This window comes from Hydrogenispora ethanolica, assembly GCF_004340685.1.
Lineage (GTDB): Bacteria > Bacillota > UBA4882 > UBA8346 > UBA8346 > Hydrogenispora > Hydrogenispora ethanolica.
Genome location: NZ_SLUN01000009.1, coordinates 46950 through 104620, shown reverse-complemented (window position 1 = coordinate 104620; position 57671 = coordinate 46950). Strand labels below are relative to the sequence as shown.

The 57671-nt window shown below is 47.4% G+C and carries 59 protein-coding genes, 1 tRNA gene and 2 pseudogenes (1 of these 62 only partly in view); 8 read left to right on the top strand and 54 right to left on the bottom strand.

The genetic code is table 11. The features are described from left to right. The 9 genes from EDC14_RS09515 to EDC14_RS09475 all read right to left on the bottom strand — a co-directional run. Positions 1-495 carry the beginning of a mannose-1-phosphate guanylyltransferase gene (locus tag EDC14_RS09515; protein WP_132014053.1) on the bottom strand. The gene continues 591 nt to the left of window position 1, outside the view, so the window shows 495 of its 1086 coding nt (coding positions 1-495); its start codon is at positions 493-495; its stop codon lies beyond the left edge, outside the window. A gap of 32 nt (positions 496-527) precedes the next feature. Further along, complete coding sequence (gene sat, locus EDC14_RS09510) at positions 528-1697, bottom strand: sulfate adenylyltransferase (RefSeq protein ID WP_132014052.1); 1170 nt, start codon at positions 1695-1697, stop codon at positions 528-530. 108 nt (positions 1698-1805) lie between these two features. Next, positions 1806-2261 carry a dTDP-4-dehydrorhamnose 3,5-epimerase family protein gene (locus tag EDC14_RS09505; protein WP_132014051.1) on the bottom strand — a complete coding sequence of 152 codons (456 nt, stop codon included), beginning with the start codon at positions 2259-2261 and terminating at the stop codon, positions 1806-1808. A gap of 287 nt (positions 2262-2548) precedes the next feature. After that, positions 2549-3280, bottom strand: a complete 732-nt coding sequence (locus tag EDC14_RS09500) for a polysaccharide biosynthesis tyrosine autokinase (RefSeq protein WP_132014050.1) — start codon at positions 3278-3280, stop codon at positions 2549-2551. A gap of 92 nt (positions 3281-3372) precedes the next feature. Beyond that, the gene (locus EDC14_RS09495; RefSeq protein WP_132014049.1) at positions 3373-4842 is read right to left on the bottom strand and encodes a GumC family protein; all 1470 of its coding nucleotides are present in this window, start codon (positions 4840-4842) and stop codon (positions 3373-3375) included. Between the two features lie 92 nt (positions 4843-4934). Beyond that, positions 4935-5564 (bottom strand): polysaccharide biosynthesis/export family protein, encoded by a 630-nt coding sequence (locus EDC14_RS09490; protein ID WP_243662872.1) that lies wholly within the window; start codon positions 5562-5564, stop codon positions 4935-4937. A 291-nt stretch (positions 5565-5855) separates the two neighbouring features. Next, positions 5856-6656, bottom strand: a complete 801-nt coding sequence (locus EDC14_RS09485) for a tyrosine-protein phosphatase (RefSeq protein WP_132014048.1) — start codon at positions 6654-6656, stop codon at positions 5856-5858. Then, entirely contained in the window at positions 6646-8574 is a 1929-nt protein-coding gene (locus tag EDC14_RS09480; protein ID WP_243662871.1) for a polysaccharide biosynthesis protein, read from the bottom strand. Before EDC14_RS09480 ends, EDC14_RS09485 begins: the two co-directional genes overlap by 11 nt. A gap of 29 nt (positions 8575-8603) precedes the next feature. Then, a complete protein-coding gene (locus EDC14_RS09475; protein ID WP_132014046.1) occupies positions 8604-9698 on the bottom strand; it encodes a nucleotidyltransferase family protein in 1095 nt (364 codons plus the stop codon). Positions 9699-10183: 485 nt separating this feature from the next. Between EDC14_RS09475 and EDC14_RS09470 the strand changes: the two genes are divergently transcribed. Beyond that, a tRNA-Leu gene (locus tag EDC14_RS09470) sits at positions 10184-10266 on the top strand. Positions 10267-10544: 278 nt separating this feature from the next. On the opposite strand, the gene EDC14_RS09465 is transcribed toward EDC14_RS09470, so the two are convergent. The 3 genes from EDC14_RS09465 to EDC14_RS26755 form a co-directional block, all read right to left on the bottom strand. Continuing rightward, positions 10545-10736 carry a hypothetical protein gene (locus EDC14_RS09465; protein WP_132014045.1) on the bottom strand — a complete coding sequence of 64 codons (192 nt, stop codon included), beginning with the start codon at positions 10734-10736 and terminating at the stop codon, positions 10545-10547. Positions 10737-10936: 200 nt separating this feature from the next. Further along, positions 10937-11119 carry a hypothetical protein gene (locus EDC14_RS09460; RefSeq protein WP_132014044.1) on the bottom strand — a complete coding sequence of 61 codons (183 nt, stop codon included), beginning with the start codon at positions 11117-11119 and terminating at the stop codon, positions 10937-10939. A 19-nt stretch (positions 11120-11138) separates the two neighbouring features. After that, positions 11139-11294 (bottom strand): hypothetical protein, encoded by a 156-nt coding sequence (locus EDC14_RS26755; RefSeq protein WP_165907914.1) that lies wholly within the window; start codon positions 11292-11294, stop codon positions 11139-11141. Between the two features lie 852 nt (positions 11295-12146). Between EDC14_RS26755 and EDC14_RS09455 the strand changes: the two genes are divergently transcribed. Next, positions 12147-12926, top strand: a complete 780-nt coding sequence (locus EDC14_RS09455; protein WP_132014043.1) for a BUD32 family EKC/KEOPS complex subunit — start codon at positions 12147-12149, stop codon at positions 12924-12926. An 88-nt stretch (positions 12927-13014) separates the two neighbouring features. After that, a complete protein-coding gene (locus tag EDC14_RS09450; protein WP_132014042.1) occupies positions 13015-13500 on the top strand; it encodes a hypothetical protein in 486 nt (161 codons plus the stop codon). Between the two features lie 388 nt (positions 13501-13888). Here EDC14_RS09450 and EDC14_RS09445 read toward each other — a convergent pair whose 3' ends face one another. The 7 genes and pseudogenes from EDC14_RS09445 to EDC14_RS09415 all read right to left on the bottom strand — a co-directional run. Continuing rightward, on the bottom strand, positions 13889-14338 hold the full coding sequence (locus EDC14_RS09445) for a VanZ family protein (protein WP_132014041.1): 450 nt from the start codon (positions 14336-14338) through the stop codon (positions 13889-13891). A 123-nt stretch (positions 14339-14461) separates the two neighbouring features. Beyond that, positions 14462-15652 (bottom strand): non-hydrolyzing UDP-N-acetylglucosamine 2-epimerase, encoded by a 1191-nt coding sequence (wecB, locus tag EDC14_RS09440; protein ID WP_132014040.1) that lies wholly within the window; start codon positions 15650-15652, stop codon positions 14462-14464. A gap of 268 nt (positions 15653-15920) precedes the next feature. Continuing rightward, on the bottom strand, positions 15921-16883 hold the full coding sequence (rfbB, locus tag EDC14_RS09435) for a dTDP-glucose 4,6-dehydratase (protein WP_132014039.1): 963 nt from the start codon (positions 16881-16883) through the stop codon (positions 15921-15923). Positions 16884-17153: 270 nt separating this feature from the next. Further along, positions 17154-17537: a GxxExxY protein gene (locus EDC14_RS09430; RefSeq protein ID WP_424337407.1), complete on the bottom strand. Its 384-nt coding sequence runs from the start codon at positions 17535-17537 to the stop codon at positions 17154-17156. Positions 17538-17769: 232 nt separating this feature from the next. Beyond that, positions 17770-19302, bottom strand: coding sequence for a capsule assembly Wzi family protein (locus EDC14_RS09425; RefSeq protein WP_132014038.1), 1533 nt, complete (start codon positions 19300-19302; stop codon positions 17770-17772). Positions 19303-19692: 390 nt separating this feature from the next. Further along, positions 19693-20754 (bottom strand): mannose-1-phosphate guanylyltransferase, encoded by a 1062-nt coding sequence (locus EDC14_RS09420; RefSeq protein ID WP_132014037.1) that lies wholly within the window; start codon positions 20752-20754, stop codon positions 19693-19695. Positions 20755-20986: 232 nt separating this feature from the next. Further along, positions 20987-21364, bottom strand: a pseudogene (locus EDC14_RS09415) (sugar phosphate nucleotidyltransferase); the annotation flags it as partial. A gap of 469 nt (positions 21365-21833) precedes the next feature. On the opposite strand from EDC14_RS09415, the gene EDC14_RS09410 reads away from it, so the two are divergent. The 3 genes and pseudogenes from EDC14_RS09410 (at position 21834) to EDC14_RS27755 (ending at position 23333) form a co-directional block, all read left to right on the top strand. After that, the gene (locus tag EDC14_RS09410) at positions 21834-22220 is read left to right on the top strand and encodes a HEPN domain-containing protein (protein WP_132014035.1); all 387 of its coding nucleotides are present in this window, start codon (positions 21834-21836) and stop codon (positions 22218-22220) included. Next, positions 22193-22537 (top strand): nucleotidyltransferase domain-containing protein, encoded by a 345-nt coding sequence (locus tag EDC14_RS09405; RefSeq protein WP_132014034.1) that lies wholly within the window; start codon positions 22193-22195, stop codon positions 22535-22537. The genes EDC14_RS09410 and EDC14_RS09405 overlap by 28 nt, the downstream gene beginning before the upstream one ends. 401 nt (positions 22538-22938) lie before the next feature. After that, positions 22939-23333, top strand: a pseudogene (locus EDC14_RS27755) (ATP-binding protein). Between the two features lie 215 nt (positions 23334-23548). On the opposite strand, the gene EDC14_RS27540 reads toward EDC14_RS27755, so the two are convergent. Beyond that, the gene (locus EDC14_RS27540) at positions 23549-23887 is read right to left on the bottom strand and encodes a 4Fe-4S dicluster domain-containing protein (protein WP_132014033.1); all 339 of its coding nucleotides are present in this window, start codon (positions 23885-23887) and stop codon (positions 23549-23551) included. A gap of 72 nt (positions 23888-23959) precedes the next feature. Further along, a complete protein-coding gene (locus tag EDC14_RS09390) occupies positions 23960-24586 on the bottom strand; it encodes an acyltransferase (RefSeq protein ID WP_132014032.1) in 627 nt (208 codons plus the stop codon). A gap of 131 nt (positions 24587-24717) precedes the next feature. Between EDC14_RS09390 and EDC14_RS09385 the strand changes: the two genes are divergently transcribed. Beyond that, a complete protein-coding gene (locus EDC14_RS09385) occupies positions 24718-25623 on the top strand; it encodes an IS1595 family transposase (RefSeq protein ID WP_132014031.1) in 906 nt (301 codons plus the stop codon). Between the two features lie 10 nt (positions 25624-25633). Here the strand turns inward: EDC14_RS09385 and EDC14_RS09380 are convergent, their stop codons facing one another. From EDC14_RS09380 to EDC14_RS09240, 30 genes are all read right to left on the bottom strand, one after another. Next, on the bottom strand, positions 25634-27061 hold the full coding sequence (locus tag EDC14_RS09380) for a lipopolysaccharide biosynthesis protein (RefSeq protein WP_132014030.1): 1428 nt from the start codon (positions 27059-27061) through the stop codon (positions 25634-25636). Between the two features lie 31 nt (positions 27062-27092). Further along, positions 27093-28061 carry a Coenzyme F420 hydrogenase/dehydrogenase, beta subunit C-terminal domain gene (locus tag EDC14_RS09375; protein WP_132014029.1) on the bottom strand — a complete coding sequence of 323 codons (969 nt, stop codon included), beginning with the start codon at positions 28059-28061 and terminating at the stop codon, positions 27093-27095. A 39-nt stretch (positions 28062-28100) separates the two neighbouring features. Further along, on the bottom strand, positions 28101-29018 hold the full coding sequence (locus tag EDC14_RS09370; protein ID WP_132014028.1) for a WlaTC/HtrL family glycosyltransferase: 918 nt from the start codon (positions 29016-29018) through the stop codon (positions 28101-28103). A 19-nt stretch (positions 29019-29037) separates the two neighbouring features. Then, positions 29038-30042 carry a polysaccharide pyruvyl transferase family protein gene (locus EDC14_RS09365; RefSeq protein ID WP_132014027.1) on the bottom strand — a complete coding sequence of 335 codons (1005 nt, stop codon included), beginning with the start codon at positions 30040-30042 and terminating at the stop codon, positions 29038-29040. Positions 30043-30082: 40 nt separating this feature from the next. After that, complete coding sequence (locus tag EDC14_RS09360) at positions 30083-31366, bottom strand: glycosyltransferase family 4 protein (RefSeq protein WP_132014026.1); 1284 nt, start codon at positions 31364-31366, stop codon at positions 30083-30085. A gap of 229 nt (positions 31367-31595) precedes the next feature. Next, complete coding sequence (locus EDC14_RS09355) at positions 31596-32837, bottom strand: IS4 family transposase (RefSeq protein ID WP_132014025.1); 1242 nt, start codon at positions 32835-32837, stop codon at positions 31596-31598. 193 nt (positions 32838-33030) lie between these two features. Continuing rightward, positions 33031-34218, bottom strand: a complete 1188-nt coding sequence (locus EDC14_RS09350; protein ID WP_132014024.1) for an O-antigen ligase family protein — start codon at positions 34216-34218, stop codon at positions 33031-33033. 110 nt (positions 34219-34328) lie between these two features. Beyond that, a complete protein-coding gene (locus tag EDC14_RS09345; RefSeq protein ID WP_132014023.1) occupies positions 34329-35312 on the bottom strand; it encodes a glycosyltransferase family 2 protein in 984 nt (327 codons plus the stop codon). Between the two features lies 1 nt (position 35313). After that, on the bottom strand, positions 35314-36129 hold the full coding sequence (locus EDC14_RS09340; protein ID WP_132014022.1) for a WecB/TagA/CpsF family glycosyltransferase: 816 nt from the start codon (positions 36127-36129) through the stop codon (positions 35314-35316). Positions 36130-36266: 137 nt separating this feature from the next. Then, positions 36267-37214: a GDP-L-fucose synthase gene (gene fcl, locus EDC14_RS09335; protein ID WP_132014021.1), complete on the bottom strand. Its 948-nt coding sequence runs from the start codon at positions 37212-37214 to the stop codon at positions 36267-36269. Positions 37215-37444: 230 nt separating this feature from the next. Then, positions 37445-38527 (bottom strand): GDP-mannose 4,6-dehydratase, encoded by a 1083-nt coding sequence (gmd, locus tag EDC14_RS09330; protein WP_132014020.1) that lies wholly within the window; start codon positions 38525-38527, stop codon positions 37445-37447. Positions 38528-38709: 182 nt separating this feature from the next. After that, complete coding sequence (locus tag EDC14_RS09325) at positions 38710-39285, bottom strand: Uma2 family endonuclease (protein ID WP_132014019.1); 576 nt, start codon at positions 39283-39285, stop codon at positions 38710-38712. A gap of 204 nt (positions 39286-39489) precedes the next feature. After that, entirely contained in the window at positions 39490-40062 is a 573-nt protein-coding gene (locus tag EDC14_RS09320) for a polyhedral envelope protein (RefSeq protein ID WP_132014018.1), read from the bottom strand. A gap of 249 nt (positions 40063-40311) precedes the next feature. Then, complete coding sequence (locus tag EDC14_RS09315; RefSeq protein ID WP_132014017.1) at positions 40312-40494, bottom strand: hypothetical protein; 183 nt, start codon at positions 40492-40494, stop codon at positions 40312-40314. Positions 40495-40817: 323 nt separating this feature from the next. Further along, the gene (locus EDC14_RS09310) at positions 40818-41138 is read right to left on the bottom strand and encodes a hypothetical protein (RefSeq protein ID WP_132014016.1); all 321 of its coding nucleotides are present in this window, start codon (positions 41136-41138) and stop codon (positions 40818-40820) included. Between the two features lie 340 nt (positions 41139-41478). Further along, a complete protein-coding gene (wbaP, locus tag EDC14_RS09305; protein ID WP_243662868.1) occupies positions 41479-42924 on the bottom strand; it encodes an undecaprenyl-phosphate galactose phosphotransferase WbaP in 1446 nt (481 codons plus the stop codon). Positions 42925-42994: 70 nt separating this feature from the next. Beyond that, the gene (locus EDC14_RS27535) at positions 42995-43123 is read right to left on the bottom strand and encodes a hypothetical protein (RefSeq protein ID WP_279388740.1); all 129 of its coding nucleotides are present in this window, start codon (positions 43121-43123) and stop codon (positions 42995-42997) included. A 339-nt stretch (positions 43124-43462) separates the two neighbouring features. Continuing rightward, a complete protein-coding gene (locus tag EDC14_RS09300; protein ID WP_132014014.1) occupies positions 43463-43666 on the bottom strand; it encodes a hypothetical protein in 204 nt (67 codons plus the stop codon). Between the two features lie 203 nt (positions 43667-43869). Beyond that, positions 43870-44085: a four helix bundle protein gene (locus EDC14_RS09295; protein WP_132014013.1), complete on the bottom strand. Its 216-nt coding sequence runs from the start codon at positions 44083-44085 to the stop codon at positions 43870-43872. A 256-nt stretch (positions 44086-44341) separates the two neighbouring features. Next, positions 44342-44686 carry a helix-turn-helix domain-containing protein gene (locus EDC14_RS09290; RefSeq protein ID WP_132014012.1) on the bottom strand — a complete coding sequence of 115 codons (345 nt, stop codon included), beginning with the start codon at positions 44684-44686 and terminating at the stop codon, positions 44342-44344. 1545 nt (positions 44687-46231) lie between these two features. Continuing rightward, positions 46232-46504: a sensor histidine kinase gene (locus EDC14_RS09285; protein WP_132014011.1), complete on the bottom strand. Its 273-nt coding sequence runs from the start codon at positions 46502-46504 to the stop codon at positions 46232-46234. Between the two features lie 9 nt (positions 46505-46513). Next, positions 46514-47191: a response regulator gene (locus tag EDC14_RS09280; protein ID WP_132014010.1), complete on the bottom strand. Its 678-nt coding sequence runs from the start codon at positions 47189-47191 to the stop codon at positions 46514-46516. Positions 47192-47263: 72 nt separating this feature from the next. Next, complete coding sequence (locus EDC14_RS09275; RefSeq protein WP_132014009.1) at positions 47264-48238, bottom strand: PAS domain-containing sensor histidine kinase; 975 nt, start codon at positions 48236-48238, stop codon at positions 47264-47266. Continuing rightward, positions 48208-48936 (bottom strand): histidine kinase N-terminal 7TM domain-containing protein, encoded by a 729-nt coding sequence (locus EDC14_RS09270; RefSeq protein ID WP_207930729.1) that lies wholly within the window; start codon positions 48934-48936, stop codon positions 48208-48210. Before EDC14_RS09270 ends, EDC14_RS09275 begins: the two co-directional genes overlap by 31 nt. A gap of 167 nt (positions 48937-49103) precedes the next feature. Further along, positions 49104-49310, bottom strand: a complete 207-nt coding sequence (locus tag EDC14_RS09265) for a hypothetical protein (protein ID WP_132014007.1) — start codon at positions 49308-49310, stop codon at positions 49104-49106. Between the two features lie 481 nt (positions 49311-49791). Continuing rightward, positions 49792-50106: a DUF3566 domain-containing protein gene (locus tag EDC14_RS09260; RefSeq protein WP_165907913.1), complete on the bottom strand. Its 315-nt coding sequence runs from the start codon at positions 50104-50106 to the stop codon at positions 49792-49794. A 63-nt stretch (positions 50107-50169) separates the two neighbouring features. Beyond that, entirely contained in the window at positions 50170-51363 is a 1194-nt protein-coding gene (locus tag EDC14_RS09255; RefSeq protein ID WP_132014005.1) for a M24 family metallopeptidase, read from the bottom strand. Between the two features lie 187 nt (positions 51364-51550). Beyond that, positions 51551-52420, bottom strand: coding sequence for an ATP phosphoribosyltransferase (hisG, locus tag EDC14_RS09250; RefSeq protein WP_132014004.1), 870 nt, complete (start codon positions 52418-52420; stop codon positions 51551-51553). Between the two features lie 231 nt (positions 52421-52651). Then, positions 52652-54373, bottom strand: coding sequence for a DNA polymerase/3'-5' exonuclease PolX (polX, locus tag EDC14_RS09245; RefSeq protein ID WP_132014003.1), 1722 nt, complete (start codon positions 54371-54373; stop codon positions 52652-52654). 120 nt (positions 54374-54493) lie between these two features. Next, positions 54494-54829: a hypothetical protein gene (locus EDC14_RS09240; protein ID WP_132014002.1), complete on the bottom strand. Its 336-nt coding sequence runs from the start codon at positions 54827-54829 to the stop codon at positions 54494-54496. A 418-nt stretch (positions 54830-55247) separates the two neighbouring features. Between EDC14_RS09240 and EDC14_RS09235 the strand changes: the two genes are divergently transcribed. Further along, a complete protein-coding gene (locus tag EDC14_RS09235; RefSeq protein WP_132014001.1) occupies positions 55248-55466 on the top strand; it encodes a hypothetical protein in 219 nt (72 codons plus the stop codon). 228 nt (positions 55467-55694) lie between these two features. On the opposite strand, the gene msrA is transcribed toward EDC14_RS09235, so the two are convergent. The 3 genes from msrA to EDC14_RS09225 all read right to left on the bottom strand — a co-directional run. Further along, complete coding sequence (msrA, locus tag EDC14_RS09230) at positions 55695-56186, bottom strand: peptide-methionine (S)-S-oxide reductase MsrA (protein WP_132014000.1); 492 nt, start codon at positions 56184-56186, stop codon at positions 55695-55697. 132 nt (positions 56187-56318) lie between these two features. Further along, positions 56319-56450 (bottom strand): hypothetical protein, encoded by a 132-nt coding sequence (locus EDC14_RS27530; RefSeq protein WP_279388739.1) that lies wholly within the window; start codon positions 56448-56450, stop codon positions 56319-56321. A gap of 91 nt (positions 56451-56541) precedes the next feature. Then, a partial coding sequence (locus tag EDC14_RS09225; protein ID WP_165907912.1) for an OmpA family protein occupies positions 56542-57671 on the bottom strand: 1130 nt, incomplete at its 5' end.

The window sequence follows — 57671 nt, the reverse complement described above, 5'->3', positions numbered from 1 at the left end:
AGCGACTTTTCCCAGCTGAATATAACCGTATCCCGTCTCGGGGCGGGTCGGCCAGGCACCATAAATCACTCCCACATCATGGGCAGTCGCGTAATCGATCCCGGACTGCAGCATCTTTCGCATAAACTCCGGTCGCCGCACCAGTAGGTCGCTGGGCAGAATAGCCATGACCGGATCCTCACCCCGAAAATGGCTTGCAATATAGGTCGCCGCCAACCCGACGCAGGGGGCCGTATTCCTGCTTTCGGGCTCCACCAGGATATTCCGCTCGGGCAGCATCGGCAGTTGGTCCCTGACTTTTTCCACATAATCCCGGTTGGTAACGACATAAATGCGCCGATCCTCAGTAAGTTTCCGGATCCGTTCCACCGAAGCCTGCAGCAGTGACTGTTCGCCTACCAAGGAAAGCAACTGCTTGGGATGGGTTCGACGGCTGCGCGGCCAAAAACGCTCGCCGCGCCCGCCGGCCATAATCACAAAAACCGGCAAGCTCATCTTTTCCTCCGCGGCACTGACTTATTTTTCCCTTATACCGGTAATGGCTGAGACTGATAAAACTCCATCAAAATCGCGGCAATTTCCGGCCTGGTGAATTCGGCGGGCAACGGCAGTCCATCACTTAACATTTCCCGGACTTTGGTGCCGCTCAAATAAAGCAGGTCCCCACCGGAATGAGGGCAGGTCTTCGCGGAGGCCATATTTCCGCACCGTTTGCAGTAAAAGGTGTTTTCATACTTTAGAACCGTAATCCCGATCTCGGCGGCTGAAAATTGCTCGAAGATGTTCTGGGCGTCGTATGTCCCATAATAATTCCCCACCCCCGCATGATCCCGGCCGACGATAAAATGGCTGCATCCATAGTTCTTTCGGACCAAGGCATGGAAGACCGCTTCCTTAGGCCCGGCATAGCGCATGGCGGCTGGGAAAACCGCCAACAAGACCCGACCCGCCGGATAGTACCCCGCGAGCAGTGCCTGATAACAACGCATCCGAACGGCTGCCGGAATGTCGCCGGGCTTGGTGAAACCTACCAGGGGATGGATGAATAGACCGTCCACCGATTCCAAGGCAACTTTCTGCAAGTATTCATGGGCGCGATGGATAGGATTCCGGGTCTGAAATGCAACCACGCTTTGCCAACCCCACCGCGCAAACTCAGCGCGAGTTTGTAAAGGAGTCAGTTCGTACTCGGGAAACTGCGTGATCTGGACCGGCTTTGCCTTAATCGTTCCGCCCAGCGCGATCTCCCCTTTCGAAAAGAGATAATCAACCCCGGGATGCTTCCGGTCGGCAGTCCCAAAGATGGCGATTGCTTCCCGCTCGCGGTCGCGCCGGTAAATCTCTTCAAGCTCCATCATTCCTTGAAACTGTCCATCCGGCGTCACCAAGGCGATTGGGTCGCCGCAGCGATAACCCTGCTCGGCCTGTTTCTCAGGGCTGACGCTCAAGACGATAGGCAGCGGCCATACCCATCCGGAGGCGAGCCTGGATTCCTTTAATATTCCTTCGTAATCAGCCTGATTGTTGAAGCCTTTTAAAGGGCTGAATGCGCCATTGGCGATGAGCGTCAGGTCAGAGAATTCAATCTCATCCAAAATACATTTTTTAAAATCCGGCAGCTGTTCCTGATATTCCGCGACCTGTTCCGGTTCCAGGTATTGCCGGACTAAAACTCCTCCATGCGGAGTGAGCAACATTCTATCCCCTTTCATTCCATTCAGTATAGCGTATGAGAAGGTCTTGGATGCGATGCGAATTGGCTATTTGGGCGACATCAGATCAGTCGCTTGATGGCACTTTTGCGGTCACCGGTTATGAGTTCGCCAATCAAAACCGATGGTCGGATCATCCCAAGGAATTCGATATTCATCCGGTTGAAGCCGGTCATAGGATTGGGTCGTCAAATACGTAATGAGCGCCGGTTCACCGCCTAATACCCGATACCCGTGGGCCACTCCGGCCGGAATGGTCAACAACCACGGCTGCAGCTCGCCCAGATAATAAACATCTGTCTCGCCCCTTGTTTTCGAATCTTCCCGCAAGTCGTACAAAACCACCTGGGCTTCGCCTTTGGGAAAGAACCACAGATCATCCTGAAGCTTATGATAATGAAATGCCTTGATGACTCCAGGATAGGTCATCGCCATCGAAAATTGGCCGAACTTTTGCAGCAGCTGATCATCATCCCGTAAAATCTCCATGAAAAAGCCGCGGTCATCAACCCTTCGGATCAATTCTTTGGTTTTAACCCCCAGGATCACGCTGTCAACTCCTTTGCTGATAAATGGAATTTATCTTTAAAAGCCATGTGATAAAGTCTTTTAAAACGGAAATCCGTTAAAAACGACTTTATCACTTGCTTCCCTGAGGTTTTGTGTTCACCCTGACCTTCGGACAGGGTTTATCACAACGCTTTTAAACCCTCGGTTATATCATATTCGGGTCCCGGATTTTGGCACCCTCGATCCCAATCTTTATCTAGACGAAAAAACCACTACCCTGTCTCTCAGGTAGTGGTTTTATAAGCAATTTCCCCAGTTGTGAAGAGTTATAGGGCTGCTTTACGTCTTTTTTCCTTTCCTTCATTGCCATAGTAGTAGTAGTAATAAGTATACTCCTCTTCGATTTCAACCCGGTTCAAAACGACGCCGAGGATATGCCCATCTGCTTTGAGCAACAACTCTTTGGCGCGTTGAGCCATTTCCGGGCGAACCGTCGTTGAATCCAGAACGAGTACGATTCCGTCAACTCTGGAGGCCAAAACACAGGCATCGGTAACCGCAATAACCGGAGGAGCATCGACAATTAAAAGATCACATTGGCTCGTTAAATACTCCAGTGTTTCCTGCATTTTAGCGGAGTAAAGAAGCTCCGAAGGGTTGGGCGGAATAGGTCCGCTGGTGACCAGCCGCAGATTCTCGACCTCGGTTTCTTGAATATACTCGGATATCTGTTCGGTCTGAACCAACGTATCCAGCGGAGTGTCATCCACCAGGATATTGGTCAGGCCGCGGTTGAATTTGCCAAAAACCTTATGCTGCACCGGTTTCCGGAGGTCGCAGTCCAGCAAAATAATCTGTTTGCCGGATTGGGCCATTGCCACGGCCAGATTTGCGGTAGTGGTCGACTTTCCTTCTCCAGGGCCCGAACTGGTCAACATGATTCGTTTTAATGCTCCGTCAACCTTGGAAAATTGAATATTGGTCCGTAAAGTACGGTAAGCCTCGGAAATCGGCGATTTCGACTGTTCATGGACGATCAACTGGCGTTTTTGATGCATGGCCCAAGACCTCTCAAAAATTGACTTGTATATGTAGAAAGAGATTGATAATGCAACCCGTTTCCGGATTGGCGAGCGGATAATCCTTTATTTTAGGAACGGCGTCGACGACGATGGGGCTGCTTCTTTTTGAACGAACCAAGCAGTTGACCCCAGAATTCATTGATGCTGGCCTGTTCCTCTTGAAACTTCGGAATGCTCCCCAATACCGGCAGATCAAGATACAACCGGACATCCTCGGTATCCCGGATCGTTTTATTCAGGTATTCGATCATAAAAGCCAACCCGGTTCCCGCGAAGAGGCCCAAAAAAGCGGCAATCAACACGTTCAAGGTCTTTTTCGGTTTAATCGGCTTCTCCGGAGCCACCGCCACATCAATGATCTGGATGTCGGTGGGCTGCATAACCTCGCTGATTCGGGCCTCTTCAAAACGATTGGCCAACATCAGATAGATTTGCTGAGTCAAATTGGCATCCAGCATCAAACGACCCAAACTTTGTTCCTTCGCCGGCAGCTCGCTGAGTTCGGCTTCATTTTGGGCGATGATCCCAGCCAACGCTTTTGCCTGGGAATCATAGGCGGCGATTTCGGCTTGTGACTGCAACCGGTCCACCATCAATTTTTGATAAAGGGGATTGGCCGAAACGGACTCGGCATTGACCACCTTCGAGATTTCCTGATTCAATTTGAGCTTCGTCTCTTCGATCGCAGCCCGCAGGGCGATGACTTGAGGATGCTTCTCCGTATACTGCTGTAACAGGCTTACCAATTGAACTTCCGAGTCGCCCAATTTCGATTTATACTGCTGAATCAAGGGATTATCCGCCACGAAACCCTGCTTCTGACCCGCAAGCTGTTTTTCGGCGCTGCGCAGCCGGGCCTGGGAGGACGCTTGATTCACAATATTTTGGGCGGATAATTGGTTGATGGCCGACATCCGGTCGACTACCGCCTTGACTTCGGCTTCGACATCGACGATCTTTTCCGTCCGCTTATACCGCTCCAACGCGGCTTCCGTCTTATCCAACTCTTTCTTGGCTTCGTCCAGCCGGCTGCCGATGAATTGGCGGACCTCCGTCTGCGTTACCCGGGCCAAAAAGGTCAACCGCTGAATGAAACTGTCGACCAGCAGGTTGGCTAAACGCTTCGACTCCTCCGCCGAAGGTGCTTCCACTGCGATCTTGAGCAGCTCGGTATCTTTTACCGGCTCGGTGGTTATCCGCTTGGAAAAGGTCTCATAGGTTAGGGGTTTCTTACCGGAGGAGGGGGTTTTGGCGAGTACCATCTCAAGTACCGTGCGGCTTTTTAAAATTTCCGCATAAGTCGACATCAATTGCTTAGTGGCCATGGTATTCCCCATCGGCAGGTCGGAAAGCAAGGAATCGGCCAAACCCTTCGATTGTTTGACCCGGACCACGGTTTCCGCTTCGAAGGTCGGCGGAGTCAGGAATGATACCAGAACCGCGATGATTACCGCAATGAGAAAAACGTTAATGATAAAAAGCCGTCTTTTCTTGAGAATCCTGAGTAACTCTTTCAGATCTACGGTCGATTCGTCCACTGAAATGCCCCCGAAAAGTTTACTTGTACATATGGCCAAGTCTCCATGGAACACGAATAATAAGACCTAGCCTCGACTCCGGTTTCGAACCTCTAGTCGTTCCAATTCCGAATGTTATAGGCTGAATTAATCAGCGGTAAAATATCATAAACGAAGCTCATGCCGCTTTTCGTCAGAAAGACAACATCGCCGTCATTCAAGGCAATATTCTGCGACATATCGCCTTTTTTCAGAATGCTGTCCAAATTGACTTCCTGGTATTGGCTGGATCCCTTACGAACCACATAAACCTTGGAACGGACCGCAAACTTGGTATATCCACCGGCCATTCCGATAGCGTCCAAAAGATTATGCTGCTTTTCTATCTCATACATGCCGGGTTTGCTCACTTCGCCCAGCACATAGACCCGGGTCGTCCGGAATTTTGAGACATTGACGGTCACATGCGGATTCTTGACGTATAACGCCAATGAGCTTGTGAGCTGATTCGCCAGTTCCTGGGTGGTCAATCCGGTCGCCACCAATCCGCCGGCCAGCGGAAAGATGATCCGTCCATCCGCTCCAATCGACAATTCCTCCACTTGAAGCTCGGGATACCCATAGACACTGATAGTGATGACATCTCCAGGTCCCAACCGGTAATCGTCCGCCCAGGCGCTGACGCAGAAGACAAACAAACCGATCAGCATCGTGAATATCCAGCACCAACCTAGCCGTTTCATCGAAAACCACCTTTGCTATCGCTGCAGTTCGTTATATGAAAAAAGTGCTTCGCTCTTCGCGCAATGTGAAGCAGAAACTTCTTTTTGCTTTTCGAAGTGGCACAAACCCATAAAATTTGGTAAAATAAAACATTTTATAATTCCACAAATCACCTATGATTCCTGCAACGAATCGAATGGGAAATATAAATATTTCCTTACAAAAGCCAATGTCAGAATCGTATACCAAAAATATCGAAAACCCACCGAAATGCGTCCCGCAGAATCATGCAGTATCACATAAAGGGGCGCTTATCTTGAACCAAACATTTTAAACAAACCGCCGAACAATTTGGGACGTTTCAGAAAACGCCGTTCATCCGGCTCCGGTATGAACACAGGCTGATTTGCTATGATGCTCTGCGGATTGGTGGTGAAAAGGGACCGGGCCATCTCCGGGCCGACCATGGCCGTGACCTTTGCGGCAGCTTCCTTGAGAATCGGGCGCCGGCTGCTTAGGCCATGCCCGTCCGAAGCGATGCAATGAATCATTTGGCATTGCAACAGTGTTTCCGCCACATTCATGATCCGGGTGCCCATGCGCCCCACTAAACTTGCGCCGTTCACCTGGAGCAAGATTCCGCGTTCGATCCATTCCAGCAACCGCTCCGGTTCCTCTTGCAGTTTCGGATACCGTTCCGGATGGGCGAGGACCGGAATCACGCCCCGCGATTGCAGCGTGAAGAAAAAATCGTCGGTGGAAACGGGAAGTTGATTCGCCGGCAGCTCCACCAACATGTAACGTCCGCCATTGATGCAATAGGCGCCCGGACCGTTGGACTTTGCTTCGATCCCGGAATAAAACGCCGCCTCGACCCCGGGATAAATGGAAATCCCAAGTTTCCGCTCGCTGGCCGCTTCCGCTAAAAGCCGGCAGGAATCGACCACGCGCTCCCAGGAAGGCTGCCAATCTCCTTCCGCCAGGTGGGGAGTGGCCACCATTCCGCCGGTTCCGTGCTCCGCCGCCAGTTGCAACATGGCCAAGGACGTCTCCAGATCCGGCGAACCGTCATCAAAACCGGGCAAGACATGGGTATGAATATCAAAAAACATTGCCGGTGGTCCCCTCTCTCTGCTTCATAACGGCTGCTCCTCCCAAAGAATCATGGAGAGAAGGTTTCTGAGCCGACCAAGGCTGGTATTCGGCGGCGATCTGCTGCAAAAGGGTTTTGATGGCATCCGCTGTTTCACCGAGATTGGCGCGCAAAGATTCAAGATGTTCGGCCAGATACCCGGGTTCGACCCCGCAGACCTGCGTCGTATAGATCCGCTCATGTTTGGTCACCCGGACTCCTTCGTCGCGGGTCAGAATCTCTTCGTACAATTTTTCCCCGGGCCGGATTCCGGTGAATTCGATCTTAATATCCTTATCCGGAATCAAGCCGGACAGACGAATCAGTTCCCGGGCCAAATCGAGAATCTTCACCGGTTCTCCCATGTCCAAAATGAAAATTTCCCCGCCGTGGCCCAGCGCCCCGGCTTGGATTACCAACTGGGCCGCTTCCGGGATGGTCATAAAAAAGCGAGTCATCTCCGGATCGGTAATCGTCACCGGCCCGCCCCGCAGGATCTGATTGCGGAACAAAGGGATAATGCTGCCGCGGCTTCCCAATACATTGCCGAAACGGACCGCCATAAACTTGGTTTTGCTCCGGCGGCTATAATCCTGCAGGATCAATTCCGCCACCCGCTTGGTGGCGCCCATCACCGAAGTTGGATTGACCGCTTTATCGGTGGAGATGAGTACAAAACGCTTGCATTGAAAGCGGTCGGCCATTTCCACTAAATTTTTGGTGCCGAAGACATTGTTCTTAATCGCCTCGTCCGGCTCGTTTTCCATCAGCGGCACATGCTTGTGGGCAGCCGCGTGAAAAACCACGGTCGGCGCGTACTCTTCGAAGATCCGGGCCATCTTGTCCCGATCCCGGATATCGGCGATGATGGGGATTCGCGGCACTTCGGGGGCATTGTTCCGTAATTCCTGATCAATCTCGTAGATGGAATTCTCGCCCCTGCCGAGCAGCAACATGACTTCGGGCGCAAATTTCGCCACTTGCCGGCAGATCTCCGAACCGATGCTGCCTCCGGCCCCGGTGATCAGGACCCGCTCACCGTGCAGATAGCCGGCGATCTCGGCCAAATCGATCTTGACAGGCTCCCGTCCCAACAGGTCGGCGATCTCCACATCGCGGAGTTGTTTGAGAGAGACCGTGCCGTTGAGGATCTCGGCCACCGAGGGCACCATGAGGATGTGGACCGCTTCCGGCTGGCAGACCCCGATAATCTCCCGGATTACTTGACGGGATGCGGATGGAAGCGCGATGATCACCTCTTCCACCTCGTATTGTTTGATGAGGCGGGGAATGTCCTGGCGGGTCCCCAGGACCGGGATGCCGTGGAGCCGGTGGCCTTTCTTTCTCGGGTCGTCGTCGATGAAGCCGATGGGGAGATAATTTGCGGAAAGACTGCGGTTAATCTCTTTGATAATCGTTGAGCCGGCCTCCCCGGCGCCAATGATGAGCAAATGTTTCTTGACGGTGTTCTGGGCGTTTAAACGGGTAATCACCCACTCCCGGCGGATCCGGATCGCAAAGCGCAGGCTCCCCAGCAGCAAAATGTTGATAAACCAGTCAATGATCCCGATGGCCTTGGGCGTCGGAAACGGCAACCACCCTAAATCCTGGGCCATCAAAGCGAAAAACCAGATCACGATGGTGGAAGCGCTGACCGCCTTGATGACCAGAAAAAACTCGGGAACGCTGGAATAGCTCCATAAACTGTTATAGAGCCGAAAAGCCAAGAAAAAACCGATTCGGATGACCGTAACCACCAGCGCGATGGCCAGCCAATTTCGCAAGTACGTGGAGGGGATCCGGCCGTCAAACCGTAAAACCAGCGCGGCAAACCATGCCAGATTGATAGCCACGATATCAATCAGAACCTGAAAAAGATGATTACGCTGAACGTTCAACTTGATTGTTCCTTTCGGAAGGGGGGAGACTAGAGCACCGTTTTCCCCGGCCATATTTTGGAGTTTGCTTCAATTACGCTTCCCGGCTCGACAATGCATTCGTCGCTCAGAATGACCCCGGCGCCAATGATCGAATCATCCTTCAAATAACATTCGCTGCCGACGACGCATTCCACCAGGCGCGCGCCCCGGCCGATCCGGGTGTTCCGCCAGACAATGCTGCCGAAGATGGAAGCTCCGGACTCGATGACGCAGTTGTCGCCGATCACCGTTTCGCCGAAGATTTCCACCCCGTCGCCGATGTGACAATTGTTCCCGATAACCACCTTGGACCCGATCCGGGCCGAAGGCGCCACAATCGTCCGCTCTCCGACGTACACCGCGTTGGGATGCCAGTTCCCGGGGATGTCGATGGTCACCAGCCCTTTTAAGACATCGTAGTGGGCCAAACGGTATTGGGTCAATGAACCGATGTCGCACCAGTACCCTTTCATGGAATAGCCGTAAAAGGATTCGCCCCGTTGCACCAGTTCGGGGAAGAGTTGCTTTCCAAAATCGAACACGGTCTGGGCGGGTATGTATTTGAAAATTTCCGGCTCAAAAATATAGATTCCGGTGTTGGCCAGGCGGCTCATGGCTTCATCCAGGGATGGCTTTTCCTGAAAAGCCTTGATCCGGCCGTCCTTATCGGTGATCACCACGCCGAACTGGCGCGGGTCGGATACCTCTTTGAGGGCAATGGTGGCGAGAGCGCCGCTTTTACGGTGTTTGTCGATAAAACCCGGCAGATCAATGTCGGTGACCGCGTCCCCGGAGACGATGATGAACGTCTCGTCGAAGAAGGACTCCAGTTTTTTGACTCCGCCGGCGGTGCCCATCAGCTCCTTCTCCACGGAGTAATGGATCTCGATCCCGTAACGGCTGCCATCTCCGAAATATGATTGAATCTTATCCGGCAGATACCAGAGATTGGCCGCCACCTTGGTGATATTATTCTTTACCAGCAAATTGATTATATGTTCCATGGCGGGACGGTTCACCACCGGAACCATCGGTTTGGGAATATTGCAGGTCAGCGGTTCAAGCCGCGAACCCACCCCGGCGGCCAGGATCATGGCCTTCATTGACAAGCCCCCTCTTCCTTTTTACTACCGTTTCCGGTTTTTTCTCTAAAAGCCCTATGATAAAGTCTTTCTGGACAATAATTATCTTGCAAAAAATTCAAGCGACTTTATCACTTGCTCCAGGCAATCGTTGTGATCTTTCCGGCATTTTTGCCGGGTTCCTCACAGCTCTTTGAAAAGCCATGTGATAAAGTCTTTCTGGACAAAAATTGTCTTGCAAAAAGATTTCAATCGACTTTATCACTTGCTCCAGGCAATCGCTGTGATCTTTTCGGCATTTTTGCCGGATTCCTCACAGCTCTTTGAAAAGCGATCATAAATATTTTAAATTCGTGATTGTTCTGGTTTATCCTGCCGCTCCGTCCAAAAATTCGGCATGCCTCGGGTCGTTCTGGTAAGGATGGGGTTGATTTCTTCATCTTTCATGATGAAAGATGATTGACAAGGGCCGGGATCGTGGTTATAATAATCTATGTTATCGTAAAGCCCAGGTGGCGGAACTGGCAGACGCGTACGTTTGAGGGGCGTATGGGCAACCGTACCGGTTCAAGTCCGGTCCTGGGCACCATTTATTTTAAAAGCACACTGCTGCGGCGAGTTCGCGAAGACGATCCGAACAAGCGCGCAGCAGTTTTGTTTTGCGCAGGCGCAAGGCCGCCGCCGGCTTTTCCCGAACCTCCGGGCCCTCCGGCGGAACAGCCGCCGCCTTCGGCGGGACTGCTTTTTTTATTTCCGGTTCTTGCCGACCATTTTCCAGTGGGTCTCCCGGGTTCGGACGAACTTCATTCCCACGGGCAGCCATTGCCGTTTGAAAATTCCAAGCCAAAAAATGATTGCGAAACTCTTTTAATGCAAAATCCGGAGCGGATGACCCGCGTCGGGCTCATGAAGCTTCTGTTTACGCAAACTTTCTTCCATATACCGGGCCGTCACAATGCAAATCCCGGTCAGCTCCGACGCTTCCCGGGGCGTCATGCCTTTTTGAATGTACTCTTTCGCCTTGACGACCCGCTCTTTTTTGGAGAAACAACGCATCATGCTCTAACCTCTTCGCCTAGTATCAGCCGGCATTTCTGGTACGCCCCATCCATCTACTAGACGAAGAATATGGCTTTTTGGTTCCGCCATTTCAGTCCCGGCTGATTGGTCAAAGAAACAAAAAGCCAATCCGGCCGCTCCCGATAAGGGCCTCGATTGGCTTTGCCGCTCCGGCCGACTGTCCGGCCATGGCTTTTTTTTTACTCCCGAATATATCCCAGATCCTTCGCCTTTTCGGTAAAGTTGATATCCCTGACGGACTCGTTGCCTTGAACCGGAAGCCCCTCCTGGATCTGAAGACTCAGGCTGCCAGACTCCATACGACGGATCGTCATGATCAGCGCCGCTTCCTGGGGGCGAAGCTTCATGAGCTGGTCGGGCATTCCATCTCCTCCTGTTTTGCTATGCCACTCTGGGAGAGTTGGATGACGAAGCTTCTTTGCAGTCGGATTTTGGGGCAACCGAATTCGCCATCCGGTTGGCCAGACCGATCCGTATGACCACCCATAGCGACAGGCCGGCCACCAATACCCATTTGACAAACATTTCTTCCATCATCTTTCCCTCCTTGATTCGTTTTATATGCAACGAAATTATTTGAAGCATATGATTTGCGAAAAAGCGGTGAAACGTTCGTTATTTTCGCAAATCATATACCCTAAGGATTCATGTCGTTGCACATAGACGGTTTTTTCGGATTTTCTTTCTTCCTTCAGCCGTTCCCGGGCCGCGCTGGCAATCGAATGAATATTGCTCCTTGGCGTGCTCCGCCTTCTATATACATTATCGGCAATTTTTGATTTTATTCGATGAATCAGCTGACTATTTTTTGATTATTTTTCTCCCCCGCCGAACGCCTTCCACCTTCCTACTTTCCGGAGCCAATGAACCGCTCCCCGGCGGTTGGCGGATAGGAGACAAGGGCATCCCCTCTCGATAGGCCCCAATGGTTTTGACATATCCGGCCGTATTGCGCATATTTTGTTCTGATCCGCCTGACAGCGGATTGTAAACTTCCTTTAAAAAATCATTTCAGGAAAGATATTTCAGAAGGTTAAAATCGTCATGCCAAGAATAGAATTAAGAACAGATTAAATAAAAACGTTTCGCTTCGCTGTTTCTTAATCAAACCATAATCCGCCTCATCGGACGGATCAACGCTGCAGTCAGTTTGGTTGGAACACTCCAGCCGCAAAACCGGACCGGCAGCTTTTTTATTTCGCCGGGAATACCGTTTTCCCCGCTGAAACAGCGGCGAACTAAAAGCGTTGTGATAAACCCCGGCCGAAGGTCGGGGTGAACACAAAAGCTCAGAGAAGCAAGGGATAAAGTCGTTTAAAACCTTTTGATAAACGGATTCATTTGAAAGAGACTTTATCCCATGGCTTCTAAAGGATGTGACACAAGCACGTGAGCGCATTAGGTAGTGTAATTCAACAAGCCATCAACGAGCACCCCGGTCAACGGGTCTTTCAAACCGTTTATCAGGGCGATCCATATTTTGTAAAAATGCATATCCCTTCCAAAATCAATATTTTTCATCGTCTGCAGAGCCTGGCCTTTCGCTTGACCCATCATCCGCTGCTGGCCATCACGATTCTGGACCCGGGTAAAAGTGAGACTTCTTATGAAGGGGAAAAACTGATCCGTCTGAAACAGCTGGGCCTGAACGTCCCGGCGGTGTTAGATTACTCGGATGAGTATCTGATCATCGAGGATTGCGGCCGTTCTTTAGCGGACGTCATCAACGAGAACCCTCAGGCAGCCCAATTCTATCTGGAAAAGGCCATCGTTGCCCTGGGCCGGTTGCATCGGACGGGACAGTGTCATGGCGGCGCTCAGATCCGCAATTTTACAGTGAAAGATGAGCAGATTTTCATGATTGACTTTGAGGAGTGTACTCCGGAGCAATATTTTGCGGATCTTGCCTTCCGGGATCTGCTGCTGTTTTTCCTTTCGCTCTCCTCGAATATCAGCCACTGTTCGATTCCTAAATTAATTCGGGTCTATGAGGAGAACGGGGGGATGGCCGTCCGGGGCCGCTTACTCCGGTTGGCGGAACGGTTGGAATTTCTCAGGGTCCTAACCCGGAAACCATGGGTGCGTTGGGTGGGAAAAGATGTTTTGATGATGAATGCCATTCTGGAGGAGTTTCGCCGGCAGATGGCGGCTGAGCCTTCCCGGTCGTAAGCCGGTCCGGATTGAGCCGGAAAGGAATCTCGTATAGTTTTCTCCATCCCGCATATCCTAATTATGACAAATTTGGAGAGGCTTAGAGATGGAGCGATTCTTTAACGACGATCTGACCATTGCGGTGAGTTCCGGAATCTGCGCGACGCTGATCAAAAACTGCGCCAGCGTGTTGCTGAAGCTCCTGGGGATCAAGCATTATATCTATTGGCAGCTGGCCGCCTCGGTCTTTTTGGATGAATCGCAGTCCTGGGAAGCGGCCGGACTCCTCATTGGGTTCCTGGCGGATCTGGCCGTGGCTTCCCTGCTGGGAATCATCTTTTTCTATGTCTTCCGGTTCACCGGTCGGCAGCATCATTGGGCCAAGGCCGCCATGGGCGGTTTCTTCATCTGGCTCGGCATCACCGGGCTGGCCCCCAATCTCGGCATCTCCAAGATTACGCTGGGCGATCATTCCACCGCCCTCGCTTTCCTCATCACCGATACGCTCTTCTCCTATTTGGTGGTCTACTTCATCCTGCGCTTCGGCAAAGAATACCTTCCGGAACAGCGTTACCCGGGACGGAAAGTCTAGCCCGGGGACCATCCAGCTAATGATTATAAAGTTAAATCCGCAAGAAGGTAGGTAACATGATAGGGATTAAGTCTAGCTCTCCTCCTCTCTCTTGGCTCTCCCCGGCGGTATTCCATCCATGGACCGCCGTGCTTAAACCATCCTGGTTATGGCCCGGATCGGGGAGAGTAATCACCATTCTCCGCAGCCCAAAGGCTTTTGGGCCCCGGAGCCCGGTGGTTTCCCTTCCAGATTCAGGAAGCCAGAGCTAGGATGGCTTAAGCTTGCGGCGTCCAAGGATGGACATCAGCCGCAAAGGGCCGAGGGTTAGGTCTATAGACGTCATGACTTATCCTTCAATCCCTTCCGTGAGTGAGCGGAGCTAACTTGATAATCATCATCCAACTTATTAATAGGAGCCGGGTCGCCGTGGCTTGCGCCTGGCCAACACCAAGCGGACGATGAGGCCAATGGCCAGCGCGCCACAGATATCCAACAGTACATCCTGCGGTTGACCGCTCCGGAAAGTGGCGAACGATTGGGTGTATTCATCGAGGCTGGCGACGGCGGCGGTGGCCAAGAGCCCGGCTCCCTGCGGGAAGGGCAGGCGCCACAGATAAAAATAGGCCCAAAATAGCAGGCCGATGCCGCCATACCCCGTGAAATGCATCGACTTGCGGACATTGAAGACCAGCTGGGAAATGAACTCCTGAGGCCAGTCAAAATGCCGGGCCAGCCATTCCTCCCAAAAGCCTCCGCCCCAATGCGGGTCTTCCGAGGAATAAAGCAAAAAAGCAATGACGCTTCCCAGAAGGAAGGTCATGAAAATGATGCTTACGATCCGAGTCCGCTGTTTCAAAAATTCTCCTCCGCCGGCGCCGGTCCGCTCCTTACGCCAACCCTCGCCGGTTCATTCTTTGTTTCCCGTTTTAAGAATCCGCTGTTCGCCGTGGTACGGCATACTTCGGCAGGATCATCCATTTCAAACCGGTTCGCCCGATTTCTCCCGGGAAGCGTCCGGCGCCGCCGCAAACTCCTCGGGCGGCTCGGCGCTACAGCCGAAATGATGCAGGATCGTCTGGACGATCCGGGCCGAAGCCCGGCCGTCTCCGTAGGGGTTGACGGCAGTCGACATCCGCCGGTATTCCCGCGGTTCGTCCAAGAGCCGGTTGGCTTCGCGGATGATCGCGTTCCGGTCGGTGCCCACCAACTTCACCGTGCCGGCGCTGACCGCTTCGGGCCGCTCGGTCGTGTCCCGCAGCACCAGCACCGGTTTGCCCAGGGAGGGCGCTTCCTCCTGAATCCCGCCAGAGTCGGTCATCACCAGATAGCATTGGCTGATCAGGTTGGCGAAGGGTTGATAATCCAAGGGATCGATCAGGTGGACCCGCGCCGCGCCGCCCAGGATGGCGAGGGCGTTCTCCCGGACTTTCGGGTTTAAGTGCATCGGGAATACCACTTCCACCTCAGGATGGGTCGCGACGATCTCCCTGACGGCGGCAAAGATGTTCCGCATCGGCTCGCCCAGGTTCTCGCGGCGGTGGGCGGTGACCAGCACCACTTTGCGATCGGAAAAGCCGATCCGGCGCAACCGGGGGTCGCTAAAATGATAGCTTCGCCCGACAGTGTCCAGCAAGGCGTCGATTACCGTATTGCCGGTGACCACGATCCGTCCGGGGTCCACGCCCTCCCGGAGCAGGCTCTGCCGGGCGACCGCGGTGGGCGCGAAATGGAGATCGGCCAACGCCCCGGTGAGCTTGCGGTTCATCTCCTCGGGATAGGGCGAATACTTGTTATAGGTCCGCAGGCCGGCCTCGACATGGCCGACCGGGATCTGCTGGTAATAGGCTGCCAGGCTCCCGGCAAAGGTAGTCGTGGTATCGCCGTGGACCAGTACCAGATCGGGGCGCTCCGCTTCGAGAATCTCTTTCAGGCCGTACAATACCCGGGCGGTGATGTCGGTCAGGCTTTGGCCCGCTTGCATGATATTCAGATCATGCCGGGGCTCGATGCCGAAAAGCTCCAGCACTTGGTCGAGCATCTGCCGGTGCTGGGCGGTGACGGTCGTGACCACTTCAAAATGCCTGTCCTGCTCCAGGGCTTTGACGAGCGGCGCCATCTTGATGGCCTCGGGTCTTGTCCCGAAGATGGGAAGAATTTTAAGTTGTGCCATGAATACCTCTGCTTTTCGTATGATTCGATCCGTCCGCGCCTCCCAGCCCGCCGCTGTGCAAGGGGGCGAGATGCTGGAATGCGCCGCGGAATAACTGCGTGACGCGCTGGGCCTCCGGATAAAAACTTCCGATTACCGCTTGGTAATCGGACGCATCGATTATTTCTATTGTATGCTTTATTTTCCCAAAGTCAATTCGCTCTTCGTATCAAGCCACTGATTCCGGACTGAATCGTAGGAAAATGTCTATTATCATTCCCGTTCCCTGCTAACCCCGCTTCTCCAGCCAGTCGCGGTTCTCCGTATACCAGCGGATGGTCTCCCGCAGTCCCGTCTCGAAATCGATCTGCGGCGTCCAGCCGAGTTCCCGCCGGATCTTGGCGGCGTCGATGGCATAACGGCGGTCATGACCGGGGCGATCCTTGACGTACTCGATGAGCGACTCCGGTTGGCCGAGCTCCGCGAGGATCAATTTGACGATCTCCTGATTGGAACGTTCCTGATTACCGCCGATGTTGTAAATCTCTCCCACTGCGCCATTATGAAAGACCATATCGATGGCGCGGCAATGATCCCGCACGTGCAGCCAGTCCCGGACGTTCAAGCCATCGCCGTAGACCAGCAGCTTTTTTCCCACCAAAGCGCGGGCGATCATCAACGGGATCAGCTTCTCCGGGAATTGATAGGGCCCGTAATTATTGGAGCAGCGGGTGATCAACACCGGCAGGTTGAAGGTATGGTGCGCGGCGCGCACCAAAAGGTCGGCTGCGGCTTTACTGGCGGAATACGGGCTATTGGGGGCCAGCGGCGTCTCTTCGGTAAAATAGCCGGTCGGGCCGAGGCTGCCATAGACTTCATCGGTGGAGATCTGTAAATAACGGCCGACCCGGTATTGGCGGATCAGATCCAGCAGCACCTGGGTTCCCAGGATATTGGTGGTCACGAAGATCTCCGGCCGGCCGATGCTCCGGTCGACATGAGACTCGGCCGCGAAATGAATGACTCCGTCGAGTCCCATCTGAAAGAGGGGTTCTACCTGATTACGGTCGGACACGTCCGCCCGGACGAAACGGTAATGGGGATCGGCCGCCAGGCCGCCCAGATTCTCCAAATTGCCGGCATAGGTCAGTTTATCGAGGTTGATCAGGTGATAATCCGGGTACTTCTCCCGCATATAGTAAAGGAAATTGCTGCCGATGAACCCGGCGCCCCCGGTGATCAAGAGTTTCATCGATCCGTCTCCTCGGGTCACAGATTGAGCCGCGACTGGCGGTTCAGATTAGTTTATGCAGGACCTGGATTATAGGATTATGGGATTAACATGATTTAAAAGCATTAAACCATTCTAATCCCTGGAGGGATTAGTTGATTCCGGTCCAAACCTGGATTTATCGGATTCCGAGATTAACAGGATTTAAATTCAAATCCTTTTCGAATCCCTCAAAGCTTTAGCTTTGAGCCACACCCAACAATCCAACCCAGAAACAAAATCCTGTGCATTCTATAATCCGATAAATCGTGGTTTTATGAGGCGTTTGAATTCCAAACTCTTCGCCCCGAAGTTGATCAATAACCCCGTTCCCAGCTTAAACGCCTCCAGATAATTGAGCGCTTGGGCCAGATGAACCTCTTCCAGGCGGGCGATTGCTTTTAATTCGACTAGGACTTTTCCTTCCACCAGGAAATCCACCCGCCGCGTTCCCACTTCGACATCATCATAATAAATCGTCTGTTCCCGCTCTTTTTCAAAAGCGAGCCCCGCCTTTCGAAATTCAATGACCATGCACCGCTGATAAACGGCTTCCGTAAAACCGTTCCCCAGCTTACTATGGACTCGCATCGCGCAACCGATGATTTGATGGGTCAGAGTATCGTGAATCAGCAAAACCATCCCCCGACCTGGATTTAACGGATTATTGGATTAACGGGATTTAAAAGCATAAACCATTCTAATCCCTGGAGGGATTAGTTGTCCCGAGGTGAGCTCCTATGCATCTTAGACCTAGATTTATCGGATTTCGATTCGAATCCCTCAAAGCTTTAGCTTTGAACCATACCCAAAAATCCAGCCCGGAAACAAAATCCTGTGCATCCTTTAATCCGTTTCATCGTGGTCGTCAGAGGGGTTTTCTCAACTCCACGCTGAACAAATAATTCCGCTCCGTTTTCCCCGCCGTGTAATCCAGGTGGTCGATGTCGGCCAACCCCGCCGTGGCGTTCAGGGTCCAGGCATCCCGCAGCTTGGTGGTATAGGAAAGCCAAATGGAGCTGACCTCCTGGGGAAAGGTGGCGGCCTGGTCCATCGAGACATACTCGCCATGCAGCCCCAACCGGGTTCCATCGGCCAGGTAATGATTGAGCTGCGCGTAATACCGTTTGGCGTTGTGGCCCATGGCGTCGCCGATGATGTCGCCTTCGTGGGTATATCCTTCCTTATATAACCAATGGGAATACCAATAGCGGGTGGTGCGAGCCGCTTCCAATTGAAGATCCCAGGCGCCGTCAGCGGTCAGCCGGGGCAGATAAACTCCGAATAGTCCGGCGTTGCGGGACGGTAATGGTGGGAAGGAACCCGCTTGATCCTCCCCATAAAATTCGCCATAGATCTGCAAGCCGTTCAGCTGCGGCAAGCGCCAGCGAAAATCGAATCCGGCGATGGTGTTCCATTTCTCATCCGCACTATTATCCGCATTCTTTTGGGTCAGGAAATCCCACAGATCGTCCCAGCCGAATTCGTGACCCTCGCCTCCCAGGAAGGATGTGAGCCCGGCGGCAAAGGTAAAGTTGGAACCAGGGGTGAAATCAGTGCGCAGGCCGACGAAGGCCGGCTGCTTGACATCGGTCCGGTCATCCGATAATTTCGAATAAAAGAAGGTGGCATTGGCTGGGCCCAGGTATTTGAACCACCCGGGGAGGCTCAGCGGTTCCAGATTCGACAGCTTGAGGGCAGTCAGGGGTTCCATGTTATTCGATAAGGCAAGGCTGCCCCGCTCGCCCTGGCCCCACCAGATGGGGTCTTTGCCCAGCTGGATCTGAAGGTTGCTCAAGCGGGTCTTGAAATAGCCGGCCTCCAAGTCGGCGGAGACGTCTTCCGTCCTATCGTAGCTCAAACGGGGGATAGCGCTGAAAACCAGCCGGTCGTTCCAGGTCCCCTCGATCTGGAGGTTCAGAATGCTATTCAGATCATCCGCCAAGCGGTAGCCGTTGTTGTTGATATTTAGCGGCTGGTAGGTCGATTTGGTTTTATTATTCTGCTTCAAGGTCGGTCCATCATAATATGTATTTTCCCACGCCAATTCGCGGAGACGGAGCCGGCCGTTCCCTGCCGCGCCATCTAGCGCGGCCAGCTCCGGCCCGAGATCCGCGATCAGCTCGTTCAGCATCTTTTGGGCATATTCGGGCAACGGCTCAGCCACGGCTTGCTGCCGCATCTCCCGGACCCACCCGGCGGCCTGCATCCGGGTGTACGGCTTGGTCCCGGTCTGCATGGCGGGCAGATAGCCCAGGCCGTCCAGTTTATCCAGATACGTGTAGATGTAGCTGTCCAAGGGGATATTCGTTGCGAGTTGGTTGGCGGCGGCCCAAGCCGGAACCGTCCAAACAATCATGAGGCTCATGATTAAAAACGTGATTCGGAGAAGTGATTTCAAATTCAACACCCTTTCGACCTGGATTTATCGGATTATTGGATTAACGGGATTTTAAAGGCTAAAGCCTTTATTGCTTACATTTGAATCTATATTCCGTGCACCTGTGGATTTTAAAAGCCCATGGGCTTTTGACCAGAGATTCCTACACACGGACCAAATCCTATGCATCCCATAATCCTATAAATCGTGGTCCATGATTAAAAACGTGATTCGGAAAAGTGGTTTCAAATTCACACTCTTTCGACCTGGATTTATCGGATTATGGGATTAACGGGATTTTAAAGGCTAAAGCCTTTATTGCTAATGACATTTCAAAAGCCCATGGGCTTTTGCCAGGGATTCCAACATACGAACTAAATCCTGTGCATCCCATAATCCTATAAATCGTGGTCACTGTTTGGTTTTATCTACTTTTTCCAACACCTTTTTCACATCTTGTACCCGGTTTTTCGGGCAGATTAACACGGCATCCCCGGTCTCGACATAGACGATGTCGCTTAAGCCGATGGCCGCTACCAACTTGTCGCCGCTGGTTTCAAAGATGCAATTTTGCAGATCGATGGCGACGATATTTTCATTGGGCAGAATATTGCCGTTGGCATCTTGGGCCCGTAACCGCTCCAAGGCGGTCCAGCTGCCCACGTCGTCCCAACCGATGTCCGCCGGAAGCACGTAGACCAAGGGGGCTCTTTCCATGACTCCGTAGTCAATGGAGATCTTTTCAAACTTGGAATATTGCTCGGCCAATATCTCTGGGTACTGGTCCGTACCGATGGCGGCACGGATCGTTTCTAAACCCTGGTGCAGATCCGGCATGAAATCGGCAATGGCCCTACGGATGGTGGCGACCTTCCAGATGAACATGCCGCTATTCCAGAGATATTTCCCGCTCGTCAAGAATTCATGGGCGGTCTCCAGATTCGGTTTTTCGGTGAAGCGTTCCACCCGAAAGAGATTGTCCGCTCCGGAGGCTTGCGGACCCATCTTGATATAACCGTACCCCGTCTCCGGGCGGTCGGGTTGAATTCCCAGGGTAACGATTCCGCCGGTTTCCCGGGCTACCTCATTTCCCTGCAACAGCAGCTCGCAAAAGAGGTCCGGCTTTTGGATGACATGGTCGGCCGCCAGGACGGCCATGACTCCGCCGGGATCTTTTTTTTCGATGATAATGGAAGCCAGTCCGATGCAAGGAGCGGTGTTTCTCCCTTCCGGCTCGATGATGATATTTTCCGGGGGAAGCTCCGGCAGCTGCTCCGCGATCTTCGCGGCGTACATGCCGCTCGTGACAATGTAAATCTGGGATGGCTGCGCGATTTTTTTCAGCCGCCAGACCGTCTCTTGGATCATCGTGCCATTGCCGGTCAGGTTCAATAATTGTTTAGGGAGTTCTATGCGGCTCTTGGGCCAAAAACGTTCGCCTTTGCCCCCGGCCATGATGACGAAGTTTAACAAGCGATTCACCTCAATTGACCTGGATTTACAGGATTATTGGATTAACAGGATTTTAAAGGCTAGAGCCTTTATTGTTAAACCTGCCAAGTGAATAAACTATAATCGTGGTTGGCGTAGTTCTGAAAAACCTTGTTACAACCGATTTGCTGATGTAACATCGGATCCAGATATTTTGCATTCAACCAGGTCAAGCCGGAAACTGCGCCCATGGGGAGCATGAGGTCGAAAATCCTACTGCGAAAGGATCATTCCCGACAAAATCCCGGGCATGGTTGACCGCGTCGCCGAGGCCGGCCGGGACGCTTTGCCGGGTATAGAAGAATTGGATGTCCAAGTCCTCATAATCCAGGGCGGATAATAAATCTTTTTGGCCGCTGCCGGACAAGAGCCGGCTTAAGTCCATATCTTTGTCGAAGTGATCTTCGATAGCCCGCTTTTTCTGGCCGGTGATGAAGAGAATTTGCTTGATCCCTACTGCCGCCAGTTCTTCGACGATATACTGGATACAGGGTTTCCCGGCCAGGGGCAGCATCTCTTTGGGTTGGGCTTTGGTTAGGGGGAGCATCCGGGTGCCGAGGCCAGCGGCGGGGATGATGGCTTTGGTTATCATTTTATGGAACACCTTTTTCATAAAATCTATTATCTTTGTTGATTCTCTTGGTAAAATTTATTCTCTTCGAGTATATTCCAGAGAACAATTGTGGCAATTAAGAGTTATCGCTTCATGATTTCCCTTCAAATCATGGCTGAATTTCCCAAATATGTCATGCTCGGTCCGACTGGAAGGCTTTTCTACTTTATTCTGTTTGGCAAGCATTTTCCCTGCTTTTTTAATCCTAAACCTAGCATTTATATTGCTTTGTGGTTTTTCAAGAATCAATTAAATAACCATGTCTCAACTAAAAAATATTTAAAGAAAGCGACTCAAAAAATTACAGGGAAAATATGAAAAAACCAAAATCCCTTGCATGCTGTTACGCTAAGTTTATTCTCTAAATGAACCCTAGTCCACCTCATAGAACTCGGTGTTTGATTTCAATAATGATTCATGTTAATATTGGCTTGAGGTGATCTTAGTAGTGCTGGAAGAAACGCTTGAATGGCTAAATCAATCGAATTATGACTTTGAAACAGCTCAAGCAATGTTTCAAACCGAAAGGTATGTTTATGCCCTTTTTATGTGTCACCTAGCTATTGAAAAATTCCTGAAAGCCATTATCATCGAAAAAACCAAGGAAACACCACCTCGTACGCACAATCTGCTGACCTTGCTAAAAATAACTGAAATTGCGTTACCAAGTGAACAAAAGGAGTTTTTGGCAACCATCACCGCAATGTCGGTCAATACCCGATACCCCGAGAACTTATCCCGGGCTATTCAAGAATATAACCAAGATTTGGTGAAAGATTATCTTTTAAATACCAAGGAGATATTAAAATGCTTGAAAGAAAAATTGACAATATAATCCACGCGTATTTTCGGGAATTATCGAATCAGGGAATCCTGGCGGAGCAAGTTTTTCTATATGGTTCGCAAGCTCGCGGCACCGCCCGCGCTGATAGTGATATCGACCTAGTGGTTGTCTCTCAAGATTTCGCTGATATGACTCCAAAAGAGAAATGGCGAAAACTTGGAAAAGCCGCATTAAACTTGAACGAGCCTATTGAAGTACTCCCCTATACTCCTGCAGATATCCAAAAGAGTATGAAACGGGAGGGGAATTTCATACGGCACATTCTTTCGCAGCCGGAAACCCGAGAATATCGACCGTTTAAACAATAGGCAAAAATTTATAGACATTCTTAATGCAATATTGGTAAGTAAGTGAATTGCAAATTACCATAATGTGCCCTTCGTAACACAATATATAGTGATAAGCCCAGATATATCTATCAATATATTGTGTTGCGAGTTTTTTCTATGAAATTTGCAATTCGCTCAAGTATCTAAAAGAAGATCCTTTGCTTTGAAGAAATAATCTGCCCATCCATCTTAATCCTGTGCGATTTGTCCAGTGATTGGCCGCCCAACCCTCACATCTTGGACCTACCCCGCCGCAGGGCCTCATGCCGGCCCTTGATGGAACCGGTAAGCCAAACGGTCAGACAAGCCATTACTAATTAAATGTGATTTTAGTCGGCAACCCTGGAACCGGCAAGACCCATCTGGCGATTGGACTCGGGATGAAACTATGTTCTTTAGGTTTCCGGGTTAAATTTATCACCGCCGCCGGACTGGCCATTGCCTTGCATGAAGCCCAGGAACTGAAAAAACTGGGCCGTGTGCAGCAACAGTTGGCGAAAACCAATTTGTTAATCCTGGATGAGTTATCGTATGTATCGTTTAACCAGGCCCATGCTCAAAGTTTGTTTCAAGTTCTTTCCGAGCATACTGAAAGGGGCAGCGTTCTCATCACCACGAACCTTGAATTTTCAAAGTGGACGATTTCTTCGGTGATCCGATGCTAACGGCGGCATTGGTTGACCGTCTAACTTACCGGTCTCATATTTTGAATATGAACGCGGAATCTTACCGGTTAAAACAACGCCGTAAGGGAGGTGAGGCCGGCGAAGTTTGATTCGCCGCTTCCCCCCATGGGGGAGTTCTCTCTAGTGCTTTTGCTTCTTTATGCTTTATGTGGATCACTTTTTCAATATCGTTAGTGGATCATTTTTTCAATATCACCTGGATCAATTTTTCGTTGACAATCGCACAAAACAACGCCAGACCAATAATTATAAAGTTATATTACAAAAGGGCATGGAACTTGTTTTCAAAATTTTACCATTCTCTTCATAGATAGCCTTTTTTCTTTTGAGCTTCCTTGAAAGCACAAACTGATAAACACTTATAACATCTTACGCATTTTCTTGCATCAACAACTGGGTAGAGAAACCCTTCTTCATCAGGTTCCATAGTTATGGCGTTACTAGAGCAAATCGCGTAGCAAGCAGTACATCCGCAACAACTTTCTCGTTTTTGGTAGAGTTCTGGAAGGGGAATTTTGTTTTCAATGTACTCTATAGTATTGTTCTTGTAGCGTGTGGATTTGTTTGGTATTTGGTATGGATATTCTACCCACTGTGTTTTATACTCTGTTAAGTGTTTAAGAATTTCACGTAGAAATAACATAATTGCCCTATCCTCTACTCTTTTTAATACAAGCCCACGTTAGTTTAGAGTGAATTCTAAAATTCTAAAATATCATTGAATTCCTGACTGAGGTGGAATATCTTTAAATGCATATGACTTTTTATCTAGATACATCAAAGTGTTTGCAGGTATCTCCTCCCTAACGACAACACCTGCAGCAATTACAGTATTATGTCCTATTTTACAATTTCTTAGCAAAATTGCATTTGCACCAATCCAAACGTCTCTTTCAACGTAAATATTACCTTTTTTGGATAATTCCCAATTTTGAACACAATCAGCAAAGTAATAATGATCATGGTCAAACATTGACACTCCTGTCCCAATAGCAATATGCTTATCTAAATATATCTCATTCATACAAACAATTTGTGCATTTCTATTTAAAAATGTCCCTTCGCCAATTGTTAGCTTTGCACCAGTCCCAACCTCAAAATATGAATATTTTCGTAAATAAACAGCTTTTTTAATATTAAAAACTCCATTAACGTTAACTGATAGAGTTACTCCTTTTTCAATTTTTACTTTTTCCCCAAGGTAAAGACGTGCCTTTTTGTTCATCGTTATTGTTGCAAATGGGTGAAAATAAGTTGTTAAATGAAAAACTATTCTATACCTATATATAAATTTATATATTACCAACTTGATTAATCCAAATAAACGAACTAAAATTTCCACAATTTTAACCTCACAATCACGTTTCTTAATTTTATTAAATGACTATGACTTTTAGTCAGCAATCACTTGCCAATCGAACACGTGTTTTAGTATAATTTAGCCACAAACATTTGTTTGGGAGGTTGTTGGTTATGGCTAAACAAGAAGCATTAAGCTTCATGGAGTTTAAAAATAAGTTTAATAGTGAGGACGCTTGCCGAGAGCACCTTTTTAAGATGCGCTGGCCTGACGGTTTTAAGTGCCCCAGATGTGGTAACGAGACTTATTACGTAATCGCTACACGTAACCACTATGAATGCACATCCTGTCATTATCAGGCATCCGTCATTGTAGGCACCGTTATGGAGAAGACACATATCAAGCTTGAGAAGTGGTTCTGGGCCATCTACTTTATAGGAAGAGATAAAAGAGGGTGTTCAGCTATGATGCTTTCAAAAGAGCTTGAAATATCCTACAAAGCAGCCTGGTTTATGCTCCACAGAATCCGCAAGGCCATGGCGGATCGGGATTCCAAATACCTCCTTGCCGGTGTGGTTGAACTGGATGATGCTTACTTCGGAGCACCGGAAGAAGAAGGCAAACGTGGAAGGGGAACCAGTAAAGCCAAGGTAATAGTTGGGCTATCTCTCAATGATGAAAGTCATCCTCAGTTTCTTAAAATGGAAGTCGTCAATGACTTAAAAAAGCAGACGATTGCCGAGTTTGCCCATTCAAACATCGAAAGTGGCTCAACGATTTCAAGTGATGCATACCATTCTTACCGGAACCTTCAAAAGGAAGGATATAAACTGGAATTCAAAACATTTAATCCCAAAGAGGATCCGGAACACTTGAAATGGCTGCATACCATTGTCTCCAATGCAAAAGCCTTTGTAGCTGGTACATTTCATGGTCTTGATGAAAAGCATTTGCAACGGTACCTGGATGAATTCTGCTACAGATTTAACCGTAGATTTTTTGTGAATGAGTTATTCAACCGTATTGTTAATAGCTGCATCACCTCGCATAAGATTAAGTATACTGAACTAACGGTATAGTCATTTTTTATTAAAATAACCTTTTATTCTTAATTAACTTTCCAATAAACTCCCTATTCATTGCAAAATATATAACTAATACCATAAACAAAATAGAGTATCGTAAAATATAGGTGTTATATAGTAACATAAATACTATTCCGATTATTCCGCAAATAAACAAACTAACAAACATAAAACTATTAGAATAGATTTTAGTTTTCAAAATGTATATTACTGCAAAATAATGTATTAACATTAATATTAGATAACTGAATGAAGTTGTGTAAGCCGCTGCAATAAACCCAAACTTAGGAATGAACAAAATATTTAAAAATATATTTGTTAATGCCGCGAAAAGTGAACCCATAGAAATAATTTTAGTCTTTTTCAGTTGGATTTCTATATTAACATAATGGTTATAAATATATTGACACACTATTCCTATCGTAACAGGTGGCACAACCCAAATTGCAGACTTATATGTTTTCCCACCTAATATAGCAATTGCTTCTGGAGCAAAAGCAATGCAACAAACACCAAGAAAACACCCTAATATAATTAAAGTTTTTATATTTTTTTTGATTTCTGAATATTCTCCTAAAGCAAATTTGTCATAAAACCATGGTGCCCAAGCTTCACTAATTGCGTTCATTACAATGTTAATTAAAATTGCATACTGATAAGCCAAGCTATAAAAACCTGTTGCATCATTTCCACAGTATTTTGAAATAAAGATTCTATCGGATTGAGATAATATGTTAAGAGAAACTGTGTGAATAATCAGAGGAACGGATAATAGAAGACCATATTTCCAATATTCTAGATTAATAGAAAGTTGTCTCTTTTTATATGTGATTGTCCATAAAAATATACCTAATAATACAGTTGGAAGCGCTGTGCCTAAAATTTTGCCCAAATATTTATTTTTAAAAAAATATAAAAATATTAAAGACATTAATGCTGTACTAACTGTTATATATATTGTAATTGCTACGTTTTCTTTAATTTTATATGTGTATCTATATCTGCATTGAGCTAAAGTAACTGCAGTTGAAAAAAACAAATATACAATTAAAATATATACTAACAATGGTTCTATTCCTAAACCTAATGCTACAGGCTTAATAAAAATAATCATCAATATAGCTGCTAAAATATTTAGAACCGCCGCCATTAATTGAATAGAGCCTAAATAATCTTCAAATTTACCAGGAAAATCTTGTTTTGCTCGTGGTGCACTATATGTTAAGTTTAACGAGCTGAATACCAATAAAAGGCTATACCATGAAATAAAAGTTGAGGCAATGCCATAATCGGAAGCAGACATCATTCTTGTATATATAGGTGTCGTTACAATAGAAATTGCTTTTACTGCTATAGATGATATAGTATACCATAGACCTGCTTTAAATGCATTTTTTGATAAATCATCAATTTCTTTTGAGTTTTTTTCCATAAGCTCTATTAATTACTCCAAAATTATCATACTATTCCTGTGTTTTTTTCCGAAATAAGCTTTTAATTTCCCACTTAATCCTTTGTTTCAAATTAAACTTTATATATTTTTTTAAGACATAGTCAAAACCTTTTTTCCTGTAATCCTCCCAAAATCGCTCTCGTTGATTTGGAATATTAAAATTTTCCACTAATGGAGGTTGAATACAATATGCTAATTCTGTCTTAACATATTCGATTTGATTATTTACTAAATTGAAATATAATTGTCCTTTCTCATTATTAATTAAAACTAATGATACCCCATTGTCATCATTGAAACTAGGAATTACTTTATCAATTCCCCAAAAATCAGCAAGTGAAATATCACTTGGTCTATGCTCTCCCTTGTATGGACAATAATAACATGTAGGTCTTATGCAAAAGTGACTATAAAATAAATCAGCAAATTTACTGCTATTTATTACTTTTTTTCCCCCAAAAGTAAACGATAAGACATGAGCTCCCCACCCATATTTCTTTTTATCTCGAAAATCAACTTTAATTAAGTCCTCTCCATATCTTCTTTTTAATGATTTCTTATATTCATCCCAAATTAATGGGCTAGGAACCCCTTGGCATATAATATCAACAAGTAAAAGTTTTGTTAAGTCTATTCCATTTAAATAACGCTTAAGACCATCGATTTGACAAGAAGTCCCTGAAAACAAAACAAACAAATTATTCGATAAGTCTTCCCTAACACATTTATATACATCTTTTAAATTGCTTTGAACATATTTAGAACCACGAAATAATTTACATTCGTCTTTATTAGTAGCTCTAGCATGAATTGCAACAAATGAACTATCTAAAAGGCAACCATAAACAATTCCTTTTTTCTCAAGAATATAGTTACTTAATGCGGAAAAAAAGCCCCCTGATCTTGATTCAATCCTTTCAGAAAACTCTTTATGTTTCACAGCATAGTATTTAGGATATTCTTTTTCCTCTTCTATCATTTCTTTGAAATCTCAGTACGATTAGGATAACCTAATGTACTAAATTCCTTTCTGCTTAATAAGGGCTTTATAATTTCCTATCAAATAGCTTATTATTCTTATACGTTTGCTCATGCCTTGTTTTAGGTTTCTTAATAAATTTTTACCAGAGAATGACTTATTAGTTGTTCTCATATGGGATCCTCCAAAAGACTTGAGTGGTAAGAACCAATCGCTTTCAACTAATTTAAAAATTGTTGGGTTTTTGCGATAAGACATTAATAGTACTAACTGATCATCATCTATTAATCCCACATTTGTTAATTCTATGGCTGATTGTAAAAATGTTAACCACAACTCTTCAACTAAATTAGGTGGAGAAATAAACATACACCCCATAATGCAATCAGGTTTTAAAGTTCTTACAATTTCAAAAATGGGTCTTTCATCTAAAGGTGTTAAAAAAAATAAAGTAACCTTATCACCAAAATCGTATGACCATTCAAAATCATAATCCTCAGGGTAAGGATATAATGCTCCACCATGGTTAAAACCAAAGTCCATCCATGCAATTTGTGTTGTTAAGTTGAACCGTTTCTGGGCATCATTCATAAAATATGATTTTAGATAGTTTATTAAATCATATTCCGGAATATTTGATGTTGCGTTTTTTATTAAACGGAAATTTTTAAAATAATAGTCTTTACTGACACATTCGAGGCGTTTATATAAATTTTCTTCAATCGCAAATAAATCTTCAAATATTATAACTTCTGTTTTTTCTTCAAGATTAAAATTCTTTCTTATTTCCTTTACTCTTGAAGCAACTAGTTGATTCCCACAATAAACAATTAATCTATTTCTAATTCTCGCCCAGTGTTCAAACCATGCTATGTATTTCTCATTTGTTCTTGGAATAGCTTTATAGTTGCTTCTCCCTATATCAAAAAAAGCAGTCACTATTGTAATACTTTTCATAATGTTCCCATCCCCTAGATTATCTCCTTAACGCTTCATTTAAAAACTTTTTAGAATTTTTTACTTTTTCTTCCAAAAAAGGACTAACGTCTTCATATTTTATTGATTTCTTTATAAATTTAAAGATTTGGTCATATCCGTCGGATGCATTTTGATTTCTTTCTATAAGACCTAGTGATTTTAATAAATCAACAACTTTGTCTGAATGTGAACCAAATGATATAAATTGCTGATTAGTAATTATTGCAAAAACTGTTCCGTGAAATGTATTGGTAAAAAAGTAATCAGCATTCTTTATTAAAGATATCCATTCAAACGGAGATGGAGTAAGATTTAGGTCTGCCCATTCTAAGTAAGTACCTGTAGATATGATTATTTTCTCTTCTCCTTTAGCATATTTAGTAATTATCCCTTTTTCGTTTTCATCTAATCCATATGAGTAAATTAAGACATAGTTACTATATTCTACAGGAGGAAGTATCTGAGAATAATCTATTAGAAATGTTGGGTCAACAACATACTCTAAACTTAATTTTGAGAGCTTACTTATAGCGTCAAATGTATTTGAATCACGTACTCCAATTGATTGCAATTTTTTAATCCCAAAAATTGTATAAGGAAATATTACAAATTGCCAATATTTTGTTTTACCTAAACTGGGTGCATACGCTATCACTTTACCGGCATTTATACCGAGTCCATATAAAATTGGTAACGGTCTACAACCTAAATTCCGAATATTCCAAATCTCATCACTACCCAAAATAACAGTCTCAAAAAATTGCCTGCTCTTATGTCCGATTTTAAGCTGCTTTTGAAATTCTCTAATAGCTGAATGGTGTTTTTCGAAAAATAAAGTTTCATCATTTTTGATACCAGATTTCCTCATTTTTTTTTGTTTAATAGAATTATGCTTAATCAACATAACTTCATAACCTTGTTTTTCCAAATAGGTCTGTAATGCGTAGGCTTGTAAAACGGCTCCAAAATTTAATGCGTTAAAAAAAGTAACAATTCCTATCATATCGTATTAGCTAATATGAATATTAGCATTAACCCCCTAATTATCTCTTAAGTATTTTCTTTATATTCTGTTTAATATAACTTACCATAAATGCTAGAGAAGGTAATTTATTAAAACCAAATAAATTTTTAAGTTTATGATTTAAAATTCTTAGCCATTTCCAATCATCCATCATATTATCATTGGGATAGATAATTTTACAAGAATCACCTTTCATAACTTCATGAAATAACTTTTCCCATTCCTTAATAATTATCTCCGGTGTAAAATTCTGATTATAAAATAACTGTCCATTAGCCCCATATAAGCTATTGGTCTCATTATCTTTCAGTAGCGTCACTATTGCCTCCCTTAATTGTTTACCTGTCTTTATTAATAATCCTGTGTGTTTATCAGATATCGTATCCAAAAGACCATATCCTTTATAGGAAACAACTGGAATACCAACTGCCTCAAACTCCACAGCAGACAAACAGAAAGTTTCAGAAATACCTGTTGGGTTAGCGACTCCTACTTTCGTTTTTTCAATAATTTTTTCTTTTTCAACACCCATTGTTCCACAGAAGCATACTGAGTCTAATAAATTTTCATTTTTAGATAAATACTTCATTAACTTTGTTTCGTATCTCTTCTCAGCAATATTTTGGGGTCCCATTTCTGCAAATCTATCATAAAGCTTCCCACTACCAATTACATATAACTTCGCATCAGGAACTTCCTTTAAAATAGCCTTCCATTGCTTAGCTAACTTATGAAACCCTTTGGTTGGTATTAGAGCACCAACGTAAGTTACTGATTTTTCTTTTAATTTACAATCAATCTTTTCAATTTTTCCAGGTACAACCATATTATAAATATAAACAGCCTTATTTATTATATAGTCATCAAAATAAGCGTCATAGTGTTGACGACCAACAAAAACTATCCTTTTTACACTGCTACATTTTTGCAATCGCTCAATATTACGATAATCAATGTAATTATGTACCCACGCTATGCTTCTTATATTGAGCTGATCAAGCTTCTTGTAATAATCTGATCCTCTCGTTTTTGGAACAAAAATAAAAATATCTATGTTATCCTCTTTTACTTTTTCCAGTGTATCAACATCATTTTCAATAACAACCTGATTTATTATTTCTGGAAGAGTTATCAAATTTGAAGTATACATAACTACATCAATTTTTTTACAGTATTTAATCAAATAATAACTCAACTGAATGAGAAGAAATTCTGTTCCACCAACTCCTGGATTCCCCTCTTCTAATTTTGAAAAATCGATATTACCAAGTTCTTTACCTTCAAATCGTATTCCAACTTTCATTTTTCATCTCCAAAAAAATAAAAATTTAAAAGTACTCTTTACTTTTTTATAATGAGTCACTAGCGTTGCATAAAACCAGAGTTCCAAAGGAAAGCAGCAAAAAGTAAATTCTAATGGAATAATAATCAAATGATGGTACATACAACCATCGATAATTTTCTAAGGAGTTTAGACTTCCCGTACAACCCATTCAAGAAGCCCTTATCCACAAATTTACATTATAAAGTTTTCAAAGGAACATTGGGTCATAAGTCAGATCATCAAGATGATCGGTCTCCCGAGTCTCAAAAAATTGCCATTCAATCATCCGATAAATCAAATCGTAATCTGTCCGGTGTCTTCCGCGAGAGTGACGCTGCGGATTGCGGCGCAATTTTTCCAGCAAGGTCTCAAATGGTTTATGGATATTCACTTTAAGGATTCGGGTCAATTCCAGCAACGTATGGGTATAGCCGGTTTTTAATTTAAACAGCAGCAGCAAACAATAACTGCAAAGCGCGATATAGAGCTGATTCTCAACCGCCGGCATACTCAAACCGTAAAAATGTTTGATGCTGAAATGCTGTTTGAGCCATTTGAAAAACAGTTCAATCTGCCAGCGGTAGCGATATAAGTCTCCAACAGCGGTCGCTTCCAGTTCGAAATCATTGGTGATGATGACAATCCGCTCACCTTGGGTATCCAAAACTTCGATCAGCCGGAGGGGATGTTCCATTTTGGTTTGATTGCCGCCCAGATAAACTTGTTGGTCTTTAAGAATTGACCCGTTTACCGGAAAGTCTTTGACTACGTCAATGAGGGCGTTCCATTTTAATCTTGTGACGAAACGGATTCCCTTTTGGCAGTACGGGTCAAATTTCCGGTAATCGATATAGCCCCGGTCAAACACATTTATTGCGTCTTTGTCCGTGACCACCAATTCATCCATCTCTCGTTTATCGGCCACCTTGGCGTTGGTGATAACCGCTTGCCCGGGGAGCGCGATTCCATCTTGAAATTGCAAGCGGAGATGGAGTTTGATCCCACTTTTGGTCTGGCGAAAGATCGCCCATGGATAGCGGGTTAAGCAAAGACTGATGGTACTCGAATCAATCAGATGAAGCCGTCCCAGTTCTTTCGTTAATTTATCAAATCCAATTTGGCTTCCCAGTTCCGTCAAGGATTGTTTGAAAAGCAGTTTAACGGCATCGGGCGGAAGTGTCCGCAAACGACGGGAAATTTGAGAAGCGCTAATCGACTCAAGACCAATCGCCCGACAGAAATCTTCGTTGTAAAAGTTGCTTGTGATCTCCCGTAAATTATCCTGTTGTTGGATTTGGGCATGGGCAATAAGTTGTATTAATTGAATGGCGCTTAATTTTTTAACGTACTTGTCGACCCCCAGTTCAGTGAGTTGTTCGAATATTCTTTGTTGAAAAATGGGTTGAAACAGTTGACTATAAGTGGATGTTTTGATATCCTTGTCTTGCATTTGGCACTCCTTTTTAGAGGATTAGACAAGGGCTTCTTGTTCTACTCTCTATTATAAGGAGTTTTTTCTTATCTGTTTCTTCTTTTTCTCATTTTTTTGCTGCTTTTTGCCTCTCCCTGCTTGACTTTTGTTCCTTAGGTTTATACAACGCTAGTGGCAAATTATATAAACAATGTCATATTTTTTAAGCTTTCTATTCTGCAAAAGATTTTAAATTAGGGATTTTTATAACCACATCATTGAATGTGTATTCGAAAAATACTTTAATAAAAATCATGCAGATAACAGCTTCATGATAATTAAAAAAGCCGTTAAAAAATGCTAATGAAAGAATAAATAATAGTGTCCATATTGCATTTTTACCATATATAAAAATTTTTAATTGCCTTATAAATACCATAAGCATCGGTAAACCATAGCATACTGCAATATTCAAAAAATCGTTATGCGCATGAATTTCTAGACCGTAATGGTGGAAATTCCAAGAGTATAATTTGGAAATTCCACCGCCAAAAAGATACTTTAGTATCGAGGATCCGTTTGTTAAATATTGTAATGAAGATAAAAATATCGCTGGCCTTCCATTTGAAATACTACCGCCCAACCTTGAATTATCTGTCTTTAAAATAACTGCATCTAAAATATTAGTTTGTTGTAAAATCACCAAACCAATAATAGCAATGAGAAGTACGTATATAATTGATTTTGCCTTTTTTTTGACTAAAAAATATAATACAATCACGGCAATTGCAAATAGTGTTGTTCTTACGGCAGTCATCAAAACTAAGCAAATGTTAACTATTGCAAAAACAATGGCTAGTTTTGATCTCTTCTTCACAAAAAGATATACACCGATTAAAACCAAATACGTTAGAAGGTATGCCAACTTATGGCTTAATGAGAATGGACCAGCTAATACTTCTGTTCCCCAACCACTTTGAAACCCATTTTCAATAGCTGATTTAATAAGTATGATATAAAATATTATCTGGGAGATATAATAAATTTTTGATTTATCTAATAGATAACTCGAAAAATTCTCGCTTAAATTATATCTATTAGAAAAAACTTCAAAAAAGAAAAGAGTAATCATTAAACTTACAAATACCAAAAAATCTGTTGATGATTCTTCCCTTAAAATTGAGACTACTAATAAGGATAAAACTATGCAAATTTGTAATACAGTGAAATAATTTATTTTATATTTACAACACATACAACATAATATTATCGTGAGTGCAAATAATATAATTTCAAATGTTGTTACATTATCGCCTTTAAATATATATGCAATCCCAAGAACTAATGTTGGATAAATTAACAAAAGAAAATATAATATATTCCCTATATAAATCTTCCCATTTTTTAAATATGCATTCATTTACTCACCCGTTATTCCTAAATGTATAAAACTATGATTGAATGTTCCAATCCGGTAACTTTCTGAAAAAGCACTTCCCTCTGCGTCAAACTATAAAAGAATTTATCTATCTAGTTTAAAGCCTTGTCCTTGAAAACAAAATAGTGTCTTAACAAATCTCCAAAAAAATATAAGCTTAACTTATTAATCAGTTTCATATATACATGTCTATAAGATTTTATTTCATTAAGATATCTATTCTTTTTCCAATTTGGAAATTTATTGGATATTAAATCATAGGTTTTGTAAAGTAAATTATCTCGTAGTTCCTTATCTTTAATCCTACAAATACGCTCCATCGAACTACCTAGCATAATTCTAATATAAAAATATTCTAACTCGCATTGGTATTCGTCATATAGTTTTCTTTCTTTATAATAATCCAGAATATTATCTAATACTTGAAAGATTTGTGCAGTTTTATTGTTTTGTGTATTTGCTATCGAACCACTACGCTGTACATAATAAACAAAAGGTTCTGGGACATAACTCGCCACCTCAATATAAGGAATAAGTTTACAAAAGAATTCAGTATCCTCATAAATCAATCCTTTTGGAAAAATAACCCCCGTTTGAACCAGCAAATCTCTTCGATAAATTTTGTTCCATGCAGCAGCCAATGTATCAATAAACATATCTTTCTTGTCTACATATTTTTTAGCCTTAATTAATTCATCTTTAGACGCATATGATTTATAGTAGTCACAAACTACAATGTCACTATTTTCTTCTTTTGCTTTGTTATACATTTTCTCATACATATCCGATCTAATATAGTCATCGGAATCAATAAAACCGATATACTCTCCTTTACAATAAGGTATCCCAAAATTTCTTGCGTCTGACAATCCACCGTTTTCTTTTATCAAAGAGTGAACTAAATCAGGGTACTTTGAAACAAACTCATCAATAATTAACTGGGAACCATCAGTAGTACCATCATTCACCACGATTATTTCAATTTCTTTAAGAGTCTGATTTACAAGAGATTCTAGACATTTTCGGATATATTTTTCTACGTTATAAACTGGAACAATAATACTTACTTTGATCATCTTATTTTCCCCTAATCACTGCTAGCCAAATAAATTTACAGTTAGTGTGGAGATATCTCCTAAGCAACCTCTTAGGTTCTTGAATTAATCTATAGAACCATTCTAAATTGTTCTTCTGCATCCATTCTGGTGCTCTTTTAATATTACCTGCAAAATAATCAAAACCGGCACCGACACCAATCATTAAGCCCTTTATTTTTCCTTGATGTTCAGCCATCCACTTTTCCTGTTTTGGAGCTCCTAGTCCAACCCAGACAAAATCTGGATTTGCATCATTGATTAATTTTATGATTGCTGCATCCTCCTTCTCAGTCATTTGACGAAAAGGTGGGCTATACATTCCGGCAATTTGGATTCCCGGATAATTTTTCTCCAACATCTGGTATAATTTGTTTAATGTTTCTTCAGTAGAACCATAGAAGTAATGACGATACCCACATTCAACAGATATTTTAAATAGTTCTTCCATCAAACTAGGGCCTGTTGTTCGTTCCATCTGTTGATGGCCGCGTTTCCGACCAATTGATGATAATGGCCCGCCATCTGGAATCGCCATTAGACCACCATTTTGAATTTTGCAATAGACTTCATTCTCATATGAAGTTATCGTCGTGTGAACATTTGAAACACAGATGTAATCACCCGCAAGAAGATTACCTTTTGAATTTTTGACATATTTTTTCAGATATTTCAGAAGCCAATCCATATTGATTGCAGCGATTTCTACCCCGAGAATATTACAAATAGGAATTTCGCTTTTATCAACTTGGCGTTTGAAAATTATATTAAGATTAGGATCTGACTGAACGATATTCATCTGTTATCTCCAAATTGAAAGAATTGCAAATTACCATAATGTACCCTTCACAACACAATATATAGCGATAAGCCCAGATATATCTATCAATATATTGTGTTGCGAAGTTTTTTTTAAGAGATTTGAAATTCTCTCAATTACGAAACTTTTTCCTCTTTAAAATAATTCTCCCTGAACCAACGATAAGCCATTATTACTCCCTCTCTCAACTCAACCCGGTGCTTCCACCCCAACCCATGCAACTTACTCACATCGGTCAACTTCCTTGGCGTCCCATCAGGTTTCTCCGAATTAAACACTAACTTCCCTTCAAATCCAACCACATCTTTCACCAATTCCGCCAATTCCCCGATCGAAACCTCTTCCCCGGTCCCGATATTAACATGCTCTTCCCCATCATAGTTTTCCATTAAGAACACGCAAGCATCGGCCATATCGTCTACATACAAAAACTCGCGAAGTGGTTTCCCTGTCCCCCAAACTTCAACTTGGGGTAAATTATTGATTTTTGCCTCATGAAACTTCCTAATTAGTGCCGGCATCACATGAGAATTATTCAAGTCATAATTATCATTAGGCCCATAAAGATTGGTCGGCATGCAACTAATGAAATTATCCCCATATTGCCGTTTAAAAAATTGACACATCTTGAGTCCGGCAATCTTGGCAAGCGCATAAGCCTCATTGGTCGGTTCCAAATATCCCGAAAGCAAATACTCTTCCTTAATGGGTTGCGGAGCCATTTTCGGATAGATACAGGTGCTCCCTAAAAATAGAAGCTTTTTAACCTTGTAATCATGAGCCGCCTTGATGATATTATTTTGGATCATCAAATTTTCGTAGATAAAATCCGCCGGATACATATTATTGGCATAAATCCCCCCGACTTTCGCCGCTGCCAAAAATACATATTCCGGCCGTTCCTTTTCGAAAAAATCCCTTACATCTTGTTGATTGGTCAAATCAAGCTCCGCATGGGTTCTTCCGATAATATTGGTATATCCCTTACTTTCGAGATTCCTAACGATGGCCGATCCGACCAAACCGCGATGGCCGGCCACGTAAATTTTGCTATCCTTATCCAATCCGGTTCACTCCTTAATGGAAACGTAGATGCTCCAGATGCCTAAATGCTGGTGATGTTTCTTGGGTCTATTGTTCGTGGTTCGTAGTTCGTTGTTCAATAACGAATTCAGGCCTACTCTCTAGTCATATCATAAACAGCCAACAACTTACGAACCACCAACTACCAACCACGAACAACTATAAACATCCTACCAACCACCAACCCCTACCTACCATGCAATCCTTAATGCTATGAATTAACGTTTGTTACATTCGCCTCTAAATAAGCTTGGACACTTTCTCCCGTCAATTCCTTAATGTCGGCTTCGACCATCATCCGCACCAGCCCTTTAAAGTCAACCCTTCTCTTCCATCCCAATTCTCTTTCAGCCTTGGTTGGGTCTCCCCACAAGAGTTCCACCTCGGTTGGCCGGAAGTATCTCGGATTGACGTCAACCAGGAGCTTGCCCGTCCTTTTATTATAACCCTTTTCGTTAACTCCTGTTCCATGCCATTCAATATCGATACCGACTTCCCTAAAGGATAGCTCGACAAATTCCCTTACGGTATGCGTCTCACCCGTCGCTATCACATAATCCTGAGACTTTTCCTGTTGCAAAATCAGCCACATTGCTTCGACATAATCTCCCGCAAAACCCCAGTCGCGCTTGGCATCAAGGTTTCCTAAAGAAAGTTTCTCCTGTTTCCCAGCCATAATATTTGCAACAGCGCGAGTAATTTTTCTTGTAACAAAAGTCTCGCCTCTGCGCGGCGATTCATGATTAAATAATATGCCGTTGCAAGCAAACAGATCATAACCTTCCCGGTAATTCACCGTAATCCAGTATGCATAAAGCTTTGCTGCGGCATAAGGGCTTCTCGGATAAAAGGGGGTCTTTTCACTCTGCGGAGCAGTCCCGGGCATTCCACCATAAAGCTCACTCGTTGATGCCTGATAGAATCTGGTCTTTACGCCACTCTCTTTAATTGCATCCAGCAATCGCAAGGTCCCAATCCCATCCGTCTCCGCGGTATACTCAGGTACTTCAAAAGACACCTGGACATGGCTTTGCGCCGCCAGATTATAAATCTCATCCGGCCGGATTTTTTCAATCAACCGGTTTAAATTGCTGGAATCCGTTAAATCGCCATGGTCAAGAAAAAGGCTTTTATTCCCAATTTCCGGATCCTCAAACAAGTGATCGATCCTTTTGGTATTAAACGAACTCGCCCTGCGGATGAGTCCATGAACTTCATATCCTTTATCGAGCAAAAACTCGGCCAAATAGGAACCATCCTGCCCGGTGATTCCGGTTATCAAAGCTTTCCTCACGTAAAATCCTCCTCGGTAAAGTTCCTGGTTGTTGACGCTGACCTGATTGCTGATTCAGGTTCTTGGTTGTTGATGCTGATTCTTGAAGTTGATTCATTGTTCTTGGTTCTACTAACAACTAATAACCAACAACGCTCTTCGCCCCACCCGCCAACTACCTACCAATCACACTCTTCGTCCATCTAATAAGCAAATACCGATTTTAATTCAATCAGTAAATCTGGAAAAACTCCAACTTTAACACTATTTTCTTCAGAATATACATCAGGTCTACCGTAGCGATTGTTTTCCAAAAGGGTAAATACATTGATAATTTTCTCTTCCGGCTCTACTATCCAATATTCTTGAACGCCAGCCTTCTCATATTTGTTAAATTTATATAATTTATCCATCTTACCGGACGATGGAGAAACAATTTCGATTATAAGTGTAGGCGCGCCATAATAACCTGTTCCTTTAAGTCTGGATTTATCACATATAATAAGGATATCCGGTTGCAATACATTGGCTACGTCTTCATCCTTTTCATCACTTTCTGGTAATCTTAAATCAAAGGGTGTAGAAAAAACTTGACATGGCTTACCTTGAAGATAATTACCGAATTGGATTAACAATTCACGTGAAATTACCTGATGTTGCCATATGGGCGCGGCTTGCAAGTGAGGAATGCCATCAATTAGTTCATATCTTTCTTCATCCGGCCAAGTTAGATAGTCTTTATAGGTGTATTTTTCATTTTGACCTCTTAGTAATGGCATAATATCACTCCTTCGTTTTTAATGTTGATGTTGACTCTTGATGTCAATTCATATTCCTGGTTCTTGGTTGTTGACGTTGATTCTGAATGCTCATTCAGGTTCTTGGTTTTAACAACTAACAACGCTCTTCGTCAATCTACCAAGAACTAAGAACCAAGAACAATAAATCCAAACCAACCAACAACATCTGGAACTTCATCGTGTTCATTCCACCTTGCGCAATACAACATCATGAGCGGTGACTTTCAGCGCTAAACGGTCCAGTTTCGTTTCGAAACGAGTCTGGGATTCGAGCATCCGACCGTTAGCTTCCAGCAAAACTTCCCCGGCGTCAAAGAGCGCGTTTAGCTTCCGGCCATGATCGTTCTCAATATGGATGACGGATCCTTTGACCTTTTCCAGATCAATTTTCAGCCCATCAACATCCGTTCTCAGCACCGCTACATCAGTTTTCAGTCCGGTTACATCCGCTCTAAGTTCACTAACATCCTTCTTAAGTCCGGTAACTTCAGTCTTCAGCTCATCGACATCCGTCCGCAGCGCTGCCACATCGGTCTTCAGTCCGGCCACATCGGTCTTAAGCTCATTAACATCCTTCTTGAGTCCGGTAACTTCAGTCTTAAGCCCATCGACATCCGTCCGTAGCGCCGCCACATCGGTCTTCAGTCCAGTCACGTCGGTCTTCAACTCGTCAATATCCGAATGAATTCCCGTAACCTCCTGGGTTAATCGGGCCAGATGCTCCAGAACTAAATCTTGAAACTTTCCGGTCTCCATTAGCTCAATTTCTCCCCGCGTTTTTGTTCTTGGATCTTGGGTATGAATGCTGTTGATGCTAATTCAGGATGTAATTCAGGTTCGTGGTTCGTAGTTGTTGATGTTATTCTGAATGATAATTCAAGCTCGTAGTAGAATCTCCAACTACCAACCATTAATAATACCCTCGCAAAATTCAATCATGATAACCATTCCATCCTGTGAATCATGGTTCAGACAACCACCACTACGAACCAAACACCCTCGACATTATGAAAGGCCCGAGCCCTTGGAGTCCAACCGGATCCAGACGGCGTTCACTACCATCAGCGGCAGCGCGAGGATACTGATGAGCACGCCTGCCGCCGGATCGAATATACGTTTAGAAACTTTATTCCATGAATTGGATAAATTATTCTCGACGTTAAGCATGATCACCTTCTGGTTGCGCAAAGTATTTACTTCCATATTGCTCATGGAACCCCGCTCAAGCCCGGGACCACCACCAAGTTTTCAAGTAAAGGTTAACTTGGTCTCCTTCATAATGGAATCTCTTCTTGATGAATTGCTTTTACAAAGGGAGACTCCCGCAGCGGAGAGTTATACAAATTTCCGGTTTATGCTCTCCGTCTGAATAGTTCGTAGTTGTTGAGGTTATCCTGTGAAAGTCACTGGATGATAATTCAAGTTCGTGGTAGAATCTCGAACTACCAACCACCAACTCTAAGCTTCACAACCAACCCTCAATTCTACAAACCACCAACCAACACCGCCTTTCATCGAGCCTGTTTTTTAAGCCGCTGCAACTGAGTTTCCTGGCTGAATAAACGGTCATTAAGAGCGTCAAACTTATCTTCCATTTGCTCATTTTGGAGATCAAGCTTCTTCTCAATATGTTGGAGCATTGCAATAATATCTTTTTGACTTTCGGCAATCCCCCGGTTGAGATCGTCCTTGGTGACCATATTATTTTTTATATCGGCAATCGCCCGGTTGAGTTCGTCCTTAGTAGCCATGTTATTTTTTATATCCGCCATTTCCTGGTCCAGCTTCGCCAAATGCTCCAATATTAGAGCTTGAAATTTTTCATTATCCATCGTTTTCGCCTCTTTATTTGTTTTGTTGGCGATGCAAAATTCTGAATGATGCTGATTCTGATTGCTGACTCAAGTTCATGGCTCGTGGTTGTAGGTGTCATTCTGGTTGATAATTCAAGTTCGTGGTAGATGATGATGATCTGATTGCTGATTCAAGTTCGTGGTTCGTAGTTGTTGATGTTATTCTGGAAGTTAATTCAAGTTCTTCAACTACCAACCTTAGACATTGATGACCAACCCTCAATTTTACGAACCACGAACCCTATACCCAACTACAACTTAAGAACCACCAACTACCAACCACGAACTCTCCACATCCACATCCACAACCGCTCACGCCCTAATACGCCCCTCGTTTCCCCAGCACGACCTTCACCGTTTTCAGGAGCAATATCACATCCAGCCAAAAGGACCAATTCCGCACATACCAGCTGTCCATCCCCAGCCTGCCCTCAAACTCCACGTCATTCCGGCCGCCGGTCTGCCACAGCCCGGTGATTCCCGGCACGGTCTCGATGATCGTATCGTAATAATAACCCATTTTCTCTTTTTCCCGTGGCAGGTATGGCCTAGGCCCTACCAGGCTCATGTTGCCTAAGAGGACGTTGTAGACCTGAGGCAGCTCGTCCAGGGAGAACCGGCGCAAAAACCGTCCGGCCCTGGTGACGCGGGGATCCGCCGTCTTCAGCTTGGCGAAACGCTCCCATTCTTCCCTCGCTTCGGGATTCCGGTCAAAATACTCGTCGAGCAAGGCATCGCCATTCACGTGCATGGTCCGGAATTTGTAACAGATAAACTCCCGGCCGTTCTTGCCGATCCGCTTGGCATTGTAAAAGGCCGGGCCTTTCGAGTCCAGCCGGATCCAGAGCGCAATCAGGAGAATCAGCGGCGTCGCCAGAATCGCGATGAGCGTGCCGGCCACCAGATCGAATAGCCGCTTCCACAATATGTTCCAGGCATTGGTGAGATTATTCTTGGTGTTGAGCAGAATGACCTTCTGGTTGAGCAAGGTATTGACTTCCATATTGCTCATGGGAACCCCGATCAGATCGGGGATCACCACCAGGCTCTTGACCAATGGTTGGATGCGGTTGACCAGATCGATCAATTGCTCCCGCTTGATCCCATCCGCCGCGATCATCACATCCTGAATGTCGCTGGACTTGAGCATTGATTCCACGTCATTCATATTTTGATGGACCGGAAACCGGGCGTCTCGTCCCCGGGCCGGATGGTCGTCGATGACTCCGGCGATCTGGTAGCCCATATTGGGTTCTTCTTCAAAGGCCGCCTGGATCAGCTCAGCGGTGGTCGAAGAACCGAGGAAGAGCACGGGTTTTCTCCACAGACCGCTCCTGACCATCAATCGTTTCCCAATGTAGCGGAAGACTACCAGCACCACAAAAGAGATGAGCCAGTTGCTGACCAGGAAAAGCCGGGAAAAGCTGGCGCTCCAGCCGGAAAAGAAGAGCAGGCCGATGAGGACGACCGAGGAATAGGTGCTGATCTTCAGAAATTTCTCAGTACACTGCCAAAAGGGCATTCGCTTGGTATACAGCTTTTCATAGGAGATAAATCCCAAATACACCAAAGGAATAGTGAAGAAGAAAAAAACGGGGTTTAAAGTAAAAGGCCCGACTTCGAGAAAGTACTTCATGATGATCTGCCGGACCCCGTCGCTGAGCACGAGAGCCAAAACAACCGCCAGATAATCGATGGCCACCAGGATCACAGGCGCCAGCGAGCGGCCCAACCGGGCCGCCAAGTTGAGCTTGGGTAATTTCAAGATACACTCCTGATATATCGTTTGCGGCCCCACACCTTCGCCGCCAAATCCCTCCAAAACCCGCTGCGATTCAACGGACATCCGCGTTTCCCCCTTTTTCACGCTCACGACCAAGTTGATTATCTGTTCGATTCGTTATGAATATCGGCAAAAAAGTTTTTTTCTTTGTAATTCCTAATGTCTTTCCAACAATTTTCATGAAATTCCGCCCAATCGTTTCGGTAAACCCGGTATTCAAAAAAATATCTTCCGAACCCGCTCCACTCTTTGACGTATCAAACCCTTCAGTTGTTCAAGCCATTTTTCCAAAACGAACCAATATCTTTGAAATCGTTTGGATTTCCAACCGTTCTCTTGGAATTGCCTTTGTTTTCATTAATTCGACTAGGATACGTTTTTTTCCTGTAACAAACATGTTAAAAATGGTAAGACCTGCAAATTTATGAAAAAATCCGGCCCTCCAAGGGTAAACAAAAAACCGAGCATTTCCCGGTTCTTTGTTTTTCGCAACAATCCAAGAACGCCACTCACCGTTTCTTTAGCGAGCCCTTTGCACCGTCTTGCATTTCATTGCAAACCGGACATACTCCTCCAACCCGCTCACCAATTCCCGCTGCTCCGCCGCACTCAGCCTGTTCAGATCGGACGAACCGATCATATCCCGGATGATCTGTTTGATTTGAAAGTCATGATAACCCAGGGTTTGCAGCTCACCGATTAATTCGTGAATCTTTTGATGCAAATGCGCCACCTCCGATTGATAAATCAGATGTCAAAGGTTTGAAGGGTCAGTAGAAGAGTCCAATGTCAAAGAGTCGAATGACAAAGAGTCGAAGAGTCGAATGTCCGAAAGTCAAAGAGTCAAAAGATTAGATGGTAAAAGATTAAATCATTTCGGTCCAATTCCATTTTTTGATGTCCGTAGGTAACTCATCAGCCCAAAAATCATTCGACTGATTTCTTCAGCAAAAAAATAAGCTTTTCACATGAGGAATCATCAATGAAACCATTATCAAAAGCAACATACGCGCGTCTGAGCTGATCTCGAAGACCAAAATCCTTCGCAAAATCATCTTTCGCGGTAATTTCATAGATTAACTTTGTGAGCTCACGCGCTTTTATCCAAACCTCAAGATCTTCAAATCTTTCAACCGTAGCCAAAAGGCCTCCTGAATACTTTTTGAAATCGAAAAATCTAACTGAGAATTTTTACAACGACTTTATCTTACTTCAGACCATCCCCGCTTTTTAGCTGGTTTATCACAACTCAAGACCCAAAACATAAATCATTCATTTGCAACATTCAGCCTTTGACTTTCGACTTCTAACTTTTGACTTTCGACTACTTTTCGACTTTCGACTACTTTTCGACTTTCGACTTTTAACTTTCGACTTCCATACTTCCACCCTTCCCCTTTCATTCTCCTCCATCCCATCCCTCGCCGATGATCCGCCCGAGATCATTCAAGTTAGCCATCCGTGCTCCCTTCCCGGAAAAGACCTTGAGATAACTGTTGATCAGATCCAGTCCGATGAAACGGGAGCCGGGATAGTTTCGTGACAGGTCGACGACTCGTGACGGTTTCAAAGTGCCGCAATCAAAAATCACCACATCCGGCCGGAGCATCTTCAACTCTTCCAACGCTTCTTCCAAAGGCGACTCCACCTGGGTGATACACAGTTCCGGCTCCGCCCGCAGATAGGCCGCAAGTCCGGCCAGATAGACGGAGTTTCCGTAAAAAACGACTTCCACGCGTCGCATCGCTTTGTTCGCTCCCTCAGAATCTCCACTGCCCCCTACGGCGCACCGCAACAGCGAAGCAAAAATTTTCCGCTAAAGTTCTTTGGCTCTCCCGCCGAATATGAGAATAAATAGAGATGTAAGGTTGCAATCCTTATTAAAAAAATGCCCGTCCGTTAGCGGTTGTCCTTCTCTATCATACCAGGTCCGGATAAAAACGGCACTATCCGAAAGTATAGTCTCCGGCGGAAATAAAGTATAAAGATCCTATACTTTTATCAGAAAGCCGACCTTCCGTTCCCCTCTTCCACCGCCTCCAGCCGCTCCTCCGGAGCCTGCCTCGTTTATCGTTCCATCTTCATTTATGATAACGCTTGCGTCGTAATGTATCAATATGCCAATGGTCACGTGTCGCCTTCGCAAGGAGTCACGTTTCCACTCCATTCCCCCAAACATCCATTTATAGATTACCCTTATACGATATCACATCGGATTCATTATTGTAATTATCTTACAGGATAGAATTGTTAGGAGTTTTTTATCCCACGGGATAATAGCCCCTCTTCAGTCCAGCCGAGCGCCGCGGCGCTGTTTGGAAACGGTTCGAGATGGCGACGGCGATGTTTTCCCTTCACAATGTCGTGCCGTTCAGCCTCCGTGCTGACCGCTGGTAAACAAATGGGTCCAATAAAATCTTTACTACAAAGATCGGATGTCGCATCGAGCACCCGCCGCCATGGACGGCGGCACCGCGGCGTTGATGGCGGATGAAATCACCGCCGTCGGCAGCATGGAACCGACCCGGAAGCCGCCGGCAAGGGAGGCCGGTGGCAAAACATCAATGTCCATTTACCTTACCGGTCCAAGGAAGGACCGGCCATTGGAGGGGATACCCAAGGGGAAGCAGCGTCCCCTTGGGCGGCCGGGTGCAGGGAGTGGCCGATTCACTCCCTGCCCGCCTTCAGGCGGAAACACACCGGAGCCGACGACCATGAATCACGAAAAAAGCCCTCACGTTTTCACAACGATATACGGGGAATCCCCGGCCCTCTTTCCTCAGGTTCCGGAAAGCTTCCGAAACTTTGATCTTTATTGTAAATGAGCTATTTTTATGAATAATTAGCCATTTTTATTGATAATGAGCTCTTTTTGTGAATAATGAACTCTTTTTGAGAATAATGAGCTCTCTCAGTCGTTCAACAAGCTCATTTTGGGAATAATGAGCTCTTTCAGTCACCGGGCAAGCTCTTTTTGTGGATAATGAGCTCTTTCGGTCGCCGGGCAAGCTCTTTTTGTGAATAAACGAGCTCTTTCTGTGAATGAATGAGCTCATTCAATCGTCGGGCGAGCTCTTTTTGTGGATAAGCGAGCTCTTTTTGTGAATGAATGAGCTCTTTTTGGGGAAAAAGAGTTCTTTCAGTCGTCGGGCAAGCTCATTTTGTGAATAAAAGAGTTCTTTTTGTGAATAAACCATCTATTCCTGTGGATAAACGAGATCGTTGAATGGGGTTAATGAATTTTGGCTGTGGATAACCAGGAAGATTTGGATCGCCAGGCAAGCTCTTCTTAGTAAAAAAGGATCTCGCCATTCAGCGTCTTCACCCGCTGTTCCATTCCGGACAGGCCGGCTCCTTTTTTGATCTCCCGGCAACCGTGGCCGTCGTCGATGATGATTAGCCGGATCAGACGGCCGGCCTCTTTCAGAATGATGGTCACGTTCCGCGCCTCCCCGTGGCGGACGGCGTTGGTCAGCGCCTCCTGACAGATCTTGTACAGCACAAAGGAACAGGCCGGATAAAAGTCGATTGAATGTTTTTCCCGACTCGCCCTTCCGGGCATTCCATGGGCCTAGCGTTCCTTGCCTGACTTTCCCTCCTTGAGCAGGCCCATCTCCATCGCATAGGCCACCGCTTGCGAACGGTTCTTCAGCTGGAGCCGGCCGGTGATCTCGCCCATATGGTATTTGATGGCGGCCTCGCTCAGGCCCATGGCGTCGGCAACCTCCTTGTAGGTCAGACCTTGGGCTACTCCCTGCAGGATCGCGATCTGCCGGGGCGTCAGGACCGTCGTCATTTCCTGGCTGACAGCCTCGTCGCGGACGCGTTCGTTTTCCCGCCGCGCGAACTCCGCCAGCACCCGGGCGGCCAATCCCGGCGACAACGGCGATTCGCCGTCGGCGATCCCCGCCAGCAGCTCCAGAAATTTCTCCTTCTCCATCCCCTTGAGCAGATAGCCGGAGGCCCCGGCCCGGATCGCCTCAAAGAGATTGGCGTCATCCTGAAAGACCGTCAGCATCACGATCTTGATCTCCGGATATTTCTCCTTGATCATCCGGGTCGTTTCGATCCCGTTGCAGCCCGGCATCTGGATATCCATCAAGATCAGATCCGGCCGCAACAGTTCGACCTTGCTCAGTGCATCCAGACTGCTCCGGGCGGTTCCGATCACCTCAAAATCATTGGCAACTAATAAATTCTTCAGCCCTTCCAAAAACAACGCGTGATCATCGACCAACAATACCTTCATGCCCGTTCGACCTCTCCAAGCCTCGATTGACTACCAATCCGCGGCGGTCTCCTCCCGGTCCCGCGCGCCGCCTTACTCCAGCCTGACGCTCACCGTCACCCGGGTTCCCGACCCCACCGCCGACTCCACCCGCAGCTCGCCGCCGATGTCCTCCGCCCGCTCCCGCATGATCTTCAAGCCGTAACTCCCCCGGTTCCGCTGGCCCGGATCCGGCTCGAAGCCGCAGCCGTCATCCTCCACCGTGATGGTCGCCCGGCCGGCCCCACCCGCCACCGTTACCAGGATCCGGCTGGGATTGGCATGTTTCTTGGCATTGGCCAAGGCTTCCTGGACGATCCGCAGCAGTTGCGCCTCGGTAACCGGCGACAATTTCCCCGCCAGCGATTCCCCGGCGACCGCCAGCTCGGTCCGAATCCCGTAGTTCCGGCCGAACCAGTCCAGATACTCCGACAACCTCTGCAGCAGATCACCCGCGGCGGCGGCCGCAGTCTGCAATCCGTCGATGGACTCGCGGATGCCGGCGTGGACCGTCCGGACCACGCCGGCGAGTTGCGCCAGCAATTCTGCGGCGCCGGCCGCGTTGTTCCTTGCGATCAAGCTGCGGGCCGCCTCAAGCTGCATATTGAAATAACCCCAGATCTGCCCCTGGCCGTCGTGAAGTTCCCGGCTAATCCGGTCCCGCTCCGTCAGGATCGCCAGGGCCTTCTGCTGTTCAAGCAAACGGGCGGCGGCCTGCTTCTGCTCGGTCATATCGTGCAGCAGAATGACCTTGCCGAGCGGCCGCTGGCGCGGATCCCGGAGCGGCGTAAGATGGATCTGGAAATGTCGCATCCCGCCTAGCTCACAGCGCTCTTCCACCGTCTTGAGAGCTCCGTCCGAAACCGCCTGGCAGAGCGAAGGCCAGAAATCGAAGACCTCCCGCAGCTTTGCCCCGACGAGCGCCTCCGGGTCCTTGCCCAGCAGCCGTTGGGCGGCGGGATTCAGGGCCACGATATAATCCTGCGTGTCCAGGATGATCAGGCTGTCGCCCATTTTCTCCGCCACCACCGCTTGGCCCCCGGCATGATGTCAAAGAACCGCCACCGGAAAATCCCCCAGGCCATTATCAGATCGGTGATGGCGAAAAAGATGGGAAACGGTTCGGGGAGGCTGCGATGATAGCGCTGGATACAATAAACATTCACCAGATTCAGCAGCAGCATGGGCACGATACTCATGAGCATCACTCCGGCCCGTCGCCGCCGCAGGCCGCAGGACCGGCCATACTGGCGGATGAAGAGGATGACTCCCCACAAAAACAACCCGTAAAGCGAGCCAAGCGTCAGCCAGTAAAAGGGGCCCCGCCGCCCCTGCAACTGATTGCCGGCCACCCGGATTTCCGCCAGGAACCAGCCTTGCCAGTTGCTGACGGCGAGGAGATAGAGCACGGCCATGCCCAGCGCCGTCCCTGCCAGCGTCTTCCGGGAGAATTCCCTGGCGGCCCCGCTCATTTGGAGCGCCATCGCGACCCAGGACAGCAGACAGATATACGCGGCACCCATATAAAAATACATCCAAGCGAGCTTGACCGCTACCGTGGCGCCGCCGATGCCGAATAAAATCCCGATGGACCACTGTGACTGCGCCAGCATGAACACCATAAAAGGCAAGGCTCCGGGCGCGAAGCGGTGGCGCCATGCGGTAACCGCCAGCCCGCCGATGATCAACGTGGCCGCGAAACCAAACCAGATACTCCAGGTATTCATCATCGAATGCACCTGACTCCGTCAGCTGTTTCATCGGCCCGCGAGTCGGAACCATTCCTCTTTGAGGGGTATTTGGGGAAGCGCGGAGCGAAAGAACCCTCCAAATTCCGGGAGTCTTTCGCAACATTGGATGAGGCGGGCTGAAAACAAAAAATGCCCCTCAGGTATCAACGGCGTACCGAACGGCATTTCAAGGCAAACTTAACATACTCTTCGAGCGCTTTCGCAAGCTGCTCCTGTTCCTGGCCGGAGAGAGACTCCAAATCGGTCTTTCCCAGCGTGTCCTCAATGATCTGTTTAACCTGGAACGGATGATAGCCCAAAGCGCGCAGTTGTTCCAGCAGTTCACGGAGGCGATCAACGAGTCGCTCCATTCCCCCAACCCCTTCTAACCCCAACCGATACCCGAGTCCTTACTGCAGACATTCTCTCTATCTATTTTTTGAAGCAGCTAAAAAGCTTGACCCTATTCCCATTCAGAAATTATCAATAAGCCCCAACCATTGAACTTTTTCGTCTCCCGAATCCGGGAATATACCGCTACGCACCTGTACGTTCAAGAACCGGGTTGTGCAATCGGGCGATTCCCATACTAAGCATTCGTTGGATTTGATTATTCCGCCCGAAGTAATCCAATTATATCCCAAATTTACAATGAAAACAAGTCGGTTCTTTGCGCGCGTCCTCCCTGCTCTTTCCACCAGGAGCCGCACCACCCGAAAGTCTTTCCGGCCGCGGCCATAAATATAGGCGGCATCGCATACCGCCTCTCGCTTGATTCGCAGTGAATTGAAGAACACCGCCGTAAGAATGGTCAGTTGGATAAGAGAAAATCTCCGGCAACCGGCGTCGGCGTTACTCGTCTACTTTGAGCTGGATCCCGCCGACAGTGGCTGCGAACACGTTATAGATAAACGCCAGGATAGCGCCGCCCGCCCCGGTGATCAGTCCGGCCGCCAGGCTGGCAATGATCACTCCGGCAACCGCCGCTCCCACCTGCAGCGCTCCCGAAGTGGGCGCCACCGTCCCCAACTCGATCCCGATCTCCCGGAGCGAAATTCGGGCGACCAATAATACAATGCAAGTCACCAATCCGACAACGATCCCGACTGCAAAGCCAAACCGGAAACACGACCCGCCTCCGATCCGCTTGATCTCCAGACTCTTCATCCGCCTTCCCCCCTCGTTCATTTTCACCACATCCTACGAGGGAGCCGCCGATAATATTCCGGTTTAAGGATGGGGGATGATAATCATCTCCGGGGCACAGGTCGTCAGTAACTCCACCCCATTCTCGCGGACCACCACCGTATCTTCGATCCCGATCACACCGACCCCGGGCAAGGAGACCTTAGGCTCGACTGCCGCCACCATCCCCGCCTCCAAGCGCCGTTCCTGCTTCAGCGCTAAAAAAGGCGGCTCATCCAATTCCAGGCCGATCCCGTGCCCCACAAACCGCACCTTCTCGGCGCCCAGCCCCATAAACTCCCTTTCATATCCCAACTCCGCCGCCAGGCGGCAAGCCGCATCGTAAACCTCGCCCCAACCGGCGCCCGGCCGCATCGTCGCCAGCGCCCGTTGCTCCACCTGAAGCATGGCCGCATAGGCCTCGCGCACCGCGGCGGGGGGCTCGCCCCAACAGCAAAGCCGGGTCTGGTCGATGTGATAACCCTCGAGGTTAAAGGCGTAATCCAACACCACCGGTTCTCCCGGTTGAATCCTTTTGCCGCAGGCGCCATAAGGTACCGCCGGCGCAGTCCCGGCTCCAGCGCAAACGCCGTCAAACTTGGTTCCCGCCAGTGCGCTCGCCCCGGCCGAGCAGACGCCCATGCCCATCTCGATGCCTTCCCGCCGGCAACGCACCAATCCGGCGTGGCCCCGGCTCCGCATGGAGCCTTCCAGCATCGCGCTGAGCTCGAGTTCGGAGATTCCCGGCCGGAAAGAGGCGCGGACCCATTCCGGCAGCTCCGCCATGATCGCTCCGGCCCTGGCCAGGACCGCGATCTCCGCCTTCGACTTGACCCAGCGGGCCGCCCGGATCTCCCAGGAGAGATCGACCGGCTCCGCCGCTTCGAATAGCGCCAGCCAACGGCTGACCGACGCATAACTGATAGTGTCGAGCGTAAACCCGATCCGGCGCGTCCGGCCCAAGCCGCGCCGCTCCAAGATGGCCTTCAAATCCTTGGTGCTTTGAAAAAGTTCCAAGGGCAGATGGGCCGCTTCCTCACGGATCCGCTGTTCCGCCTTGCGGGCCAGCAGAAATGGCTCCGCCAGGGCCGGGACCGCCAGATACAACGGCGCCACCGAGCCGGAATAATAATAGATATCCGAATTCTGCGACAACAACGCCAGATCGGCCCCTTGCTCCGCCAGCGCCTGACGGAGCCTTTTCAACCGGTCCTGATATTCAAGAATAGCAAACGCCATGGTCCGTTCCCTCCTGCTGACTGGTTTCGCGGCCGTCTCCCGGCCGTCCCAAAAACGTCCTGATCAACCCCGTCCGAAGGCCGGGGTTGATCACTGGCTTCCCAAAACCTGCTGAAAAATAAATGGCGAGGAGACCCCGCCACCAAAGCCATGCTTTTTTGTCGCATACCGGGAAATCCCGCCGGTGCTAGTAAATCACCTTATTCAGCGGATACTCGACGATCCCCTGCGCCCCGGCGCGTTTCAGCCTGGGAATCAGGTCGCGGACCACCCGTTCATCGGTGATCACTTCCAAGGCCACCCAATCGGGGTCGGACAGTTGCGACACGGTTGGATTCTTCAGTGAATCCAGGATCTCCATGACCAGGGGGACATTCTTCTGCTCCACATTCATCTTCAATCCGACCTTGCCTTCGGCCATCAAGGCCCCTTTCAGCAGCATCGCGATGTTCTCGATCTTCTGCCGTTTCCAAGGATCTTCCCAGGCGCTCCGGTTGGCGATGAGCTGGTTCTTGACCTGGAGCACCGTATCGATGATCCGCAGTTTGTTGGCTCTGAGCGAGCTGCCGGTCTCGGTGATCTCGACGATCGCGTCGGCCAGCACCGGCGGTTTGACCTCCGTGGCGCCCCAGGAGAACTCGATCTCGGCCTGCACCCCTTTGGCGGCAAAATAATCCTCCGTGACGTGGATCAGTTCGGTGGCAATCCGTTTCCCGTCCAGATCCTCCGCCTTATTGAACGGCGAATCATTGGGCACCGCCAGCACCCAGCGGCAGGGGGTCAGGGTCTGCTTGGAATAGACCAGATCGGCCACGGCCACCACATCCGAATGATTGTCGAGAATCCAGTCGTTCCCGGTAATACCCACATCCAGCACGCCTTCCTCGACATAGCGGGACATCTCCTGCGCCCGGATGAGCATCCCATCGAGCTCCGGATCGTCGATCCCCGGGTAATAGGAGCGTTCGTTGGCGGAGATATTAAAACCCGCCTTTTTGAAAAGCCTGAATGTCGACTCCTGTAAGCTGCCCTTCGGCAAACCCAGTTTGAGTTCCATGCATCAATCACTCCTTTATAAATCAATACCGTGGTTTCAGAAAAAAATGCGCGGATTTCCCGGAAATTCAGGAAGCTCATAAAATCCGAGGAGACCCTCGCACTTCCGCCAAGGTATTTCCAAAAACATATTTGTATTATTATATCAGAGACCCGTCCCAACTTAAAGCTTTTCTTGATCCGGACCCGATATCACGGCAGCCTTTCTCAGAACCCTCCCTCCGCTCCATTCCTAGTCCGGTTTCTTCTCCGCCAGATACTGGACGATCTCGGCTGTGCTGCGCGTATTCAAAAGGTCCTTCGCCTCGAGCCACCCCTTGCGGGCCAACGGCAGGCTCCGGCGGGCCAGGTCCAACTCAGCCACGCTATGGGCGTCCGGATTGACTGCCAGCATCACTCCCAGCTCTTTGGCCCGGCGGCACCAACGCCAGTCCAAGTCCAGCCGGTACGGATTGGCATTCAATTCGATGACGATCCGCCGCTCCGCCGCCTTGGCGATGATCGGTTCCAGATCGACCTCATACCCGGGCCGTCCCAGCAAGATCCGGCCGGTGGGGTGACCCAGCATCGTCAGGAATGGATTATCCATCGCCTTCAGCAGCCGTCCGGTCATCTCGGCGCGGCTCATCCGGAATTGCGAGTGGATCGAACCGATCACAAAGTCGAAGCGGCAAAGGGAATCCCGATCGTAATCCAATTCGCCGCTGGGCAGGATATCGGCCTCGATGCCCTTGAAGATCCGGAATCCGGGAAACTCCTCATTCAAGCGGTCGATCTCCGCCCATTGCAGGAGCAGTTTCTCCCGGGTCAGGCCGTGGGCATAAACCGCCGCCTGGCTATGGTCGCTGACGCCGAGGTAGGCGTAGCCCCTTTCCTGGGCGGCCAGGAGCAGCTCCCGCAGCGTGTTTCCGCCGTCACTGTAAGTGGTATGGATATGAAACAAGCCGCGCAGGTCCCCGGCCTCCACCAGGCGCGGCAATCGTCCCTCCGCGGCCGCTTCCAGCTCTCCCAAGTTCTCGCGGAGTTCGGGCGGAATATAGCGCAGACCCAGCGCCTCGTAAAGCGCGGCCTCATCCCGGCAGTAGCGGGGCTCGTCGGCTTGGAAAAGGCCGTATTCGTTGACTTTATAGCCTTGTTCCTTGGCCAGATGCCGCAGGGCCGTATTATGTTCCTTGCTGCCAGTGAAATGCTGCAAAGCATGGGAAAACTCCCGCGGCGCGACCACCCGCAGGTCGACATTGATCCCCGAATGCAACACCACCGTGCTTTTGGTGGAACCGCTGGCCACCACCTGCGCCACCTCGGGAAGCTGCTGGAAGAACTGGATGACGGCGTCGGGATCCGCCGTCCCGGCCACCAGGTCCAGATCCTTGACGATCTCTTTGAAGCGCCGGCAACTTCCGGCCAGTTCAACCCGTTCCACCAGGGGATGTCCGGCCAATTGTTCCCGGAGCGCCAGGCCCTGAGCCAGCGCCTCATAGAGCAGGTATTCCCCGCGGTGTTCCTTGAGGAAACGGATCCCGGCGACGATCTTCTCCTGGGTTTTGGCGCCGAAGCCCGGCAAACCGGCCAGCCGGTTCGCTTCGCAAGCCTCCTCCAACTCCTCGAGGCTGGCGATGCCCAACGTTTGATGGACCTGGCTGATCTTTTTGGGCCCGAGACCCGGGACCCCCAGCAATTCCACTAATCCGGACGGAATGGCGCGTTTGAGGTTCTCATAATAGGCAATGGTTCCGGTCTGGAACCACTCGCTGATCTTTTGGATGATTGCCGGGCCAAAGCCGGGGATCTCCCCCAAACGTCCTTCGCGGGCCAGCTCTTCCAGCTCGACGTTGAGATTTTCAATGGTCCGGGCTGCATTGTAATAGGCGCGGGATTTGAAAGGATTCTCCCCCTGCAGTTCCAGGAAGGTTCCAATCTCATTGAAGATCCGGGCTAAATCATGACGATCCATGCGCACTCACCCAATCGCCGGCCGCAGCGGAGGCTGTCCCCCGTCTTTCACGAGAAGAAGCGTCCGGCGCCCGACCGTTTGATTTTTAGAAGCCATGGGGATAAAGTCTTTCGAAATAACTCAACTTTCGTAGATCAAATTTACCAGTAAATCCTTAAAATAATTCGGTATAGCATCATGACAATAAATCAGCTTGACATATAAAAAATAAGTAACTGGGCTTCCATGTAAAAAAACAAGCAATGATTTAAGCGACAGAAAGCCGATGGGGGCTATTCCTGCCCCCACACCATCGGCTTTTATCGCCTTCCTGGCGAAGCCGATTTTTTGGACTTCCATGTCCTGACCCCAGGACCAAAGGGTGTAGTGGGACACCCTTTGGAAACCGCCCACTTGGAACCGAGGTTCCAAGGCCTCCTCATTCATCCGGGGTTCTAGCATGCCGTCGCCATCCATGGCATTCTGCCTGGCAACTAAGTGTAGGCTTCCGCTGACGACCGCAGTTTTTCATCCGCGAAAATATGCGTCGTCCGCCTTCTTCCCTGAAGGCGGGTACTGTTTTCGAAAGATAAAAGCTCCTTTCGGCATTTGAGTTTGATAAAAAAACCAAAAAAACGAATCGCACCCGTCTCTATGGAGGGAGACGGCGCCGCTTCTTTTCCTGGATGAAAAACAGCGGTCGGGAACGGAAGCCATAACTTGGTTGCCAGGCAGAAGGCCAGGGATGGCGAAGACGTTCAAGAACCGGAATGAATGAGGGAGACCCCCCTCTGGCTACTACGGTTATTATTTAATTCTAAGATCAGTATACCGTATAAGGTTTGGAATCCGTAGGTTCTCAGCGACAGGAAGTCGTAAAGATGAGGCCCCATGGATGGATAAGGCCGAATCCAACGGTTTTTTTGGTTACTTTTTTGCCGCCAAAAAAGTAACCCGCCGCCGGAACCGTGGGCCAAAGGAACAAGCATCCAAAAGTTTTCCCCTCTGCATTCCACCAGATCTGCTTTTAGCCGTTTGTCAGGATATGTTTCTATTTTTCTTTTCATCCTTATATGTACATGGCCTCGATTACTTTCTTCTCTGCGAAAGTTGAGGAAATAAAAATAAGCTTGCCAAAGAATTTTAAAACGACTTTATCACTTGCTTCAAGCAATCGCTGTGACCTCCCGGTTTTTTTGACCGGGTTTATCACAGCTTTTAGTTCGCGGCGGTTTCCCAAATCTCCTGCCGTGCTTGGCTGAAAACCATTCCGCGTGAAGTGTATCGCCGAGGGGCGGCAATGTGAATTTCAAGGAAAACAGCCCGCCCGCGGTAGCAATCCTCAATCCGCTCCCTGCGGGCCGGGGAGGCCGCAGCCTTTGAGCCCCCGCTTTTCCAAGTAACGTTGGTGATACTCCTCCGCCCGCCAAAACGGACCCGCCGGCAGGATCGCGGTAACGACCGGACGGCTGAAACGCCCCGAGCGCTCCAGTTCCGCTTTGGCGGCAGACGCCGCGGCTTGCTGCATCTGATCTTCATAGAAAATGACCGAACGGTATTGAGTCCCGATATCCGGTCCTTGCCGGTTCAGGGTGGTCGGGTCGTGAATCTCCCAAAACTTCTTCAGCAATTGTTCGTAGGAGACGCGTTCCGGATCGTATTCGACCCGGACCACTTCGGCATGGCCGGTCCTGTCGGTACATACATCCTCATAAGTGGGATGATCCAGATCGCCTCCCATATACCCCACCGCGGTGTCGGTCACTCCGTCCAGCCCACGAAAAGCAGCCTCCACTCCCCAAAAGCAGCCCGCTCCGAAAATTGCCACAGCCATTCTTGCTCTCCTCCTTCGTCATTTGGTGTTCTCCCATAGTGTTTACGATCGCTAGCGATTCTATGGTCCAGGATCGTTAGAAGCAGCCAAAGCGCGACCGGCCGCGTTCGGGCGGCCGGTTCTGCGGATGCTTCAGAATTTCATGATCCCCACCGAATTCAGGAAGATCAGGAGCAATAGCAAAGGCGTCAGGTACCGGATAATCCAGTGGATGGGCCGGACCAAGCCGCTTTTTATCGCCCCGCCATTGGTGAGCTCCGCCAACCGCCCCCCGTCGCCAAACCCTCAACAGGTCAATAAAAAAGAGCTGCCGCAGAAGGTGATCTGCGGCAGCCCGTTGTTACAGCAAAGAGACTCAATCCAAATGGACAGTCTGCAAAACCTGGGCCTCTGTTACGACATCTTCCCAGACTTGAATATCCACTCGACGGTTAAATTTCCATGCACCTTCGTTATGACCTTTTTTAGCGGGATGCGCTTCACCGAATGTAAAGATGACGATCTGAGAACCATCGATACCATGATTGATGAAGTATTGTTTCACCGTTTGCGCGCGCCGCGCCGATAAAGCGAGATTATACTTGGAAGTCCCCCGCTCGTCGCAATTGCCGGCAATGGCGATCACTTTCAAGTGCGGGTTGGCTTTGATAATCGCAATGGCTTTATCTAAAACCGCGACTTGGTTTGCACGAATATTGAATTTATCGGTATCAAAATAAACTGGTTTCAGTTGTTTGTTAATCTCATCCGAACTCGGGAGAGCGGCCTCTTCGGAAGTTTCCTCTGCGATCTCTTCCGTAGATTCTTCCTCTACAGCTTCCTCAGAATCCTCTGCGATCTCTTCCGTAGCATCTTCTTCCACGGCTTCCTCAGCGTCTTCTGCGGTTTCTTCCGTAGATTCTTCCTCCACGGCTTCCTCAGAATCTTCTTCTAATTCTTCCGTAGCATCTTCTTCCACGGCTTCCTCAGAATCCTCTGCGATCTCTTCCGTAGATTCTTCCTCTACGGCTTCCTCAGCGTCTTCTGCGGTTTCTTCCGTAGCGTCTTCCTCTACGGCTTCCTCAGCGTCTTCTGCGGTTTCTTCCGTAGCGTCTTCCTCTACGGCTTCCTCAGAATCCTCTGCGATCTCTTCCGTAGATTCTTCCTCTACAGCTTCCTCAGCGTCTTCTGCGGTTTCTTCCGTAGCGTCTTCCTCTACGGCTTCCTCAGAATCCTCTGCGATCTCTTCCGTAGATTCTTCCTCTACGGCTTCCTCAGAATCCTCTGCGATCTCTTCCGTAGATTCTTCCTCTACGGCTTCCTCAGAATCCTCTGCGATCTCTTCCGTAGATTCTTCCTCTACGGCTTCCTCAGAATCCTCTGCGATCTCTTCCGTAGATTCTTCCTCTACGGCTTCCTCAGAATCCTCTGCGATCTCTTCCGTAGATTCTTCCTCTACAGCTTCCTCAGCGTCTTCTGCGGTTTCTTCCGTAGCGTCTTCCTCCA

Excerpts from the sequence above, each read along its gene's own strand:
- sat (WP_132014052.1), bottom strand. The coding sequence starts at position 1,697 with ATGTTGCTCACTCCGCATGGAGGAGTTTTAGTCCGGCAATACCTGGAA.
- EDC14_RS09500 (WP_132014050.1), bottom strand. The coding sequence starts at position 3,280 with ATGCATCAAAAACGCCAGTTGATCGTCCATGAACAGTCGAAATCGCCG.
- EDC14_RS09490 (WP_243662872.1), bottom strand. The coding sequence starts at position 5,564 with ATGAAACGGCTAGGTTGGTGCTGGATATTCACGATGCTGATCGGTTTG.
- EDC14_RS09485 (WP_132014048.1), bottom strand. The coding sequence starts at position 6,656 with ATGTTTTTTGATATTCATACCCATGTCTTGCCCGGTTTTGATGACGGT.
- EDC14_RS09475 (WP_132014046.1), bottom strand. The coding sequence starts at position 9,698 with ATGAAGGCCATGATCCTGGCCGCCGGGGTGGGTTCGCGGCTTGAACCG.
- EDC14_RS09465 (WP_132014045.1), bottom strand. The coding sequence starts at position 10,736 with ATGATGCGTTGTTTCTCCAAAAAAGAGCGGGTCGTCAAGGCGAAAGAG.
- EDC14_RS09460 (WP_132014044.1), bottom strand. The coding sequence starts at position 11,119 with ATGCCCGACCAGCTCATGAAGCTTCGCCCCCAGGAAGCGGCGCTGATC.
- EDC14_RS26755 (WP_165907914.1), bottom strand. The coding sequence starts at position 11,294 with ATGATGGAAGAAATGTTTGTCAAATGGGTATTGGTGGCCGGCCTGTCG.
- EDC14_RS09450 (WP_132014042.1), top strand. The coding sequence starts at position 13,015 with ATGGAGCGATTCTTTAACGACGATCTGACCATTGCGGTGAGTTCCGGA.
- wecB (WP_132014040.1), bottom strand. The coding sequence starts at position 15,652 with ATGGCACAACTTAAAATTCTTCCCATCTTCGGGACAAGACCCGAGGCC.
- rfbB (WP_132014039.1), bottom strand. The coding sequence starts at position 16,883 with ATGAAACTCTTGATCACCGGGGGCGCCGGGTTCATCGGCAGCAATTTC.
- EDC14_RS09405 (WP_132014034.1), top strand. The coding sequence starts at position 22,193 with ATGCTTGAAAGAAAAATTGACAATATAATCCACGCGTATTTTCGGGAA.
- EDC14_RS27540 (WP_132014033.1), bottom strand. The coding sequence starts at position 23,887 with ATGTTATTTCTACGTGAAATTCTTAAACACTTAACAGAGTATAAAACA.
- EDC14_RS09385 (WP_132014031.1), top strand. The coding sequence starts at position 24,718 with ATGGCTAAACAAGAAGCATTAAGCTTCATGGAGTTTAAAAATAAGTTT.
- EDC14_RS09380 (WP_132014030.1), bottom strand. The coding sequence starts at position 27,061 with ATGGAAAAAAACTCAAAAGAAATTGATGATTTATCAAAAAATGCATTT.
- EDC14_RS09375 (WP_132014029.1), bottom strand. The coding sequence starts at position 28,061 with ATGATAGAAGAGGAAAAAGAATATCCTAAATACTATGCTGTGAAACAT.
- EDC14_RS09370 (WP_132014028.1), bottom strand. The coding sequence starts at position 29,018 with ATGAAAAGTATTACAATAGTGACTGCTTTTTTTGATATAGGGAGAAGC.
- EDC14_RS09365 (WP_132014027.1), bottom strand. The coding sequence starts at position 30,042 with ATGATAGGAATTGTTACTTTTTTTAACGCATTAAATTTTGGAGCCGTT.
- EDC14_RS09360 (WP_132014026.1), bottom strand. The coding sequence starts at position 31,366 with ATGAAAGTTGGAATACGATTTGAAGGTAAAGAACTTGGTAATATCGAT.
- EDC14_RS09355 (WP_132014025.1), bottom strand. The coding sequence starts at position 32,837 with ATGCAAGACAAGGATATCAAAACATCCACTTATAGTCAACTGTTTCAA.
- EDC14_RS09350 (WP_132014024.1), bottom strand. The coding sequence starts at position 34,218 with ATGAATGCATATTTAAAAAATGGGAAGATTTATATAGGGAATATATTA.
- EDC14_RS09345 (WP_132014023.1), bottom strand. The coding sequence starts at position 35,312 with ATGATCAAAGTAAGTATTATTGTTCCAGTTTATAACGTAGAAAAATAT.
- EDC14_RS09340 (WP_132014022.1), bottom strand. The coding sequence starts at position 36,129 with ATGAATATCGTTCAGTCAGATCCTAATCTTAATATAATTTTCAAACGC.
- EDC14_RS09325 (WP_132014019.1), bottom strand. The coding sequence starts at position 39,285 with ATGCCATTACTAAGAGGTCAAAATGAAAAATACACCTATAAAGACTAT.
- EDC14_RS09320 (WP_132014018.1), bottom strand. The coding sequence starts at position 40,062 with ATGGAGACCGGAAAGTTTCAAGATTTAGTTCTGGAGCATCTGGCCCGA.
- EDC14_RS09310 (WP_132014016.1), bottom strand. The coding sequence starts at position 41,138 with ATGGATAATGAAAAATTTCAAGCTCTAATATTGGAGCATTTGGCGAAG.
- EDC14_RS27535 (WP_279388740.1), bottom strand. The coding sequence starts at position 43,123 with ATGAAAATTGTTGGAAAGACATTAGGAATTACAAAGAAAAAAACTTTT.
- EDC14_RS09290 (WP_132014012.1), bottom strand. The coding sequence starts at position 44,686 with ATGCGACGCGTGGAAGTCGTTTTTTACGGAAACTCCGTCTATCTGGCC.
- EDC14_RS09285 (WP_132014011.1), bottom strand. The coding sequence starts at position 46,504 with ATGCCCGGAAGGGCGAGTCGGGAAAAACATTCAATCGACTTTTATCCG.
- EDC14_RS09280 (WP_132014010.1), bottom strand. The coding sequence starts at position 47,191 with ATGAAGGTATTGTTGGTCGATGATCACGCGTTGTTTTTGGAAGGGCTG.
- EDC14_RS09270 (WP_207930729.1), bottom strand. The coding sequence starts at position 48,936 with ATGAATACCTGGAGTATCTGGTTTGGTTTCGCGGCCACGTTGATCATC.
- EDC14_RS09265 (WP_132014007.1), bottom strand. The coding sequence starts at position 49,310 with ATGGAGCGACTCGTTGATCGCCTCCGTGAACTGCTGGAACAACTGCGC.
- EDC14_RS09260 (WP_165907913.1), bottom strand. The coding sequence starts at position 50,106 with ATGAAGAGTCTGGAGATCAAGCGGATCGGAGGCGGGTCGTGTTTCCGG.
- EDC14_RS09255 (WP_132014005.1), bottom strand. The coding sequence starts at position 51,363 with ATGGCGTTTGCTATTCTTGAATATCAGGACCGGTTGAAAAGGCTCCGT.
- hisG (WP_132014004.1), bottom strand. The coding sequence starts at position 52,420 with ATGGAACTCAAACTGGGTTTGCCGAAGGGCAGCTTACAGGAGTCGACA.
- polX (WP_132014003.1), bottom strand. The coding sequence starts at position 54,373 with ATGGATCGTCATGATTTAGCCCGGATCTTCAATGAGATTGGAACCTTC.
- EDC14_RS09240 (WP_132014002.1), bottom strand. The coding sequence starts at position 54,829 with ATGGATGGCGACGGCATGCTAGAACCCCGGATGAATGAGGAGGCCTTG.
- EDC14_RS09235 (WP_132014001.1), top strand. The coding sequence starts at position 55,248 with ATGGATAAGGCCGAATCCAACGGTTTTTTTGGTTACTTTTTTGCCGCC.
- msrA (WP_132014000.1), bottom strand. The coding sequence starts at position 56,186 with ATGGCTGTGGCAATTTTCGGAGCGGGCTGCTTTTGGGGAGTGGAGGCT.